This window comes from Bacillus sp. V2I10 (genome assembly GCF_030817055.1).
GTDB lineage: Bacteria > Bacillota > Bacilli > Bacillales > Bacillaceae > Bacillus_P.
Genome location: NZ_JAUSYV010000001.1, coordinates 115343 through 173013, shown reverse-complemented (window position 1 = coordinate 173013; position 57671 = coordinate 115343). Strand labels below are relative to the sequence as shown.

Below are 57671 nucleotides of genomic sequence, written 5' to 3'. Positions count from 1 at the left end.
GCTGACAATGGATCCAGCAATTGTAGATGCTATCAACGCTTCAGACCGCCTCTATATCGTAGCGTGCGGAACAAGCTACCATGCAGGTCTTGTCGGTAAGCAATTCATTGAAAGATGGGCTAAGAAACCGGTTGAGGTTCACGTTGCTAGTGAATTCTCATACAACATGCCGATTTTATCAGAGAAGCCATTATTCATCTTCATCTCACAAAGCGGTGAGACGGCAGACAGCCGTGCCGTTCTTGTTCAAATTAAAGAGCTTGGCTACCAGTCATTAACCATTACAAACGTACCTGGTTCAACCCTTTCACGTGAAGCGAACCACACGTTATTGCTTCATGCTGGTCCGGAAATCGCTGTTGCTTCAACGAAAGCTTATACAGCACAATTAGGCGTTCTTGCCATTCTTGCAGCTGTAACAGCTGAAGCAAGAGGGGTAGAGCTAAGCTTTGATCTTGTAAAGGAGCTTGGCATCGTGGCAAATGCAATGGAAGTCCTTTGCGATCAGAAAGACGAAATGGAGTACATTGCACGCGAATACCTTTCAACAACACGCAACTGCTTCTTCATCGGCCGTTCCGCTGACTACTATGTAGGACTTGAAGGTGCGCTTAAACTGAAAGAAATCTCTTACATCCAGGCAGAAGGATTTGCCGGTGGAGAGCTTAAGCACGGTACAATCGCGCTGATTGAAAACGGCACGCCTGTTATCGCGCTTGCAACACAAGAGCATGTAAACTTAAGCATCCGCGGAAACGTTAAAGAAGTAGCAGCACGCGGAGCTAACCCATGCATCATCTCGCTTAAAGGTCTAGAAGAAGAAGATGACCGTTTCGTTCTTCCTGCAATCCATGAGGAATTGACACCACTTGCTTCTGTTATTCCTTTACAGCTGATTGCTTACTATGCAGCCCTTCACAGAGGCTGTGACGTTGATAAACCGCGTAACCTTGCTAAGAGTGTTACGGTTGAATAAGAGGGATTATAGAGAAACAGCGACTGTTTATCAGTCGCTGTTTTTTTATTAAAAAAAGAGGAGCCAGGCAATTAATACCCAGCTCCTCTTTTATACTCATTAATAAACCTTATCACCATTAAAAATCGAATTCTTAACCACCACATAATCCACCGTACGAATAGCATCAAGTTTGGTTCCGCCTGCATACGAGATAGATGACTGAAGATCCTGTTCCATTTCAGTCAAGGTATCCTTTAAAGCGCCTTTATGCTCCACGTACATTTTCTTGCCTTCTACGTTTTTCTTTTCGCCTTTTTGGAACTCTGAAGCTGAGCCGAAATATTCTTTGAAAAGCTTTCCATCCATTTCGATTGTTTCTCCAGGAGATTCTTCGTGCCCTGCAAACAAAGAACCGATCATGACCATAGAAGCACCGAAACGAATCGATTTTGCGATGTCTCCGTGTGTGCGGATACCGCCGTCAGCAATGATTGGTTTGGTTGCAGCTTTTGCACACCAGCGAAGTGCAGCTAATTGCCAGCCGCCTGTACCAAATCCTGTTTTAATTTTCGTGATGCATACTTTACCAGGGCCAATGCCTACTTTTGTTGCATCTGCACCGGCGTGCTCAAGTTCTCTTACAGCTTCTGGAGTACCAACGTTTCCAGCGATGACAAAGCTTTCAGGAAGATGCTTCTTGATGTGCTTAATCATTTCGATAACCGCATTAGAATGACCATGTGCAATATCGATTGTAATGTAATCCGGTGTCAGCTGCTCTGCAGCCAATTGCTCAATGAATTCGTACTCTTCTTCTTTCACACCAACACTAATAGAAGCGATTAATCCGCGTGATTTCATATCTTGAATAAATGAGTTTCTTTTCTCCGGCTGGAAGCGGTGCATGATATAGAAATAACCATTATCAGCTAAGTTAACCGCAATTCTTTCATCTATAATCGTCTGCATATTGGCAGGCACAACAGGCAGTTTGAATGTATAATTTCCTAAAGCAATTGTTGTGTCACACTCTGAACGGCTGTTTACTACACATTTTGCAGGTATTAATTGAATATCTTCATAATCAAATACATTTTCCATATGAGTTACACCCCTAAATACGAATGTTATTGTTAAATATCAATTTAATTGTTCGTCCATTTGGTACTTTACATTATTTTTATATGAATGTCAAAGATTTTGGGAGAAAAAAACGAAGAATAGTGATTATCTTTTTCATTTTAGAAAGCCTTTTCAAAAAAGGCAGATAGATATATTGTAGAAAAAGTCAAACCCTTTTATTCGGTAAAAACTACCGCTATTCTTCTAATCTAGTATTCGTATAAAATAAAACTATGAAAACATTAAAATCGTTATCACTTATGTTGTTGGTTGTCGCTCTAGCCTTTGGATTCAGCAGTCAAGCAAGTGCTGCAAGTACATACACCGTTAAAAGCGGTGACACGATGTGGAAAATTGCATCGAAATATCAGGTTGGCGTCTCAGAATTAATCAAAGCCAATCCAAGCGTTAAAAATGCCAATGTGATCTATCCGGGTCAATCGCTTAACATTCCTTCTGGAAATGCTTATCAAAGCATGGAAAGCGAAGTGGTTACACTAGTTAACCAGGAACGCGCTAAATACGGATTAAAGCCGCTTACGGCCAATTGGGAAGTTGCGAGAGTCGCAAAATATAAGTCAGAAGATATGCGTGACAAAAATTACTTCAGTCACACATCACCTACATACGGTTCTCCATTCGATATGATGAAGAGCTTCGGTATTCAGTACAGCTATGCAGGAGAAAATATCGCAGCAGGCCAAACGACAGCGAAAAGCGTTGTGACAACCTGGATGAACAGTGAAGGACACCGCAAGAACATTCTGTCTTCTAATTTCAAAGAAATTGGTGTAGGCTACGCTAAAGGCGGATCTTACGGCCATTACTGGACGCAGATGTTTATCAGCAAATAATAAGTAGGAGGATCAGGGACAATCCGTACAGGGTTGTCCTTTTTGCTGTCCTTGAAAAGGGAGTTGAATATACTTTTCAGATGTTTCGTTGTGTCAAAGGAGTTCAATGAGTCCTTAAAATGAATAAAAGAGCAGATTTGAGGACTCAAAGGAGATCAATGAGTCATTAAGATGAGTAAAAAAGCAGATTTGAGGACTCAAAGGAGTTCAATGAGTCCTTAAAATGAGAAAAAAAAGCAGATTTGAGGACTCAAAGCAGTTTAATGAGTCATCAAAATCAGTAAAAGAGCGGATTTGAGGACTCAAAGGAGTTCAATGATTCTTCAAAATAAGTAAAAAAGCAGATTTATAGTACAAAAAAAGGATGACTGATTGTTTTCAGTCATCCTTTTTTTACCTATCATTCATGAAAATCCGATCGTCATTAAAAAGGCTTCCATTTTAATTGCTGTGCTTCTTGAAAGCGTCCTTCTGCTACTTGCCAATTAACAACATTCCACCAATTTTCGATGTATTTTTTTCTGTCATTCTTATATTGCAGGTAATAGGCATGTTCCCACACGTCAAGGACAAGTATTGGTACGACATCCCATTGACTTAAGTTTTGATGCTTTTCTGCCTGAAGAATTTCTAATCGTCGTGCACGAGGTGACCAGACTAAAATTGCCCAGCCAACTGCTTCAACTTTGTCAGCTGCTTCTGAGAAGTGCTGTTTAAACTTTTCAAAGGTGCCAAAGGTTTGATTCATTTCCTTCATTAGCTTTCCAGCAGGTTTTCCGCCGCCATTAGGACTCATAATACTCCAGAATATCGTATGAAGATAATGGCCGGCTCCATGAAATGCAGCTTCTCTTTCCCAATGCTTAATAAGATCATAGTTGTTAGATGAACGTGCTTTCTGCATTTCTTTTTCAGCTTTATTTAACCCATCCACATAACTTTTATGGTGTTTATCATGATGAAGCTTCATAATTTCCTGATCAATGTAGGGCTCTAATGCATCATATTTATAAGGCAGCGGGGGAAGAGTGTGCCCCCCGATTGGAACGACAGTGACGGATTCATTTTGAATACGAGTTTGCTCATTCTCGCTGTCTTGTTCAAAATAAGCCGCAAGCTTTACATATAGTGAATTAGCACGTTCATAGATCTCGATGTCTTCAAATGAACCCGTTGAAAGTTCTTCTTTAAATTGGCTTATTTGCTGCAGCCAAACCTCTAAGTCTTGATGATCCCCATGTTTTCGTATCTCTTCAAGTGACTGATTAAAGCATTCCAACATATTTTCACACCATTTTTTCATTAAGACAATGTAATCTTCAGACATTCATATCCCACCCCTTAGTCAGTTGTAGACAATATATGCGTAAAGAGAAAATGGATGATGATTTTTAAAGGCTGCCTTTTACACTGGCTAATCTGGATAAGTACGTTGATTTCAAAAATGACAGATCTCATCTTCATTTGCAGATATTTTCTTTTCTTTAAAAGGGAATCGTATTATATTTTCAATTTCTAAATAAAGCCACTATAATAATCATTAGAGTGCAAGTACTGAGTGCATAGAGAGAAAAGGAGGACACTCATGAAACCGGTAAATCCCAGAGTAGGGACGTTTAAAAGGTTTATCCTTAATAATAGATTTGTTCTGTTTCTTTTGATTTTGCTTCTGATTGGATTGAACATTCTTGTCTTTATGAAAGTATCCTTTATTTTCACACCGATTGAGGTATTAATTAAAACGATCCTGCTGCCGATTATTCTTGCGGCCATCGTTTATTATCTATTAAATCCGGTTGTTGATTTTTTTGAAAGAAAAGGCATTCGCAGAATATACACGATCCTGGCCCTGTTTATAGTGATTATTGGTTTGCTGACAATCTTGATTGTGTCGGTTATCCCGTTTCTTAAGGAGCAGGTGTTGAGCCTGATTAAGAGCTTTCCGCAATATACAAGCGATGTGGAGCAGCTGGTCAGAGATGTTGTCGGAAGTGATTTTGTGAATCAGGCGCAAAAGACACTGAATATCAACGTCGCAGATCTTTCGAGACAAATTTCGGATCAGGCATCAACCATTATAAATAATATGTTTGCTGGAATTGGAAATATCGTAGGGATAGTAAAGGATTTTATCCTTGCACTTGTCACGCTTCCGTTCATTTTGTTTTATCTTTTAAAAGACGGAAAAAAGCTTGGGCCTTATGTTCTTAAGTTCATGCCCGTTTCTTTCCGCAGTTCAACGTATAATGTAATGCATGAAATGAATAATCAAATCAGCTCCTATATTAGGGGACAGATCATTGTCAGCTTTTGCATTGGTGCGTTAATGTATATAGGCTTTCTGATCATTGGCATGGAGTATGCATCACTTCTTGCCCTTATTGCAGCCTTTACAAGTGTTGTTCCGTATTTAGGACCTGCAATCGCAATTACACCTGCACTCATTATCGCGCTTGTTACATCCCCGTTTATGGTGCTGAAATTGATTATTGTGTGGACGATTGTCCAATTAGTTGAAGGGAAATTCATTTCCCCTCAGATCATGGGACGGAACCTTCATATCCACCCGATCACCATTATTTTCGTGATCCTGACTGCGGGGAATTTATTTGGAGTAGTCGGCATTATCCTGGCTGTGCCGGGCTATGCGGTATTAAAAGTGATTGTGACTCATCTGTTTGAATGGATGAAGATCCGAAGTAATATGTATGAACAAAGAGACCAGATCAACAGTAAAAATAAATAGCAAACATAAAAAGTGCTGAAGAATCGTTCTTCAGCACTTTTTATGTTTATTTTTTAAGGTCTTCAATTGACTCAATAGGCATGTATTCCGGAACGGTTAAACCTAATTTCGTTCCTTCAAGATTTGGCCCAAGATCGACAATTTGATCTTTATATTCATTAATATAGTCCTGATGTGTTGTTGGGAGCCATGCAGCTACTAACGCGTCTGCACTGCCATTAGCAACACCTGTGAACATTGGTCCTGCCTCTACTTGTTTTAAGGCAACATCATAGCCCTGCTTCTTTAATGCAGCACCAATGACATTCGTACTTGCGATTTCTGACTCCCAAGAAACGTAGACAAGGCTTACTTTTTCACCATTGCCTTTTTGAGCGCCATCCGTCCATTTTTTCACTTTGTCAGGATGGTCGTTAACCCATTTTTCAGCAGCTTCCTCAGGTTTCATGCCTTCCTGGATATCTCCCATCACTTCTTCCATATCTTTTGGTTCCCAGAAGAATTGATCGAGGATTTTATAAGCACCGGGATTTTCTTCTTCTAAACCTTTTCTGACTATAGTGTGAATGGATTCACCTTTACCGAACGAGCCTTTAGGATCCTCTAAATATTTCAGCTTATACTTTGTAAACATCCAGTGAGGTGTCCATCCAGTGACAATGATAGGTTCTTTTTGTTCATAAGCTTTTTGTAATTCAGCGGTCATGGCTGCTGAAGAACCTTCTATTAATGTCCAATCTCCCTCTAAGCCGTAATCCTTCATTGCTTTTTCTGTGGATTTCATAAGTCCGGCTCCGGGATCAATTCCTGTAATTTTGTAATCGACCTGTTCGCCTATTTTACTCGGAGAAGCCTTTTCAGCCTGGCCTCCGCCAAACGATACGGCAATTAAAGCACCAATTACCAATAAAGAAAAAATACTATATGCAAATTTTTTAGGTATAACTTGATGATAGGCAGGCTTTCGCAGATTTTGTGAAATCCGGTCTAATATGATTGCAATAATAACAATGGCTAAACCAGCTACAAATCCTTCTCCAACTTGAACCTGTGTTACAGCACGGTAAACTTCTGCCCCTAATCCTGGCGCCCCTACCAATGACGCAATAACTACCATGGATAATGCAAGCATGATACTCTGGTTAACTCCAGCTAAAATGGTAGGCGCTGCAAGCGGCAGCTGCAGGGTAAAGAGTCTTTGAGAAGTCGTTGAACCAAATGCATTCGAAGCCTCGATCAAATCCTTAGGAACTTCACGGATCCCTAAGTTCGTCAGCCTGATTGTAGGAGGTACAGCAAAGATGACAGATGCTATAATTCCTGGTACAACTCCGATTCCGAAAAACAGAATGGCTGGAATAAGATAAACAAATCCGGGCATTGTCTGCATGAAATCTAGAATTGGGGTGACAACCTGTCTTACTTTATCACTTTGCGATGCCCATATTCCAATCGGAATCCCAATAAGAATTGTGATGACAACAGATGAAAGCACTAAGGCCAATGTGTTGACTGTTGCATCCCACAGTCCAAGATTCTCAATTAAAAGCAGACCGATCAGTGTAAAAAGACCAACAGACCAGCGGCTTGTGTAAAGAGCTAACAGCGTAATCAAAATAATAAGGAGTAAAGGAGGGCCAAGCTCTAATACTTTTACCAGTCTATCTATAAAGCCTTCGGTTACGGCAGATATGCCGCTGAAAAAGCCTTGGAAATTAGTTATGATCCATCTTACAGCAGTATCTACCCAATCAGCGAGGGGGATTTGCGGGAGTCCCATTTAATCTGCCTCCTTCATGTTCAGATCATCTTTGTTTCCTGCAAGTGCTCCAATAACAGCACCGCGTATAATAACACCTTTTAAGCGATTTTCCTGATCAACTACTGCAACCGGGAGGGCAGAATTCGAAAGTGCTTCGATAACGTCAGTAAGCAATGTATCTTCTGATACTGTCGCTATATTTCTTGCCATCACTTCTTCAACCGTCTTATTCTCTTTGACTGCAATGGATGCATCATCAGCGGTGAGCGCCCCTAATAGCTTTTGTTTGCGGTCTACAATAAAGATGCTTGAATATCCCTGAGCCTTCATAATTTGCAGAGCCACACGCGGACCGCGATCAGGAGTCATTCTCTCAGCACGTTTTAAAACATGAGATGCCTGCAGCACCTTGGAAAGGTCCACATCTTCTACAAAGCGTTCTACATATTTGTCTGCAGGATTCATCATGATTTCTTCAGGAGATCCAATTTGAATGATTGTACCGTCTTTCATTAATGCAATACGATCCCCTATTCGAAGGGCCTCATCAAGGTCATGAGTAATAAAAATAATCGTTTTCTTCATGGTCTCTTGAAGTTCCAGTAATTCATCCTGCATGTCTTTGCGGATAAGCGGATCCAATGCACTAAAAGCTTCATCCATTAACAGAATGTCGGTATTGCTTGCAAGAGCCCTCGCTAGACCGACCCTTTGCTGCATGCCTCCGCTGAGCTGTGAAGGATACTGATTCTCATAGCCCTTCAAACCGACAACCGCGAGTGACTGCATGGCTTTTTCTCTTCTTTCATTTGCCGGTACGTTTCGGAGTACAAGCCCATGTTCCGTATTTTCAAGTACGGTTTTATGAGGGAATAGAGCGAAGTTTTGAAAAACCATGCTGATTTTATTTCTGCGTACGTCTCGCAGCTGCTGCGCTGACATTTTAACAATATCGGCATCATCGATTAAAATTTCGCCAATTGTAGGATCTATTAAGCGGTTCAGCATACGGATCAATGTTGATTTTCCGCTTCCTGATAAACCCATTACAACAAAAATTTCACCTGGGTAAATTTCAAAACTTGCACCATTTACGCCTATGGTTGAACCCGTTTTTTCCAGTATCTCTTTTTTTGAATATCCTTCTTTAAGTAACTTAATAGCATTCTTGGGGGATTTTCCGAATACCTTCGTTACATTTTTCACTTCAACTTTTGGTCTCATCCATACACCTCAAAACTGCTTATTTTATTTAAATATAATGAGAAATCCTTTTGTTTTCCGCAATCTCCGGAGACTTGCTTTACTTCTTGCAAAAAACAATAACTTTTTAAGTATAAAGAAGTTCAACTTTTGATTGCAAACGATATGGGCAGCAGAAACAAACGGGAAAACCCTTACACTTCAACAAATAAAAGACTGCTGCAACCGCTCCGATGTCAATAGCGGTCCTATTTCACAGCTTATTTATTTTTGATAATTTAGTTTCTGCAAAAATTATTTATTTTATTTCAGGGAAAGGATGAAAGTTTTAAAAAAATCATTGAAAATAAGGATTTTTTTCTGCAGATTGAAATAGTTTAAAAGAATAACATTCATAAAAAAGGGTATATAAATAACAGCTCACGAATTTTCTGGAAAGGAAGATGAAAAATGTCAGAACCATTATTCACTACCTCAGTTACAGCAGTAGGCGGAAGAGAAGGTAAAGTACACTCATCAAATGACGTAATCAACATGGATATTGCCATGCCGGGTTCACCTAGAGCTGAAAGAATGCCAGAAGCTACAAATCCGGAACAGCTATTCGCAGCGGGATATGCCGCATGTTTCGATGGAGCCCTGCAGCATATGGCCAGAAAAGAAAAAGTGAAATTTGAATCTGAGGTTACGGCTAATGTAAGCTTTTTAAAAGATGAGGCTGATGGCGGCTTTAAATTAGCCGTAAAGCTTGATGTAAAAGGGAAAGGCATTGAAAAAGCTCAATTAGAAGACCTTGTTCACAAGGCTCATGAGTTTTGTCCATATTCTAAAGCAACCAGAGGGAATATCGAGGTTACACTTGAGGCGATTGTTTAACAAGAGAGAGGCACCGTGAATACGGTGCCTTTTTTGTGTTTTAGGTTGAAAATAAACAAACGATAATATAAAATGTTTATTATATATTAAACAAAATAGGGAAGTGTTTGTTATATGGATGTATCCGAATTGTTTTGGAGTGCTTCTCTGGATGAATGGAAACGGGGGTTCATCCAAAACCAGGAGCACTATATTTGTCTGCTTTGCGGAGACAAAACAGAAAAAGGCGTTATTTACCCTGAAGATGACATGTTCTATGATGCTGAAAAAGCGATGAAGGTTCATATTGAAAAAGAACATGGATCTGTTTTTGATTATCTGATTGGACTTGATAAAAAGCTTACTGGACTGACGGACCATCAAAATCGTTTATTGCGGCTCTTTTATGCCGGAAAAAATGATGCCGAAATCCAAAAAGAGCTAGAGATCGGAAGTTCAGCTACAATCAGAAACCATCGATTTGTATTGAAGGAAAAAGAGCGTCAGGCAAAAATGATGCTGACGATCATGGAGCTTTTAAGAGAAAAGGATCAGCATGCTCCGGTTTTGATAGCTCCTCACAAGGCAGCAGAATGATTGACAGCCGCTACAATGTCACTCAGGAGGAAGAAGCAGAAATGCTTAAAAAGTTATTTCCTGAGGGGACACATGGAAAGCTTAAGAAATTTCCGCTTAAAGAAAAGCAAAAGCTGATTGTCCTAAAAGCAATTGCTGACCGATTTGAAGGAAAACGGAAATATGACGAAAAAGAAGTGAATCAACTATTAGAATCCATTTATCATGAATACGTTCTGCTCAGACGGTACTTAATTGAATATGGATTCCTTGCCCGCAAGGCAGATGGAAGCGAGTATTGGAGAATACTTTGAATAGGAAAGGAGATTCAGTAATGGATCGGATAAAAGAATTAAAGCAGCTTTATAAAGAATCGAAGCCCGAAGCGGGAATCTATCAAATAAAGAATACCAAAAACGGGAAACTTTTTATCGGAAGCACAATGAATTTAAAAACATTGAATGGAAAGCAGTTTGAACTTGAAACAGGCTCAAGCACAAACAAAACTCTTCAAAACGAATGGAGTACTTTTAGAAAAGAAGCTTTTTCAATAGAAGTGCTGGAAGTATTAAAAAGAAAAGAAGAAGGCTATTTTGATGTGAAACATGCTTTGAAAAAGCTTGAGGAAAAATGGCTTAACGAGCTGAAACCATATGGTGAAAAGGGATACAATAAAGAAAAGCTTCAATAAGATAAGGTGTTTACCAAATGGTAAACACCTTTTGACTGTTAAAGAACATGCTTTCTGCTGTTTCTGAATCCTTTTGCCGCATCCACTATTGAAAAGAGAATGACAATGGCAGCTGACGCAAAAAGCCAGTTAGACCAAACCTCATCATGATTTTCAGGCTGTACTCCAAAGGAATTCATTGTCAAGCTGATAAAATCATTGTTGAAAAGCTCCGGATTCAGCAGCATGATACAGTAAAAGGTGCTGAAAAGGAGATTGCTGAGAGCATGAATCCAGGCGAGCCCTTTGTTCCATCTGCCTGTATAAAGCTTGTAAATGACTATAAACATTTCTAATGCAAAAATGACAGCAATGCCGGGGAGATACATTTTAAGAACATCTGCCTGAAATAGAGGGGCAGCAAGCTTAAGGTCTTCAAGACCAGTTCCCTGCTGTGTATACCAGCCAAGCAGGTTCGATGCATTCAAAAAGATGGAAGCCCAGAGCACCGTGAAAAATAATTCAAAAATGGATTCAGACCTGGGAATGGTTCTTTTAGGAGCGTTGGTCAAAGCGAGTAAATCGTCAGGTGTCCATTTCGTGTTCACATGATCACTTAGTGTTACAGCGCGTTCCATAAAGGCGTAAGTAAGAGTTACCCATGTAAACACTTGAAAGCTGACCAGAAGGGAGCCGATAAGAATATCCAGGAAAATAGTCAGCATGAGAGAAAAAATGGATATATCACCCTGATGCTGGATGATTCCTTCAAAAAACCTGGATAAAAACGTGATGCACAATGCAGCAACAAGGGATATTTTCATGACATACAGATAGGAACTATACAAAGCTGGCCCAATTAAATAATGGGGTTTACCAGAGTATTTTTGTGCAAGTTCAGCGGGGTTTCCGAGTTTAGTCAGTACCTTTTTTACATCTTCTTCGGTATAGTCCTCCGGAAGCATATCTTCAATATTCGATCGCAGCTCAAGGGCAATATCCTCTTGAGCCTTTTCAGGAAGCCTTCGTGTGACCTCATTAATATAAAGATGAATCAGATTCACTGAATCATTCCTCCTCTAAAAGCTTTTTCATTTGATTAGAAGTTCTAAGCCATTCCACTTTAAGCTGTTCGTACACCTCTTTTCCAAAATCGCTCAATTTGTAATACTTTCTTGGCCGAGTCTCTGTCAGTTCCCATTCACTTATTAGGAGTTCTTGTTTTTCCAGTCTGCGGAGTAAGGGGTAGAGGGTGCTTTGATCAATTGTTATGTTGTTTTTTTCAAGAAGCTGGACGAGAGAATATCCGTATTGAGGTGCTTGCAGCTGGCTGAGGACGGCAAGTGTAAGGGTTCCTCTTCTTAGTTCAGTGGTCAGCGAGTTCAGTAATTCATTCATTATGACACCTCCAATTTCATAATAGTGTGTGACGTACAGTATTGTGAATAAAATAATACTAATATTTGTAAAATGAGCAATTTGTTGACATGCGAGAATAAATGAATTAAAATTATCTTGAAATCGAGATAAATATTAGAATAAGTGTTATATAGATAAAATGAGAGAAAATACAATTTATAAAGGAGAGGTTTTCTATGAATAAAAAAACAGCAGGTATCCACCATATCACGGCAATCGTTGGTCATCCCCAGGAAAATGCGGACTTTTATGCAGGGGTTCTTGGCTTGAGACTGGTAAAGCAGACAGTCAATTTTGATGATCCTGGTACGTATCATCTTTACTTTGGAGACGCAGCGGGAAAACCGGGAACGATTATTACGTTTTTCCCATGGCCTAATGCGTATCAGGGGAAAGTTGGAGATGGCCAGGTTGGAGTAACATCATATGTTGTTCCAAAAGGTGCATTGAGCTTTTGGGAAGCCAGACTTGAAAAGATGGATGTCCCATTTTCTAAAATGGAACGGTTCGGTGAGGAGTATGTGGTTTTTGATGATCCGCATGGTCTGCACCTCGAAATCGTTGAACGGGAAGAAGGAGAATCAAACACGTGGGAGTTTGGCGGAGTCACATCTGATGTTGCAATAAAAGGATTTGGAGGGGCAACTCTGTTATCCGCTCAGCCTGAGAGAACAGCAGAACTGCTGGAGACGATCATGGGGTTTGAAAAAGTCAGCCAAGAAGGAGATTTTATCCGTTTTCGCTCAACTGGAGAGATTGGAAATGTGATTGATTTGAAAATGACGCCAATTGGCCGCGGACAAATGGGAGTTGGAACGGTTCATCATATTGCGTTCCGCGCAGAAAATGATGAGGATCAGCTTCAGTGGCAAAAGCATGTTGCAAACGGCGGATATCAAGTCACTCCAGTACAGGACCGACAATATTTCAATGCGATCTATTTCAGAGAACACGGTGAAATCCTGTTTGAAATTGCAACAGATCCTCCAGGATTTGCTCATGATGAGGAGACGCTGGGAGAAAAGCTGATGCTTCCGAAAAGGTATGAGCCACAAAGAGAAAAGATTGAAAAAGTGCTTGCGTCATTTGAGATTAGAGAGCTTTAAGGAGGAATGACAATGCTGAGCATTGATCCAGCTGTTAACACGGAAAGGGAGAATTATAAGCTTTTAACAGGAAGCATTATTCCAAGACCGATTGCATTTGTCACTTCACTTGCAGAAGACGGAACATTAAACGGAGCGCCGTTCAGCTACTTTAACATCGTTTCCGCCAATCCCCCGATGATTTCAGTGTCCGTTCAAAGAAGCGGAGGAAATCAAAAGGATACTGCCAGGAATATCAGCAGTCTGAAAGAATTTGTTGTGCATATCGTTGATCATGACAACGTTGAAAAGATAAACATCACGGCAGCGAACCTTCAGCCTGATCAAAGTGAGATTGAATTGGCGCAATTAACGCCTATTAAGAGCAGCAGGATTGCTGTGCCTGGAATAATGGAAGCCAAAGTGCGCATGGAATGTGTGCTTGAACGAGTGATTGAGCTCGGCGGGAACGATTCGCCTGGATGTGATTTGATCATCGGGAAAATTGTTCAGTTTCACGTAGAAGAGAGCATCTATGAAAAAGGAAGAATCAATCCTGATGGACTTGGCGCAGTCAGCAGACTTGCGGGAAATGATTACGCAAGAGTCGGAGAGCTATTTTCAATCGAACGGCCAAAATAAAAACCGGACCTGCTGGTCCGGTTTTTTTGTCACTTAGGAAATTATAAAAGTCTAAAGGTTGTGGCAAAAAGTTAAACCCGGACTTTTCTGTCGGATTCGTTCTGCCTGTCGGATCTGACCAAGGAACCTGCGCTTTTGTTCAGCTTTCGGATATTTCCTGAAAACCGGTTGGTAAATACCAATATCGGTTGAAAAAAATCCGAAAACAAGTCCGCTCAAAAAAATAAAACCATATGATCCTCATCATAATAGATGCCATCAGCTTTTAGCGCTCTATTTTCATGACCATAAACGGTGAAGCCAAATGAAGTGTACAGCTGCTTTGCTGACTGATTGGTGCTCACTACAGATAACTGAAGCTGCTCTGTATCGTCAAACTCCTGTGCTTTTTTTACCGCTTCAGCCATCAGCTTTTTTCCAATGCCCCTTCCGCGATAATCAGGAGAAACATACATCGCGAAAATCGAAGCTTTATGCTTAAGCTTGATCTTCGTTTCTTTTACTAGAGTGACAACACCGGCAAGTTCCTTATTCTCAAAAGCTCCAAACGTATAGGCTGTATCTGATTCAAGTCTCGATTTGTAAAGATCAATCGGATAAAGCTGTTCTTCCTCGTAGCTTGATCCAAATGCTTCAGGGCAGTTTATTAAACCTGCGAGCCGGATTTTACGGTAAGCGTCTGCATCATTTCCATTCAGGATTCGGATCTTCATGGATACCTCCAGATATGTTTTCTTTTAGTTTACAAGGCTGAGACCGTTAGTTCCAGTCATTTCATTGTTGGCAACAGTGAGAATGACAAAGTTGGGTTTTCTTTAAATTGTAGGAAGAAGGGATTGAGTCGTAAGATAGACATATAAAGTTTAAACGCTTTCAATTTAGTAGGGAGGTAAACTAAATGTCAAATCAAAACAATTCAGATATAAAGGTTCGAATTCAGCGTTTTGGAAGTCACTTAAGCGGAATGATCATGCCGAACATTGCAGCATTTATCGCTTGGGGGCTGATTACAGCCTTATTTATTCCAACAGGCTGGTGGCCAAATAAGGAATTGGCAGAGCTTGTAGGACCGATGATTACCTATCTCCTGCCATTGCTGATTGGATTTACCGGCGGACGCATGGTGTATGATCTGCGCGGAGGAGTCGTTGGTGCAACGGCAACAATGGGGGTTATCGTAGGTTCAGAAATCCCGATGTTCCTGGGCGCCATGATTATGGGTCCTCTTGGCGGGTATTTCATTAAGAAAGTGGACCAAATGTTCAAGGATAAGGTCAAATCTGGATTTGAAATGCTTTACAATAACTTTTCAGCAGGTATTGCAGCGGCTATTTTAACAATTGTAGCTTTTAAAGCAATCGGCCCTCTAGTATCGGGATTAACGAACATTCTTATCGGCGGAGTAGAAGCAATTGTCTCTGCAGGTTTGCTGCCTCTTGCAAGTGTTTTTGTAGAGCCGGCAAAAGTTTTGTTCTTAAACAACGCAATCAACCACGGAATTTTCAGCCCGATTGGCATTGAGCAGGCATCAAAAGCAGGCAAATCCATCTTATTCCTGATTGAATCGAACCCTGGACCAGGACTTGGCATTCTGCTTGCCTATATGGTTTTTGGAAAAGGGAATGCGAAACAGTCTTCACCAGGTGCAGCAATCATTCATTTCTTCGGGGGAATTCACGAAATTTACTTCCCTTACATTTTGATGAAGCCGTTGTTAATCTTAGCGGCTATTGCAGGCGGAGCAAGCGGTGTGATGACGTTCATGCTGTTTGATGCAGGACTTGTTGCAACTCCTTCTCCAGGAAGCATTTTTGCTCTATTAGCGATGACGCCTAGAGGAAACTTTGCAGGTGTGATTTTAGGGGTAGTAGTTGCTACAGCCATTTCATTCTTAGTAGCAAGTGTCATTTTAAAATCATCGAAATCAGCAGATGATGAGAGCATTGAAGCAGCAACAGAGAAAATGCAGCAAATGAAAGGCAAGAAAAGCAGTGTTGCTGACACACTTGTAGCAGAAAAGAAACCATCTGCAGCAAACCATTATCAAAATGTGCAAAAAGTCGTATTCGCATGTGATGCAGGTATGGGTTCAAGTGCAATGGGCGCATCTGTTCTGAAGAATAAAATGAAAAAAGCAGAGATTAATGTTGATGTAACCAACACAGCAATTGCTCAGCTGCCAAGTGATGCAGATGTGGTCATTACCCATAAGGATTTAACAAGCCGTGCAAAAGAAAAATTGCCTAATGCAATCCACCTTTCTGTAGACAATTTCTTAAACAGCCCGGTTTATGAAAAACTGGTTGGAGATCTGAAAGAAGCAAAGCAGCCTAATATTGCCGGATCAAAAGAAGTACAAACACCAAGTGAAAATGTAGAGAAGGTCATCTTCGCATGTGATGCCGGAATGGGATCAAGTGCAATGGGAGCTTCTGTATTGAAAAATAAATTCAAAAAAGCAGGTCTTGAAATTCAAGTGACAAACTCGGCAATTAATAATTTGCCGGGTGATGCGGATATTATTATTACGCATAAAGACTTAACAGATCGAGCAAAGGCTAAAGTTCCTCAGGCTGAACATCTTTCAGTAGATAACTTTTTAAACAGCCCTAAATATGATGAACTGGTTCAGCGATTAAAGAAGTAATCCGTTTGCTTAGATAAGCAGGGATGGTGATGAAAGTGTATATAACAGCCAGAGAACGGGACATTTTAAAGCAGCTATTTGAACAGCCAGGCTTCATTACGGTTCACACGCTTGCTAATGATGTCGGGGTGAGTTCGAGAACCATTCACCGAGAAATGAAAAAGCTTGAAGATACACTGAAGAATTACCGGATTGTGATTGAGAAGAAGGCAGGGCAAGGGGTGAAGCTGATTGGTCTAAAGGAAGATATAGACCGGCTGCGGAATGACTTGTCCTCGCAGTCTTCCTACGATTACCTTCAGGATGAGCGGGTGTATTTGCTGATAAGTGAATTAATTCAATCCAAAGAACAAATGAAGCTCTATGCCCTTGCGTCAAAGCTGCTTGTTTCTGCAGCAACCATCAGTCATGATTTAGACCGCGTGGAGAAGAAAATTGAACCTTATCAGCTTGAATTAGTAAGAAAAAGAGGATTTGGGGTTCTGCTTACAGGGGAAGAAACGGCAAAAAGAAGATTGCTTGAAGCATTGCTGCTGGAGACGATTGATGAGCAGGAGTTCATTCAGATTATTGATAAGGATCCTCTAAGGGAACCAGAAAGCCAAACGTATTTGGGCTTTTTAACCAGCAGTGATCTGAATAAAGCAGATGATGCATTGAAGCCGATCCTCGAAATGATGCCCTATGAAATGGCGGATAACGCTTATTTTTCCCTATTGATTCATTTAAGTGTTGCAGTGAAAAGGCTGATGCAGCAAGAACGAGTGTCCTGCGAGAAAAGGGATATGCAGGATGTGCTTCAATTTGATGAATTTCAAATGGCCGCAAGGATTGGGGAGCAATTAACGAATGTGTTCAGCCTCTCACTTCCAGAAGAAGAAATCATGGAGATTGCTGTTCATCTTCGAAGAGCGAGAAGGCAAAATGAAGATTTCAACTTTGAACAAAGAAATTCCTTAATCTCCCTGCATGTGAAGCAGCTTATTGAATACGTTGCAGATGAACTCGGCGCTCCGCTTAGAAATAATCAGTCTCTTTACAATGGACTTATTTCACATCTAGAACCAGCTTATTACCGAATGAAAGACGGGATTTACACACATAACCCATTTGCCAAAGAGACAAAAGAAAATTACCCGAAGCTCTATGAGGCTGTAAAAAAAGGGCTGGAACTCGTCTTTCCTTCCCTTGTCTTTCCAGATGACGAAACGGCTTTTGTCGTCCTCCATTTTGGTTCAAGCCTTGAGGAAAGGAGACAGGTCTTTTCATATAAAGCATTAATCGTCTGCTCAAGCGGAATTGGATCCTCCAAGATGCTTGCGACAAGGATACACAAAGAGATACCTGAAATTACTAAAACAGCTTTATCATCGCTGATTGGATTGAAGAAACTGAATTTGGAAGACTTTGATTTAATCATTTCAACCGTCAGTCTGCCGCTGGATTCTTCTGATTATATACAGGTCGGACCGCTGCTTGCGGATCATGAGGCTGAAAAAATTCGCGAACGATTAAAAAGCACATCCAAATCTAAAAAAATGAGCAGACATCCAAGCTATGCAGAGGCTTTAGGCGAGGTCAATCTGCTTGAAAAAATCGATGTCTTTGAAGAAGCATCAAAAACCGTTAAAGAGCTTCTCCGGCATTTCAGAGTCTACCATTTCTCGAATCATGGAAGTCACCGGGACGTTTTATTTTCAGCAGCAGAGGTATTGAAGGAACAGGGTCTTATTACAGATTCCGAAACACTGACGAGCGAGCTTTTGAAGAGGGAAGAGCTAGGGGGACTTGGTATACCGGATTCTTCAATCGCTCTTTATCATTGCCGGGATGCCTGCAACGTTAAGCCGGTTTTCGTTCTTTTTAACCTTGAACATCCTTATACAGTACCGGGCATGGATAACAGGGATATTGAGATGAAAACCCTTGCTCTTCTGCTTGCACCTGAAGATTTTTCTTATACAGGGCTTGAGGTTTTAAGCCTGATCAGTGCAACATTGATCGAAACAGAAGATAACCTTCAGCTTTTTCAATCAGGCAATGGTACAAAGATAACGGCCATATTAAATGAAACTTTTCACAAATGGCTTGCGCAAAAATTTATTAAATAGGAGAGTGCGACTATGAAAAAAATACTTGATGAGGCAAATATCCTCCTAAATCAAACAATTGGATCAAAGGACGAAGCGATTCGTTTAACTGGAAAATTACTGGTTGAGAACGGATATGTTAACGAGGACTATGTAGAAAAAATGCTTCAGCGCGAAGAGCTTTCTACGACTTATATGGGAAATGGCGTTGCCATTCCGCATGGCACAGAAGACGCTAAAAAAGAAGTCAATCACTCTGGAATCTCGATTGTTCAAGTTCCGGGAGGCGTCGATTTCGGAACAGGAGAAGATGCTAAGATTCTGTTTGGAATTGCCGGCAAGGACGGGGAGCACCTGGAGCTTCTATCAAAGATTGCGATTCTTTGCTCAGAAGAGGACAACGTGAAAAAACTGGTTGAAGTAACCTCAAAACAAGAGCTGATTGCTTTATTTGAAGAGGAGAATTAAGATGATTGCCGTACATTTTGGAGCAGGGAACATCGGCCGCGGTTTTATTGGAGCTTTGCTTAGCGGAGCTGGGTATGAGGTCTATTTTGCTGATATCAATAAAGATGTCATTGACGCTTTAAATGAAAAAGGAAAGTATGAAGTCAGATTAGCTTCTGATAAGTTTGAGTCCTTTATTGTTTCAGGTGTGAAAGGAATCAACAGCAATGAGAATCCAGAAGAAGTCATCGCAAAGATTGCAGAAGCAGACCTGATCACAACTGCGGTGGGACCAAACATTCTAAAGTTTGTTGCGAAAACAATCGCTCTAGGCCTCAAAGAGAAAAAGACAGAAGCAAATGTGATTGCCTGTGAAAATATGATTGGCGGAACGGACCATTTGAAGAGTGAGATCTTCAAGCACCTAAATGAGGAAGAGCAGCATGCCGTCTCAGAGCTGATCGGTTTTCCTAATTCTGCAGTTGACCGCATCGTACCTATTCAGGAAAACGAGGATCTTCTAAGTGTATCAGTAGAACCTTTCTTTGAATGGGTCATTGAGCAATCAAAGGTAAAGGGAAATATGCCTTCTATACAGGAAGTCACTTACGTTGACGATCTTATTCCGTATATTGAGCGCAAACTTTTCACCGTAAATACAGGTCATGCTGTGACTGCATACGCAGGGTATCAAAAAGGACTCGCTACCGTTAAGGAAGCCATTGAAGATAGAGAGGTTCGCAGCCTTGTGGAAGGTGCTCTGAATGAGACAAGCACGCTGCTTGTAAAAGAGTATGGCTTTGACGAGGGAGAGCATTCGAAATACGTAAAAAAAATCATTGCCAGATTTGAAAATAAACACATTTCAGATGAGGTCACTCGAGTAGGAAGATCTCCAAAACGTAAATTAGGCTTTGATGACCGTCTTGTAGCACCTGCGAGAAGACTGCTTGAAAAAGGGGTTACGCCTGATGATCTTGCAGCCGGTATTGCAGCATGTCTAAAATATGATTTTGAAAAAGATGTAGAAGCGGTTGAAATTCAGCAGCTGATTCAAGAAAAGGGCATTTCGGGTGCAATGCAGGAGGTTTCACAGCTTCCTGAAAATCATCCGCTGATCGGCCTTGTTGTAGAAAAATATCATAAGCTGTAAAGGGAAAAGCCTATCATTGTCTGACAATGATAGGCTTTTTTAACCATACTTTTTCTGATGCTCTTTCTTTAATTCCAAATATTCCTTGTTTTCTCTGACTGCCATCCACATTTCTTTGAAGATTGCTGCAGACTTGGCTTTTTCCTCGTCAATTTCCCGTTTGTGGATGTTTCCATCTTCTTTATACTTACGTCCGCCTTTATAATTGGCATATCTTCTTGCCCGTGTGTAGCCCATTTGCAGAAATTTCCTCGCCATGTCCATACCGACAAAGTCATCGTTATCTTTGTATTCAAGAAAAAGATGATAAATTTTTTCAGAGGATTCCTTTGCAATCTCAGGAGTTTTAAAGCGCCAATAAGGCAAGATTTCACTTTTATAGGGTTCTACAAGCAGGACACCCTGTTCGCCTCTGCCAACGCGGTATTTCTCTGGATGCTTTCGGAAATCCGTGTTTTCAAAGTCCTCATCGTCATTAAATGGCACACGAATCACCTCTCTTTTTTTACCATACCCCGATCAATTAAAAAGTGAAACGTCCAGAATGTGCCGGAAAAGAAAAATAGACCTTTATAAAAAGGTCATGACTTATTCCATGAAGATAGATACTGCGCCCATACCAATCAATATGATGAATAACCCAGTAAGAATGGCGGTTGAAATGTTGACCTCCTGCCTCCTTCGGGTAATCCCGAACTTCCGCCTGACAAGCAGCCCTGTTATGTAATTGCTGACATAGTATGGACACAACGTGAATAAAAGGTACAGCCAAAATAGCGGGTTAAAGGCAAAAAAGATAAAAATCATGATGATCCAAAATAAGACGGCTGATCTTCTTCTCAGAAAGGAATTAACCTGTATAATTCGGAGGAAAAACGTGTGAATGGGATAGGCCGTTTTTAATAATTCCAGATATTGCTCTCTGTATGTTTCTTCCTCAGGCTCTATTTCGGCAGCAAGCCGGCTCAGCTCTCTGGCCTGCTTGAAGTCTCCGCGATTAAAAGCAGTATTGGCCAAAGAATAGAAGACGTGCGGATCATTCTCATTTTTTTCTAAGGCGATCCTTTCGAATTCCCTCGATTCTTTCTTCTTGTTGGAAAGCAGCAGGAAATCACTGTAGGCTGCAAGGTAAACAGGATCTTCGCTCTCATGGGCAAGAGCGCTCTCCATCAGCATAAGTGAGTCCTTGAGCTTGTTCTTTTGAAAGGCTCTCAGAGCTTTTAAATAATAGAAATGAGCAACATCGGGATATATCCGCAGCGCATCTTCAACAGCGTGATCAAAGGATTTCATATCCCCGCTTTGATAATAAGAGCTGACAAGCAGAAAGTTGCCTGTGTAATCCTCAGGGTCTTTTTTTAATGCTTCTTTTGAAAAGTGAATCGCTGATTCAAAGTCTTCTTTAAGAGAATAAACATGTGCCAGAATTGAATAGAAATGGGCGATTTCCGGATCTGATGCGATGAGGTTCTGTGCGTCTTCTATTGCTTCATCATATCTTCTCCAGTCTCTGAGCTTTTTAATGCGCTCGATTGTCTGAATCTGCCAATTAATCATGTCTTACCTGATTCCGTGTGTCTTCATGTAGTGAAGCACATTCTTGTAATCTTTATTTGTATCGCTGAAGGTAGCGTAATTTTTTGCCGTGGCAAACCATTCAAGTGTTGTAGGATTACGATCTTTAGCTGACTTCAGCAAATCAGTATTGGACATTGGCTGAAGGGATCCTTGTTCAAGTGAACGCTCAATCGCTTTTGAGATAGCATCATCGATTACCTGTGTTAAATCAGCGCCTGAGAAATGGCCGGTGACCTTTGCTATTTTAGACAAATCAAGCTTATCCTGAGGCTTATTTTTTGTTTTGATTGAAAGAATCAGCTCACGTTCCTGCTCAGACGGCGGCGGAATAAATAACAGCGAATTAAATCTTCCTGGACGGCGAAGGGCAGGATCCAGGTACCACGGGGTGTTCGTGGCTCCGATAATATATACCTGATCGTTAAAAGATTGGAGGCCGTCAAGCTCAACTAGCAGCTGATTCACAAGCACACGGTCATGATGCTGGCTCATGCGGTGACGATTGCCTCCCAGCGCATCCAATTCATCAATAAATAGAACGCACGGTTTTTGCTCTCGTGCTTTTTCAAAAATATCATGCAAATTGTGTTCGCTTTGGCCTACATACATTGAGAGAATAGCTTGCAGCTCCAGGTGAATGAAGCTGGCATCGATTTCACCGGCTATCGCTTTAGCAAGGAAAGTCTTTCCGCATCCCGGAGGACCGTACAACAGCAAGCTTCCCCCTCCGGTTTTTCCGTATGCCTGAAAAAACTCAGGAGATTGGATGGGCATGATAAAGTCCATGCGGATCCGCTTTTTGACATCCTCAAGCCCCCCGACATCTTCAAATGTTTCCTTAGGCTGCAAGGTTTCAATTAAACTGTTTTTATCCTTATCAAACTGAATGACCTTCAAGTTTTTCCGTCTCTTGTCATCTCCAGAGCTCATGAGATCCCTCCTAAAAAACATTCCTCTTTGATACTAGCAAAATATGAAACTTTTTCCAACATTTAAAAGGGAAGAGATGGGATTGGATACAAAATGCAGGGGTGAAAAGCCTTTTTCCAGCTGCCTTCGGCCATTGCTCATCAGGAATAAGCCGACTATAATTTGACATTACTAAACAGAGTGTGTATATTGTAAGTATAGAAATTATCTCGAATTCAAGATATTGTTTGGAGGGATGAACATGCAGCCATTAAAAGGCATTCACCATGTATCGGCCATTACAGCTAAAGCACCTGAAAACTACGAGTTTTATACAAAGACGTTAGGTTTAAGATTAATAAAGAAAACCGTTAACCAGGATGATGTATCTGTTTATCATCTATTTTATGGAGATGAGAAGGGAAATCCGGGTACGGAGCTTACCTTCTTTGAAATTCCAAATGCAGGACGCGTGCACGAAGGGGTCAACAGTATATCGGCAACCTCGCTGCGTGTGCGAAATGACAAGGCATTAAGCTTTTGGAAACAAAGGTTTGAAGAATATGATGTGGAACACAGCGAAATTGTTCAAGCAGGTTACCGCCAAACTTTGTCATTCAAGGACTTTGAAGGACAGCGCCTGATCTTGGTTTCTGATGAAAATAACGCTGGAGTTGCCGGAGGACAGCCTTGGGATAAAAGTCAGGTTCCAGCCGAGTTCGCCATCATTGGACTTGGACCTGTGAAGTTAACGGTAGCAGTGCCGGAGAGAACAATTGAAATTTTAACAGACATTCTGGGCTTTAGAGCAAAAGGAAGCTATCCATCCGACGTGCCTGGACAGCCTGAAATTTTAGTATTTGAAACAGGTGAAGGCGGATCAGGAGCAGAAGTTCACATTGAAGAACGCCTCGACCTTCCTCAAGAACGTCTCGGCCGCGGAGGCGTACATCACGTTGCGTTCCGTGTGGACAATGAAGAGGAAATGCATAAATGGATTGAAAAACTGAAATCTGAGAGAATTCCAAGCTCAGGATTTGTAGACCGTTTTTATTTCCGTTCTCTGTACTTCAGAGAGCCGAATGGCATTCTGTTCGAGCTTGCAACAGATGGGCCAGGATTTGATACAGATGAAGAATTGAATCACTTAGGAGAGTCACTTGCCCTGCCGCCGTTCCTTGAAAACCGCCGTGCAGAAATTGAGGCAAAATTGAAGCCTTTGAATACAAAATTGAGCTAAAAAAAGCTGATCCGGGTGACGGATCAGCTTTTTGTCTTCTATCAGGGCTGCCATTTTCACTTATCAGCCATTTTTAGAATTTATCAGTTAAAATCGGAATTTTTGCAGTCGAAATCCAAAGTTTTCAGCTGATTTCCTCATTAAGACTGAAACTGAGCTTCATAAAGTCTGCGGTACCCTTTCCCTTCTGCCATCAGTTCATCATGTGAACCCTGCTCAGCAATGCCCTCTTTATTTACCACAATGATTCTGTCTGCGTTCTTAATCGTTGCGAGCCTGTGGGTGATGACAAGTGTTGTCCTGCCTGCAGACAGCTTTGCCAGAGATTCCTGAATGGCTTTTTCCGTCTCGGTATCAAGGGCGGAGGTCGCTTCATCAAGTATAAGAATTGGAGGATTCTTAAGGAACATTCTTGCAATAGACAAGCGCTGCTTTTGTCCGCCGGATAATTTGACGCCGCGCTCTCCAATTACCGTATCAAGCCCGTTTGGAAGAGAATAAATCAGCTCTTCTAATTGTGCATGCTTCGCTGCAAGCCTTATGTCATGCTCCGTTGCATCAAGCTTGCCATAAGCAATGTTTTCTCTCATCGTTCCGGAAAAAAGGAACACATCCTGCTGTACAATTCCGATTTGCCTCCGCAGAGAGTGAAGAGTCAAGTCGCGGATATCCGTGCCATCAATCATAATTCGGCCTTCGCTTACTTCATAAAATCGGGGAAGAAGACTGCATAACGTCGTTTTCCCGGCGCCGGAGGGGCCTACAAATGCAACGGTCTCTCCGGCATGAATCGTTAAATCAATTTCGTTTAATACATTGTCCTCATTCTGATAACCAAAAGATACACCTTCATAGCGAATATCCCCGGTTAATGATAAAGCGTCAGCTGCATCCGGTTTATCTTCAATGTCGGGTTCTGTATCAATCAATTCAATATAACGCTTAAATCCGGCGATTCCTTTCGGATAGCTTTCGATGATGGCGTTGATCTTTTCAATCGGACGGAAAAGAACATTCGTTAACAGGACAAAGCCGATGAACTCACCGTAGGAAAGCTCATTTTGAATCACGAACCAAGTGCCGCACACTAAGACAAACAGTGTGACAAGGCGCATAAGGAAGTAGCTGATTGATAAGTTCATAGCCATAATTTTATAAGCGAGCAGTTTTGATAAGCGGAAGCGCAGGTTGTTTTCCTGAAACTGGGCTTTCTCAAATCTTTCATTTCCGAAAGCCTGCACAACGCGAATTCCGCTGACGTTGTTTTCAACACGTGCGCTGAAATCAGCAACGTCTGTATAGAGCTGATGAATCGCACCTGTCATTTTATTATTAAAATAAATGGCAAGGAAAAGGAGGAATGGGATGACTAAGAATGTCAGCAGCGCGAGCTTTACATTAATAACAAGCATCACAGAAAAAGCTCCGATTAATGTCATTACAGCTATAAATAAATCTTCTGGGCCGTGATGGGCAAGTTCACCGATTTCCATTAAATCATTTGTAAGGCGTGAAATTAAATGCCCGGTTTTCGTATTATCAAAAAAGCGAAAGGAAAGCTTTTGAATATGCTCAAACAGCTTTTTGCGCATATCGGTCTCTATGTTGATTCCAAGCATGTGCCCCCAGTAGGTGACAACGTATTGAAGGACTGTGTTTAATATGTACAGCAAAAGCAATCCGGCGCATGCCCAGATAATCAGGTTCCAGTCTCCGCTTGGAAGGAGGCGGTCAATAAAGGCATTGACGACCAGCGGGAAGCTGAGCTCGAGAAGTCCGGCGATTACCGCACATGTAAAATCAATCAAAAATAACCCTTTATAAGGGCGGTAATAGGCGAAAAAATGCTTCAGCATGAGACCACTCTTTTCTTTACCATTTTCTATGATAAGTATAGCGACTGGCACACTGTAAAAACAATGAAATTTTTACCGAATGGCATCTGGTCTTAATTAAACGTTTGTTTAATAATATAAAAGGGGTTTAAGTGGTTGTTTGAAGGGTATTTAATGGAGTATGAATGTTTCACAATCTCTTAAGGAGTGAAAAGATGATAACCAAATCTAAATACCTTTTAGAAAAAGAAGAAATGACTAACCCTGAACTTGTTCCTGAATGGGTCATTCGGGAGTATAAAAATTTTCATAATGTAGTAACAGATAAAACCTTTCCATGCTATTTCGGGATGGCAGCCGAAAAAAAAGGAGAGCTCAGATATGCCTATGTTTCAAAGGAAGACTGGTCAAATCTGCCTGAAGCTCTGATTGCTTTCAAGCAATTATTTGATGATGCGAAAAGACTGATCCGCCACGGATTATTTGTTTTCGTGGAACCGGAAGAAGATGAAAAATCAATTCCTTATTACCGGGAGTACTTCTGGAACATTCTTCAATATCTTCATGATAGTGACAAGGAACCGTGGCCTGAGGATTATCCACATGATCCGGATCATCATCTTTGGGCATTTTCTTTCGCAAATGAGCCGTACTTTGTTTTCGGAAACGCTCCAGCATATAAACAGCGGAAAACGAGAGATTTGGGGAACAGCTTAGTGCTTGGTTTTCAGCCCCGACGCATCTTTGAAGGGTTAGAAGGCACCTCAGAAGGCGGAAGCATGTCCCGTGAAAAGGTGAGAGAGCGCGTTGAGAAGTGGGATCAGCTTCCAAAGCATCCGAACATCAGCCATTACGGAGATCCTGAACACAGAGAGTGGAAGCAATATTTTATCGGGGATGACATTGAGCCTATCCAAGGTAAATGTCCATTCCATCATGAAGCAATGGAAAAATAAAAGCAGCTGCTTGTTGATCAAGCAGCATTTTTGTATGCACAAATAGAAAGGGGAAGCAGCTAAATCCTTAGAAAAAGGCTGAATCAAAAAAGCATTTCGCTATAAAAATAGTGAAAATGGCTAATAAAACTCTAGAAAAAAAGGAGTAAACGCTAATAAAGTTTGAGTTTCTGTAATAACCTTGCAAAATCTTTTCTATGCATGCGATTATTTATGCTTATTTATAGTTCTTAATATCTTTTAAAAGTACCCAGCAGACAATCCCGATTGCAAAAAGAGACAGGCCGCAAATAAAGAGGACACGTCCTCCTCCAAATGCATCTGTAAAATAGGAAGCGACAGCTAAGCCTGCAGGCGGAAGTACACTTGTGAACGCACCAATCATTCCGAACACTCTGCCTTGAAGCTCGCTTGTTACTTCTAAACGTAGGATGATATTCACAAGCAGTGTACAAAAAGAAAACATGAAGCCTGCCAATAGAATAAGCGGGATGCTCCATGCTGCAGAGTCTATTCCTCCAAGCAGCATGTAAAGCGGTCCAAGTCCTATCATGCTGCATATAATGAGGACACCCCGGTGCACCAGTTTTTCCCCTAAAAACATAATGAGTCCGGCACCTGCCATGTATCCAAGAGGAATACTCGCCTCAATCAGTCCAAATTCAATTGGACTAGCCCTCCATTCTTTGATTGCCATAACCTGAATAATCATAAGAGTAGTTGTGAAAAACAAGATAAGAGTAGGTGAGAGAATGGTAATGGCTCTTGCAAACGGCTCTTTCCATATATAAGTGAAACCTGTCATAAAATCCTGCTTGAAAGTAGTTTTAGCTGTAAATGCTGCCCGATGTTCAGGGAAATCCTTTACGATGACGACAAGAATAACGGATAAAAGAAACATAAACGCATCAATTAAGATAGCAGTGACGCCGCCAAAAGCGGCCACGACGACTCCGCCTGCTGCAAATCCAAGAGTTCTTGCAATATTATCTGCAAGACTCATGGCTCCTGTGGCGGTTTGGATGTTTTCTTTCCCGACTACATCGATGAGGGAAGCGTTAAATGCCGGTGCTTTAAATAATCCTGATAAAGCAGTTAAAGCGGTTAAAAGAATGATGACCCAAAAAGGAGGCTGCACAGAAATCGCAGCTGCAAGCCCGATTACAAGCACGCACCGGATCAAATCCGAAATCCACATCATTTTTTTCCGGTTCATCCGGTCTGCTGCGGTCCCTGCAATGGAGGCAAAACAGGTGCTGACGAGAAGATGAGTAATTAATATCGCTGACATCAATGTCGCACTGTCATACGTCTTCAATATCCAAATATTCAAGGCAATTGTGTGAAAGGTGCCTCCGAATATGGATAGAGTGTATGCAGCAAAAAGAGATAAAAAAGTACGGTTGCGCCACAAGCCGAGCTGCTTAATACCTGATTCTAACTGAACGGACTGAGGACTTTCCAAGGCTGTCAACCCCTTTACTTAATCGTTTAAGCGATTGCGGCAATATGCAAAACATAGTGCAATATGCGAGGCACTTAAACGTTTAAGTTAAGTTTACGTTCAACCCGCATACATGTCAATACAGCAAATTATCTTTCCGATGTAGTTTAACAAGCGGTGTTTGGTGATAAAGATAAGAAAAAGACGGATCCGTAAGAGGTGACAGATATGTTTTCAGCATTTACGAAAAATTTCAGCAAGCCTAAGGGATTTCTTGGTATCATCGCCGGCAAGATTATGGCACTTGAAAATCAAACAATAAATAAATGGACCATTTCAAAACTGCGCATTAAACCAAGTGATCATATTTTAGAAATTGGATTTGGCCCGGGTTACAGTATGGGCCACATGCTTAAGAATTACCGCAGCATTAAGATAGATGGTGTTGATGTATCCGAAACAATGAAAGAGCAGGCTGAAAAGCATTTAGAATCTGACATTGCAGAAGGGAGAGTTAAGCTCATGACAGCGGATGCAGAGAAGGTTGAATTACGGCAGCGTTCCTATGATAAAATCCTTTCCGTTAATAATTATACAATTTGGAACAATCCCCTTGCAGGACTGGAAAACATTACAAAATCCTTAAAGCCGGGCGGATCAATCGCCATTACCATGCAGCCAAGAGGAGAGGATGCAAGCGCAGAAAAGACAAGAATGTTCGGCCGGCAAATACACGATGACTTGCTTGCATGCGGATATGAAAACATAAAGGTATCATATAAAAAAGTCCGTCCTGTGCTTACAGTTTGCGTAACCGCCAGAAAAAAAGACGATGCAGGATTAAGATAAATTTATGATACCGTTTCATTCATTCTTGTTATAATGAAAAAGGAAAAATAAGGATGTTGACCGAATGATAAACCGCAATAATATCGGTATGATTCTGTTTTTGACTGCCTGTGTCATGGCGATTTGCTATGTATTTATCTTTAAAGATACTTCCTGCGGAATCTACATCAGAAGATTAGCCAGTATCCTCGGTTTGGCAGGATATCTGCTTATACCTGGAACGGTAAAAAAAAGGAGTGAAATAACATGAAACTTAAAACATTCATGTTCAAAGACGACGGCAGCATTCCAAATAATCCGAATTTGCCGCTTCTCGTTTACGAAGGAGCCTTTACTTCAACGGAACAATTCGAGTACACGATTCTAGAACACGGCTGGTCAGGAACATGGATAAATGGTGTTTATGACTACCATCATTATCACAGCACCTCTCATGAAGTTTTAGGAGTTATAAGCGGGAAGGCAAAAATCCTTTTTGGCGGGGAAAACGGGACAGCTGTTGCTGTTAAACAAGGGGATGTCGCAGTCATTCCTGCTGGCGTTGGACATAAATGTATGGAAAAAAGCTCAGATTTTCAAGTGATGGGAGCCTATCCGGATCAACAGGAAATGGATATGTGCACGGGAAAGAAAGAAGAGCGCCCAAAGGCATTGAAACATATTCAAAACGTGCCATTACCTGAAAATGATCCTTTATTGGGCAAAGGCGGACCAATGTTTGATTATTGGAAGTAAAGCAGGCGAGCAGCCTGCTTTTATGCGCAAAAATAAGCTCGAAACTGATTCTATATTAATTGACGCCAAATCCTATCATCGTGTATTTTATGTTTATAGGATTAAACATATAAACATTTTAAAAGGTGGATAAAATAAATGAATACTCAAGAACAAATTCAAGCACTTCTCTCAAATCAAAGAGCTTACTTTATAAAAGGCAACACAAGAAGCGTGCAGGGAAGATGTAATCAGCTCGAAAAGCTTCGTCTTACTATAAAGAAAAATGAACGTGCGATCATGGATGCATTGAAAAAGGATTTAAACAAATCCGAGTTTGAAGCCTATGCAACAGAAATCGGTATCCTACTTGAGGAAATATCATTTTCACAAAAGAATCTAAAAAAATGGGCTGCTCCTAAAAAGGTAAAAACAGCAATGACCCACCTCGGTACAACCGGGAAAATTGTTCCGGAGCCTTTTGGAACAGCGCTGATTATCGCACCTTGGAATTACCCGTTTCAGCTGGCATTATCGCCTCTAATCGGAGCGATTGCCGCAGGAAACACAGCGGTTTTGAAACCATCTGAATTTACTCCAAACGTGTCTAAACTTTTGAAAGACCTTGTAGAAGAAACCTTTCCATCAGAGCTTGTTGCAGTTATTGAAGGAGGAATCGAAACGAATCAAGTGCTGCTCGAAAAGAAATTCGATGTAATTTTCTTTACGGGAAGTGTGCCGGTCGGGAAAATCGTTATGGAGGCAGCATCCAAGCATCTTACTCCCGTTATCTTGGAGCTTGGCGGAAAAAGCCCGTGTATAGTGCACAAAGATGCTGATTTAAAGCTCTCTGCAAAAAGAATTGCGTTCGGAAAGTTTACAAATGCAGGTCAAACCTGTATCGCCCCAGACTATCTGCTTGTACACAGCGAAATAAAGAAAGAGTTTTTATCTTTGCTTCAAGCTGAAGTAACAGAAATGTTCAGTGAGGACCCGCTTTTAAATGAAAATTACAGCAGGATGATCAGTGAGAAGCACTTCGACCGCTTAACGGAATTTTTCTCAGATGGCAAGGCTATTTTTGGCGGAAAAGCTGATCGTGATTCTTTAAAAATTGCTCCAACGATTTTAGATGAGGTAAATGCGGATGCTGCAGTTATGCAGGAAGAGATCTTCGGTCCGATTTTCCCGGTTATGGAATATACCGATTTAGACCAGGCCATAACTTTTATTCAAGATCGCCCTAAACCACTAGCTCTCTACTTATTTACTTCAAGTAAACAGACTGAGCAGCAGATTATTGGACAGGTTTCCTTTGGCGGAGGGTGCATAAACGATACACTGATGCATATTGCCACGCCGCATCTTCCGTTTGGCGGAGTGGGGGAAAGCGGAATGGGCAATTATCACGGCAAGTACAGCTTTGAAGCCTTCTCACATTACAAAAGTGTTCTTCACCAAACAACAAAATTTGATTTTAGTTTCAGATATCCTCATGCAAAAAAAGGGCTGAAATTAATAAGAAAATTGCTTAAATAAAAGAAAGCAGCGAACTGTACAAAAGTTCGCTGCTTTTTTAACAAAAAAAGTGATTACTCACTTTACAAAACACTTATTATCGAATACAGTATAAATGAGTGATTACTCACTTCTATTTTAGGAGGCATCTAAATGAATGAAATGAGCATCGTAATCCAATCTGTTTCAAAATCATTCGGTAAAAAAGAAGTAATAAAAGATGTTTCATTTTCAGTAGGCAAGGGGGAAATCTTTGGCCTGCTCGGACCTTCAGGGTCAGGAAAAACAACCTTAATTAAAATGATAGTTGGAATTGAAGAAGCAAGCATCGGGGATGCGAACGTTTTAGGTGTAAAAATGCCGGACTTAAAATCTCTTCAAAAAATCGGATTTATGGCGCAGTCAGATGCTCTTTACGGAGAGCTTACCGGAAAAGAAAATATAACTTTTTTCGCAGCTCTCAGCGGTTTAAAAGGAAAAAAGAAAAAAGAGAGAATTCAGTATGTGATGGATCTTGTTAACCTTTCTGAGCACGCATCGAAACGGACGGGAGATTATTCAGGGGGAATGAAGCGGCGCCTGTCGCTTGCGATCGCCATGCTTCATGAGCCTCAAATCCTTGTGCTTGATGAGCCGACGGTGGGAATCGATCCAATCCTGCGCCAGTCGATTTGGGAGGAGCTTGAAAACATCAGGCGTACAGGAACGACGATTGTTGTCACAACGCATGTGATGGACGAAGCTGAAAAATGTGACAGGATTGGTTTCATCCGCGAAGGAGTCCTGATCGCTACGGGAACTCCAGAGCAATTGAAATCAGAAACGATGTCACACACCATTGAAGAAGCATTTTTAGCATATGGAGGTGCTAAACAATGAGGGTACTTGCGATTGTGACACGTATCATTCAGCAATTTTTCCGGGATAAGCGGACGCTTGCGCTGATGTTGATTGCTCCGTTATTTATTCTGACTCTGATGAACTTTATTTTTGACAGTGAAGCCTATTCACCTAAAATTGGTGTGCACGGAGCTCCGGAACAATTGGTGACAGTTCTCGGGGAGAACGATAGTAAAGTCATAGAATACGATGAAAATGAACCGGAAAAATGGATAAAAGCAGACAGCCTGGATGCCTTTATCTCTTTCGATAAAGGAAATCAAGAGATTACATTAGAAGGCTCAGATCCGGGTGTAAGCCGGGCAGTGCTGGGTCTGCTCCAAAAAAGCGGCCAGCCGGATCAACAAGCACAGCCACCCGTGAACTATTTGCATGGATCAGACGATATGACCTCCTTTGATTACATCGGTCCAGTCCTTATTGGTGTATTTATCTTTTTCTTTGTTTTTCTGATTGCAGGCGTTTCATTTCTGCGTGAGAGAACAAGCGGTACATTGGACCGGATCATGGCGACTCCGCTTAAACGCTGGGAACTGGTTCTTGGGTATGTGATCGGATTTGGTATTTTTACTACCTTTCAGGCCATTTTGATTTCGTCCTTCTCCATAAGTGTGCTGGACATGATGATGGAAGGCACTTATTTCTATGTACTGCTCATTACGTTTCTGCTTGCCATGACTTCTTTGACTCTCGGAACCTTGCTGTCTACGTTTGCTAATAACGAGCTGCAGATGTTTCAATTCATCCCGCTCGTCATTGTGCCGCAGGTGTTCTTCTCAGGTCTTTTTAAACTGGAAACGATGGCGGAGTGGCTGCAGTCCATCAGTTATGCCATGCCGCTTAAATACGGCGCAGAAGCTCTGCAGGGGATCATGATTAAAGGTTACGGGTGGGAGGATATTGCACAGGATGTCTATATTCTGCTTGGATTTTCCCTGGCTTTTCTGATTCTGAATATCTTCGCTTTGAAAAAGGTGAGAAGGCTGTAATGCTTGTGTTCTCTTTTTCAATTATAATAGGGTCTATAGATGAATGAGGAGTTTTAAAAGATGAGCAATCAATTTTCCATTGAAGAGCTATTGAAGCTGACAGATGAAGATGTAAAGATGAGTGAAAAACAAAAAAAGGTAGTAGAAGCTGCCATTGAAATATTTGCAGATAAAGGCTTTGCAGCAGCATCAACCAGCGAAATTGCTAAAAAAGCGGGAGTCGCAGAGGGTACAATTTTCCGTCATTATCAAACGAAAAAAGACCTGCTGTTTGCGATCGTCATGCCGACTATAACAAAATTCATTGCCCCGTTTTTAGTAAGGAATTTTCTTCAGGACGTGACGAAGCAAAATCATCAGGACCTTGAACAAATGCTGAGATACATTCTTGAAAACCGCTATGAGTTTATTAAGAAAAATCACCCTGTCATCAAGATTTTGCTTCAGGAAGTTTTTTTTCATGAAGAGTTCAGAGGGGAGCTCCGAAAGGTCGTTGAGGAACATGCAGTTGAGAAACTGAAGAAGCTGATCACGCATTTCCAAGAAAAAGGAGAGATGATTGACATGCCTCCTGAAACAGTTTTACGGATGATCATTACGACAATTATGGGGTTCCTGATCGGAAGGTTCATCATCTTGCCTGATCTGGATTGGGACGATGAAGCAGAAAAAGAATATACGATCCAGTTTCTTCTGCATGGACTGATGAAAAAGTAAAGCCGCTCATAGGATGAGCGGCTCTTTTTCTTGTTTAGGAAAACTATAAAAGTCAAGGCTGAGGTAAATAAAAAAATTCTACTTAAAGCTCCGGCCCATAGATCTTCGGTCAGAACGAATCCGCCTGTCGGATCTGACCAAGGCGCCCGCTTTAGATCTATGAAAAAACAGAGTCCAATTTCGGACTCTGCCGGGCAGGAACTACTTGGCTTTTTTAAATTTCGGATAGCCAATAATAATAGCCGCAATACCCATAACGGCTATTAAGAATGGGTAATAAGAGAATGGCAGGATATCAGCAGGTGAAATCTCAGCAAATTGTGCGGCAGTAAGCATTTGAGCGCCATAAGGGATTAAACCCTGTATACTGCAAGAGAAAATATCCAAAAGGCTGGCAGATTTACGTTTATCAATCTCATACTTATCTGCCATATCTTTTGCCAGCGGACCCGCTGCAATAATAGAGATGGTATTATTTGCAGTCGCAAGGTTTGTCGTGCTTACAAGACCTGCAATGGCATATTCTGCCCCTCTTTTAGAAGAAATTCTTTTTGTCATCGCTTCTAAAATAAAGTGAATGCCGCCATTTCGTTTAATCAGTTCAACCATACCGCCGATTAAGAGTGAAAGAATGACCAGTTCGGCCATCCCCATAATACCATCTGTTATTTTCTGAAGAAAATCCGTTAACGTATAGGTGCCATCAGACAGCCCGATGACTCCGCTAAGCAGGATCCCGCCAGTTAAAACAATGATGACATTCATTCCAAGAAGAGCTGATACAAGAACGGCTATATAAGGCAGCATTTTAATGAAACTGAATTCTCCAGAAGAAACAGGAGATTGATTGCCGAGAGTCATCACAATTAAGACAGCACAAGTAATAATGGCAGCCGGCAAAACTATGAAAAAGTTTACTTTGAACTTATCTCTCATTTCCGTCTGCTGTGTCCGAACTGCTGCAATTGTTGTATCCGATATAAAAGACAGGTTGTCCCCGAACATCGCACCGCCAATAACAGCAGCCATAGCAAGAGCTATTGAAATATCAGCTTCTGCACTGATGCCAACGCCAATTGGAGCAAGTGCAGCAATTGTTCCCATTGAAGTTCCCATTGCAAGTGAAATAAAAGCTCCAATAATAAATAATCCAACAATCAAAAAGCTTTGCGGCAAAAATGAAAGCGCAAGATTGACTGTAGATTCAACTGCTCCCATCCCTTTTGCCACTTCTGAGAAAGCTCCGGCCAGGATGAATATAAAGACCATGATCATCAAATCAGGATGGCCTGCCCCTTTAGCGAAATTCTCAACCTTCGCTGTGAACGTCTCTTTACGATTCATCATAAGAGCAGCTCCGGATGCAATAATAATTGCAACAAGAATCGGCATCTTATAAAAATCGCCTGTTATAATACCAGACCCTACAAATAGGGCAAGAAATATGATTAACGGCATTAATGCCAGTCCATTTCCTTTTGTCTCCATGTGTACCACCTTTCTTATTATAAAAAAAAGATCTCTTCTAAAGCAGAAGAGATCTTAAATCCGGAATGGAATAAACCTCTTCTTATCTTTCAAGCACGGAGCTTGCTGGAATTGGCACAGCACTCGGAAATCCGAGTCCGCTGCCGAGGCATCACAGGGCCAGTCCCTCTGCCTCTCTTAATAAGAAGATATATGTGTGTTTTAAAAAATGACCTTTCCTACATTAAGGGGTAATTGTGTAAAAGTCAAATGGAAGATTTAACAAACTTTTTTTCAAAATTATTTGAATTTATCGTCATCAGTGGAATAAAATAAACTATATAGTCGGTTTTTAAGGAGGTGTACAGGCGTGGCTCCAATTGTTTCAGATGAATATAAGGAAAAAAAGAAACGCCATATCCTGGAAAGTGCCCTTAAGGCTTTTGGAGAAAAAGGATTTCAGGTTGCCACAATAGACGATATTGTGGCTGAATCTGGGTTAAGTAAAGGGGCAATCTACAACTATTTTAAAAGCAAGGAAGAAATTTACCTTCAGCTGATGCAGATGCGGACAGAGCAGAATATCGCCAAACTGAAAAGAAGTTTTCAAGAGAGAGGGACTGCAAAAGAAAAACTTCACCAGTTTTTCAAAAACTATGCTGAAATTGAGTTATCTCAAAAGTGGCAGAAAATGATCGGTGTTCACCTTGAATTCTGGATTCATTCAGGCCGTGATGAAGAACTTAAGAAAGTCATGACAGACCGGTATGACGACGTTTATCAAGTACTGCTTGTTGAGATCATCGAAGAAGGCATAAGGCAGAATGAATTCAACAAAGAGACGGATCCATCGCTCATATCTTCTATGGTATGGGGAACCATAGACGGCATTTGTCTTCACTATTCAGTGATAGGCGGGAATTACCCTTATCAAAAACAAATCCGTGCTTTAGAAGAAATGATCTTCATGTACTTAGAAAAGGGGGGATCTGCATGAGGTTTTTACATGGAGAAAATGTATACCTGCGTCCTTTTAGAAAAGAAGACTTCGAGATGATTTTTAAAAGAAGCTAATGAGAAATGGGGTGCGGTATGATCACAATTAAAAAATTGTCTCAATGTACGCTTGAAGAAGCTTTAACCGCATGGAATAAAGGTTTTGAGGGATATTATTTTGATATGACGCTGTCCCTTGAGAATTTTTTTAACCGAATGGTGCTTGAAAATCTTTCGCCGGCATTATCTGTTGTAGCTTTTCACGATTCAGAGCCGGTTGGACTGGTTCTGAATGGAATCAGAACCATAGACGGCAAAAAAATAGCATGGAATGGCGGTACAGGTGTTGCTCCTGAGTACCGAAGCAAAGGGGTCGGGGTAAAGCTGATGGAAGAGGCTTTGTCTCTTTATGAAAAAGAAAATGTAGACACAGCTACTCTTGAAGCCGTCTCTCATAATGATCGTGCGATAAAGCTTTATGAAAAAATGGGCTATCAGGTTGTCGACCGGATTGCACACCTTGGTCATTCAGCTCCTCTAAAGTTCGAAGAACCAAAAGGCGGATTCCGTGTCCAGGTTAAAAAGCCGAGGGACGTCCAGGATGTCTCTTTTTATAACAAGCTGATGCCCTGGCAGGTGCAGTGGCAAAACATAAGGGACGGTGAATCCATTCATGCATTAGACGAAAAGGGTGAAACCATTGGCTTTGCCCTGTCAAAACGGAAATATGGTGATGATGGAACGCTATCAAGCATCCTTTTATTTCAATGTGAGGCACACCCTGAACATCAAGAGAAAGAAGCTGTTCTGCGCACGCTGCTTCATGAAGCATTCGCTTTTTCATATACAGAAGTGATTCACAGGACGGCTGTCAATCTATCGAAATCCAATCATCTGGTCCATGAAATCTTAGAAAAAGAGGGTTTCATAGAAAAAGCAGAGCAAGTGTTTATGATCAAAGAGATGTCTGCATAGAATTCATTCATTTACAAACCCTATGAAAAAGAAGGTTCTTTTCTAAAAGATTGTTGCTTTTCATAAATCGCTCATTGCGGAAAAACTTCGAAAGATTTTAAAGAAATGAGCACGATATGAGCCTGATAAACGTGAAATTGAAAACAGCAATCTTTGCGAACACAGCCAAAAAGAAAGAAGGGATCGTAAAAATGAAGAGCTGGTTGAACATCTTATTGATTTTCTGTTTGGCAGGAAGTACGACCGCGTTTTCTGTTCATGCTCATGCAGAAACTAAAGTTCTTTCTTATGAAGAGTACGGAAGAGTTGCTATGCGCAAGACCATGGAAAAATACCCTGGTGCTCAAATCACAGACTACCAGCACGTAGGAAAAAAGAGAAAAACAGAAACTTCAATCGAAACGTTCAAGCTTACGCTGAAGGAAAAGAATAAAACGTTTCAAGTGCTTGTTTTAGTTGAATATAATGAAAAAACCAAAAAAGTGGTCAAGGTTACATTTGAGAAAATATAATAAAACAGGCGATCCCGTTAAGGGATCGTCTTTTTTATTTAGAACTGACCCATTTTTTCTAAAAAAAGGATGTTATCATTGACAATGTTTTACATTATGGTATATAGTTGATTACATAAGTAACTAACCAACTAACAAGTGAACCGAAAGAGGGGTCATATGAATCCATTTTTAGATACCGACAGGCCAATATTTCAGCAAATAGCGGAACAGATAGAAAATGACATCATCAATGGCATGGTTCAGGAAGGAGAAAGAATTCCATCAACAAATGAGTTTGCGGCACATTATCAAATTAATCCGGCAACAGCGGCAAAGGGAATCAATCAATTAGTGGAGAAAGGCATTCTTTTCAAGAAGAGAGGGATTGGAATGTTTGTAGCTGAAGGGGCAAAGGGGAAACTGCTTCAAAAGCGTAAAGAGCAATTTTATGAAGCATTTATTTTGCCGCTGAAATCTGAAGCGGCAAAACTGAATATCAGTGTAAACGACTTAAAAGAAATGCTTGAAAAGGGGAGCGGCCTTAATGAAAGTTAACATTAGCGGATTAACGAAGGTTTATGGCGAAAAAAGAGCGCTTGACGGCATCACCCTGCAGCTTGAAGAAAATAAGATTTACGGACTGCTGGGCAGGAATGGAGCCGGTAAAACAACATTGATGCAAATTCTTGCCGGTCAGATTATGCCTACTGGGGGATCAGTCTTAATTAATAACCAAAAGCCTTTTGAAAATCAAGAAATAACGGAGTCAATCTGTTTGATCAATGAAAGCGAAAATTTTAAAAAAGGGTTAAAGATAAAAGATATCCTTAAGATTGCAAATTACTTTTACCCAAATTGGAGCCGGGAAACAGCTGAAAAACTGCTTGAGGATTTTTTCTGAATGAAAATATGAAAATCAAAACTTTATCAAAGGGAATGGAATCTGCGCTGGGCATAACAGTTGGTCTTGCAAGCAGATCGCCGATTTCGATATTTGATGAGCCGTATATCGGACTTGATGCAGCAGCGAGAAGTAAGTTTTATGATTTGCTTTTGGAAGAGTACGAAGAATATCCGCGGACATTTATTTTATCCACTCATTTAATAGACGAAATAAGCCGGCTGCTGGAAGAAGTGCTGATTGTATCTGAAGGCAGGCTGCTGATGCAGAAAAATACAGATGAACTAAGAGAGGAATCATTTGTGGTCAATGGATCTTCAGCCGCCGTTTCAGAATTTATAAAAAACAAAAATGTGGTTTACCGCAAATCATTTGGAAGTATGGAACAGGCCGTCCTGTACGGAGAAAACCGCATGGAAGCTAATGAGGCTGGATTGCAGGTTGAACATGTGCCGGTTCAGGATTTAATGATTTATTTAACAGCAAAACCGAAAGGCGGGGTTTCTGCATGATGAGACAATGTCGCGGAATCTTACTGTTTGAAGTATTGGATATTCGAAATTCACTCACGATTTTCTGGACCATCCTGATCAGCTGCATGGCTCTTTCCTTTGGCATTCAGCTTTCAACTGGAGGGAATCTGACGGTCTCAAGCGGAATAGCGGTTTATATTTTCAGTGCCATTGCCGGGTTTCTGACTGTAAAAGAAACGTATCCGTTCAGCATCAAAATAGGGTCAACCAGAAAAAATTATTATGCAGCCACGAGTCTCTTTCTCCTTTTGCTTGCTATATTTATGGCGGCTGCGCATACTCTTTTGATCATGGTGCTTGAAGGAATAGAATCAAGTATAGTTCGAGCAGATCTGAAGATGTTTTACTTTGCAAAGATTCTTGGTTATGAAAATCTGTATCTAGTCAATTTCTTTATTGACGGCGCTATCTGTTTTTTCTTATTGTCCGGCTTCTTTTTGCTCGGCAGTTTGTTTTACCGCTTTGGTTTAATAGGGGGATATGCCGCGATTGGATTGGCTGCTGTCCTTCTGTTCATTCCAGTTGTCCGCGACGAGTTTATCAAACTTGTTTTTGAGTTTGGAGGCGATCAGGCCATTCAGTATTTTGCTTATTTGTTTGGAATCGGCGGTCTTCCTTGCAATAGGCTGGTTTGTATTGATAAAAGCCGCCGCAAAGACAGTTTCTTCTCGATAATTAATTTTAAAAGCAGGCTAAAACTATGGCTTGCTTTTTTTTTTAGTATATAACTTGATTTCCTTTTAATAGATTATAATAAAAGGAACACGCATATATATTAAAAGGGGAAACGAAAAGGTGAACAAGAAAAAATGGATTTTGCTCAGTATTTTAATTGTCGTGGTCATGATCCTTTTGCCGCTAAGCCTATCTCTTCTATTCGCATTAATTACTGCGCTCTTACTGGAAGGGGCTGTGCAAAGGCTGCAAAAACACTTGAAATTTGGACGCGGTCTTGCCGTTTTTGCCGCATTTACAGCCTATGTTGCACTGCTGGGGATGATTGGCTACTTTACAGTTAAAGTTGTCTTTGATCAATTTGTTTCATTTGCATCGAGTCTCCCTGAAATCATTAAAGAGGTTTATGCAAGCATCATTCAGCCCACTTTAACGAAATGGGAACAAGTGCAGGAAACCATTCCAAGAGGAGTTGTTCAATCACTTGAGGAATCGTTTACAGCAGGACTTAAATCATTTGAAGAAGGCGTGAATGGTTTTTTAAACAGCTTGCTTGATTTTATCGCCTTCCTTCCTGGTTTTATGTTTGAAATCCTGATCTATCTAATCGCCTTATATTTATTCAGCCTTGAGCTTCCGCGATTAAAAAAGATGATTGCAGACAGTTTAACCGAGAAAACGAAAGAGAAACTGACTCTTGTCCTGGAAGAATTAAATAAAGCAGGTATTGGGTTTGTAAAAGCGCAGATTTTTTTAAGTGCTCTGACTTTCGTGATGGCGTTTGCAGGTCTTTCCATCCTGGGAGTTCCCTACACGGTGGTCTTGTCTCTCCTGATTGTCATTGTGGATATTCTGCCGATTCTCGGAACAGGATCTTTCCTCGTTCCATGGGCAATCTACGCATTTTTTCAAAATGACCAAGCTTTATCAATTGGGCTGGTGATCCTCTTTTTAGTCATCACTGTGGTCAGAAGGGTCATTGAACCTAAAATCTTTTCAAGCAGTATGGGCATTACACCTTTAGCGGCGCTGATCAGCCTGTTCATAGGGTTTAAACTCCTTGGATTTATCGGTTTATTCGCAGGACCGGCGCTTGTCATTGTCTTTGACACACTTCGTAAAGCCCGCATGATTCGAACGGACTTTAAATTCTAACCCGAGAATACAGGAGCGATCATGCTGTTTTCTTTATAGAAAATACAAAGCAGAGGAGCAAATATGAAGGAATTCATTTATTCACTTTTAGAGGTTCTGGCTGATTTAGGCTATTACGGAATTGCTCTGGGTTTAATGGTTGAGGTTATTCCAAGTGAAATTGTTCTGGGGTATGGCGGCTATTTAATCTCTCTTGGGCAAATTAAGTTTACGGGAGCGGTTGTTGCCGGAGTGATAGGCGGAACGCTTGCACAAGTTTTCCTTTATTGGATGGGGTATTATGGCGGAAGACCCTTTCTTGAAAAGTTCGGGAAGTTTTTATTTATTAATAAACATCATTTGGATCTATCAGAGGCCTGGTTTGAAAAATATGGCGCCGGGGTTATTTTTACAGCGAGATTCATTCCGGTTGTGAGACATGCCATTTCCATTCCTGCTGGGATCGGAAAGATGCCTTTATGGAGATTTACAATTTATACTGTTGCTGCCATGATTCCATGGACTATTTTCTTTTTGTATTTGGGGATACAGCTCGGCACGAATTGGACCGAGATTAAATATGCTGCTGAGCCATATATTATTCCGATTGTCATTATTATGGCGCTTGCAGGTATCGGCTACTATCTTGTAAAGCGCAATGATCCGCGCACAAAAAAGATTTAAGAGTTAAACAAACGTTTGATTGGATAAGATAAGACAGTAATTTTTCGCATTGAGGTCCAGCACTATCGCCAAACTCCTCGGCCAGAACAAATCCGGCAAAAACCCGGACTTTTCTGTCTTCCGTAGCTTAACGGGCGATTCCGCATTTCTGATGTATGAGGCACAGGATTAAGGCTATAAATAATAACATAATTCTACCGGGGAGGCTGGTTACATGTTCAGCAGCTACAGCAAGCTTGCAACGGAAGTTTATGATATCGATAAGCCGGTCGGCCATTCATTTGGAGACATCGAATATTACCGTGAGCGTCTTAGTGACGTAAAAGGACGTATTTTAGAGCCGGGTGCCGGGTCAGGAAGAATCTATATTCCTTTGCTTCAGGATGGGCTGAAAATAGAAGGAATCGATCAATCGCCAGACATGCTCGAGTCATGCAGAAAGCGCTGCGAGGAGAGGGGGCTGTCTCCAGTCCTGAAGGAAATGGGAATGAGCGAAATGAAACTCCCCCGCACCTTTGAGGCGATTATCATTCCAGCGGGGACGTTTTTGCTGATTGAAGACAGAAAGCAATCCATTTTGGCGCTTAAGAATTTTTACGATCACCTGGCTGCAGGCGGCCGTCTGATTCTTGATTTGTATCTTCAGCCTGATACAGCCCTAAATGAAGTCAAGACGAAAACTTGGGTTACACCCGAACATAACGTTATTACAATGGAATCAAAGCGAGTGGAAGTGAATTACCTTGAGCAGTATTCGGTAAGCTATTTGAAATATGAAAAGTGGCAGGATGGGAAGCTGATTGACACTGAACTGCAGAGGTTTGCGATGAGATGGTACGGTGTACGTGAATTTAAATTAGTTTTAGAGCGGCTTGGATTTACGGACATTGTGATATCAGCTGATTATACATATGGAAAAGAACCCGTGCATGCGGAGCAAACCATTACGTTTGAAGCAAGAAAACCAGAAAGCACATACTCATGAAGAGTATGTGCTTTCTGGTTTCGCTTTTCTTTTTTCTTCCACAAGCGGCATGACTTCCGTTGAGAATCGTTCCATTTCCTCTAGCTGCGGAGAGAATTGCAGCAGAAGCAAGTCGAGTCCGGCATCTTCATACTGAATAATCTTATCTGCAATCTGCTCAGGCGTTCCGATTAGATTCGGCCGCAATCCGCGATTTGAAACAGAGTAATCATAAAGCTCGAGCTTTTGTTCAAGCTGGGATTTTGTTGTGAAATCTTTATATCCCGCATAAGCTGAAGATTCCTTAATATCCGTGATTCTTGCTAGCTCCTCCTGAACCTCAGCGTCCGTATCTCTGCACACAATGTAAGCAGCCATTCCAAAGGATTGAAACGGTGTGCCTTCAGCAGTTGCTCTTAACCTCTTCATCTCATCAATCTTGCAACTGATTTCATCAACCGTTCCGCCGTGCATAACATAGGCATCACAATGTCTGGCAATGGTTTCTTTTCCGCGTGGGCTTTCGCCGCCTGCATAAAGAATCGGATTCGGCTTTTGCACAGGCTTTGGATGGAGATGTGTATGGCTGAACTGATAGAAATTACCTTGATAGGTGAAGGTTTCTTTTTCCCACAGCCCTTTTAATACTTGGATGAATTCCTCGGTCCGGTCATATCTTGCATCATGCTCAGTAAAAATTCCGCCATATTGCCGCGCTTCTTCTTCCCACCAGGCTGATACGACGTTTAAGGTGAATCTGCCATTGCTGATGTGATCGATGTTGGCTGCCATTTTTGCTGTGACCGCGGGATTATGAAAACCGGGTCTTACTGCGGTCATGATTTCAATCTTGTCTGTCACGGCTGCAAGTGCGGCAGCTGTGGTCCATGCTTCGAGGGAATCATGCTCAGGTCCTTTAATATCATTTAAGTAAAGCTCGGCAATCAAGGTTGTATCATAACCCCATTTTTCCGCCTTCTGAATGACCTCTTGTGCATAAGCATAGGTCGGGGGCATATTCTCATTTTCCACATTCCGGAGCCATCCGCCGAAGATCGGCAGCCAAAATCCATATTTCATCAATAAAACACTCCTCTCTCTCCGCATAAAAAAAGCCTCTCTTGTGTAAGAAGAGAGGCAGAATCTGCTGTTTTCAGTTCCATCTCATCTGTCAAACATAACGTTTGCTGGAATTGGCACGGTTTCTGTTAAGATCCGTTGCCGAGGCTTCAAAGGGCCATGTCCCTCCACCTCTCTTGATAAGAAAGCATATGAAATTAGTTGTATCATAAATAAAATTATTTAATCTGTCAATTCTAAAAACTCAGCCGAGCTTTTCTTGCAGGAATTCAGTTACTTGCTCCGGTGATTTTGCATTAGCGCTGTGAAGATGCCCGAGTTTTTCTCCGTTTTTGAAGATCAGAATGCTTGGGATGCCCATTACCTGATTAGTTTCTGCAAGTTCAGGGAACTCGTCCTTATTGATTTCGTACCAATCATATTTAGAATAAGCCTCAATGATTTCATCAATAAACATATTCATTCTAGTACAGTCAGGGCACCAGTCTGCGAAAAATTTGATTAGCACCTCTTGATCTTGTGTAATTAACTCTTGAAACTGTTCTTTGGATGTAATTTGCTTCATGATCATGCCTCCTTGCTTTTATTTTAATACATAATGAGGATTTTGCATTCACGAATTGCTTATGCAGGTCAAAGTAAACTTTTTAATAAGCTCTGGCGAAACATCTAAAAAACCATATCGGGTAGCCAAAGAGCCTGTATAGCTCCTCCACCACTTCAAAAAGCTGAAAATATGATCATCAAAAGCGGACGGAAAAAGGCGTGTCACTCGAATGTTATAAAGAATTGCATGATGGCTATAACAATTTGATTTGAAAATGATAATATAGAAGAGATGAACTTTCTTTAGGGGGATATCCACATGAAAATTAAAGTCGGATTATTATACGGCGGCAAGTCAGCAGAGCATCAGGTTTCATTGCAGACCGCACTTGCTGTAATAAAAGCTTTAGATACAAACAAATTTGATATACATCCAATCTACATTTCAGATAAAGGTGAATGGATCCGCGGTGCAAAATTACAGGAGCCTGCTGCAAACGTTGCTGCTCTTCAGTTTAAAGAAGGCGGCACAGCTGTATCGCCGGTTGCTTTGAATCAGGATCTCTTTCCTTCAAAGACGGACAATGAGCATGAGCAAATCGATGTAGTGTTCCCGCTTCTGCATGGACCAAACGGTGAAGACGGAACGGTTCAGGGAATGCTTGAATTGCTGAATATTCCTTATGTAGGGAATGGCGTTCTTGCTTCTGCAGCCGGCATGGATAAAGTGATCATGAAAAACCTGTTTGCACAGGCCGGACTCGAGCAGGCTAAATACGTTTCATTCATTAAAAACGACTGGAAGAAATCTCCGGAGAAAGCTTACGAGACAGTTGAGCAGGAGCTAGGCTACCCATGCTTTGTGAAACCAGCAAATCTTGGATCAAGTGTCGGCATCAGCAAATGCAAAGACCGGGAATCACTTGTAAAAGCTTTTGATGAGGCATTCAATTATGACCGCAAGATTATTATTGAAGAAGGCATTATCGGACGTGAAATCGAAATTGGCGTCATTGGAAACGATGAACCAAGCTGTTCTGCAGTTGGAGAAGTAGCACCTAAAAAAGAATTTTATGACTACAATTCGAAATACGTTGATGGCGATACAGATATGATGATTCCGGCACAAGTAACGGAAGAAGAATATGCTCTGATCAAAGATTTAGCCATTAAATCATTTAAGGCCATTGACGGATCAGGCCTTGTACGTGCAGATTTCTTTTTAACAGAAGACGGAAGAGCCTTGATCAATGAAGTGAACACGATGCCTGGGTTTACTCCATACAGCATGTTCCCGCTGCTTTGGAAGCATGCAGGTGTTGAGTACCCTGAGCTTATCGAGAAATTAGTTGAGCTTGCGCTTGAGCGCCACGAAGGAAAACAGCAAATTAAACATACGTTTTAAGAATGCATGGAAACACTATTCTTAGGAATAGTGTTTCTTGGTTTACATATTGATGAATAAACATGTTTGAAAGGAGCTTTCACAAAATGATACGACGTTCGTTATTGGACATTCAAACGATGGCAGGGGGATCAGGGTTATCTGCTGAAAAAGAAAATGAGTTCATTCATGGAATTACAACGGATTCGAGGAAGATTGAAGCCCGAACCCTGTTCATCCCGATTGTCGGCGAAAATTTTGACGGGCACGAGTTTGCCGGAAAAGCGCTCGAAGAAGGTGCTGCTGCAACTTTATGGGACCGCAATAAACCGAATCCTCCGTCAGGTGCCGTTATATTAGTTGATGATACGTTAAAGGCATTACAGCAATTAGCGAGCAGCTATTTAGAGCAGCTTCAGCTTAAGGTAATCGGCGTAACAGGAAGCAATGGGAAAACTACCACAAAAGACATGGTGGCTTCGCTGCTGTCCACAACATACCGTGTGCATAAAACCAAAGGGAATTTTAACAATCATATCGGATTGCCGCTTACGATCCTCAGCATGAACGAGGATACAGAAGTAGCTGTACTCGAAATGGGCATGAGCAGCAGGGGCGAAATCGAACTCCTTTCAAATCTTGCAAAGCCTGATGCTGCGATCATAACGAATATCGGCGAATCCCATTTAATGAATCTGGGATCAAGGGAAGGCATAGCAGAAGCAAAGCTTGAAATTGTCAGCGGGCTAAAGCCTGATGGCGTGCTTATTTATGACGGCGAGGAACCTTTGCTTACAGAACGGGTTCAAGCTTATTCGTTTAAAACGATTTCTTTTGGCGGGTCTGAGCGAAATGCTTATTCTCCTTCTGAGATTCAGCAAACAGAAAACGGCACATTCTTTAAAATCAGCGGGCGGGAAGAGAAGTTATTTTTACCTGTACTCGGAAAACATAATGTTAACAATGCGCTTGCAGCTATCGCTGCAGCAGAATTCTTAGGTGTGCCGCAAGAGAAAATCAGTGAAGGATTAAAAGCAATCCAAATGACGGGCATGCGTCTCGAATTAACAAAAACAAAAGAGAATCTTGCGGTTATTAACGATGCATATAATGCAAGCCCGACTTCAATGAAGGCAGCCATCAGGCTTGCGTGTGACATGCAGGGTTACAATCAGAAAATTCTTGTGCTGGGAGACATTCTTGAGCTTGGCGAAGAGATGCAGGTGAAGTTTCATCAAGAGGTAGGAGAATCGATCGATTCAAAAGAGATTCATCATCTCTTCACGTTCGGGAAACTCGGTGCGGAAATAGCTGCAGGTGCACGTAAAAAAATGGATCCGGCCCTAATTCATGTCTATCAAGATAAACAAGAGCTTGTTAATCAATTAAAACAGACGGCAAAATCCGGGGATCTCGTATTAGTAAAAGCTTCACGCGGCATGAAGCTTGAAGAAGTCGTTAATGCGCTTCTTTAAGGAAGAAATCACATGAAAGAAACGACAGTAGGACGCATTAAAAAAGAATTGACCATTCCTTTAAAAACGGCAGAAAAAATTAGAACAAAATGCGGAAGCAGCTGTCTTTTTTAATGGACTTTCCCTTTATTGGAACATCCGGAAACATATGAAAAAAATCAATCCATTGATCAATTGCTGCAGAATAAAAAGGGGCCCTTATATTCATTAAAAAATAAATGGTGCAATCACTAAAACAACTAAGCCGATTCCCACTGAATAAGGTGTTAATTCGCTCAATACTTCTACTGCGCTATCTTTTAAGACTGTCATGATGAACGCTCCTTTTTGTTTTGAAATATAGTAACCCAGGGTACTTTAAATATACCCAGGGTTTTTTTGTTTAAAACAACAGCTGGCGCAGTTTTACAAAATTGATGTTTGGGAGAGAGCGACATGAAAGGATGCCTATGTATTCATGGATTTACCGGTACCCCGTATGAAGTGGAACCTCTTGTCCGCCATCTGAAGGAAGAGACAGACTGGGTGCTGAAAGTGCCTACTCTGCCGGGCCACGGGGAGACCCCAGGTCTGAAGGGGATACAGTTCAGCGAATGGATTGCCCATGCTGAAAATGAATTAAGAGATCTGTTAGAAGAATGCACAGAAGTCTATATCATCGGTTTTTCAATGGGCGGATTAATTGCCGCGTATCTGGCTTCGAGGTACCGGGTAGATAAACTTGTCCTGCTTAGTGCAGCTGCATATTACCTTAATCCCCGGCAGATGCTTATTGATGTAAAAGAACTCTTTGCAGATGCCATTAGAGGAAATGCGGCAAACAATGAACTTTTTATAAGATACCGAAAAAAAATCCTTGAAACACCTATTGCAGCTACGCTTGAATTCAGGAAACTGGTCAGGTATATCCGACCAATATTGGATAAAATAACTATACCTGTTTTGATTGTCCAAGGAGAGTGTGACGGAATTGTGCCTGTGAAAAGCGCAAAATATATCTATGAAAGAATCACTTCAGAGCAGAAGGAGCTTTGTTTTCTGCCCTGTTCAAAACATCTCATTTGTCATGGGGAGGATTTCCCAATGCTTGTTGAAGTTATAGAATCCTTTCTGATGACACAAAATAAAGTGAGCGCAAAATGAATCACATCTCTACGGCTTGTTGTAAAAGAATAAAAAAAGTGGTATGATTAAAGTTAAGTGTTTACGGGCTTTTATAAAGCTAACGTTTTGCCCGATGGGGCGTTTTTTGTTTCACCATACATGAAAGTCTGTGAAAGCTATAGAGATTAAAAGGAGTAGAACAAATTGACAAATACGTTTCAAGAACTAGGTATCAGCCCATTATTAATGGAAGCTATTAATAAAATGGGGTTTGAAGAAGCTACACCTATCCAAGCACAAACCATTCCACTGGGGCTTCAAAATAAAGATGTGATCGGCCAAGCACAAACTGGAACTGGTAAAACAGCTGCATTCGGTATTCCGCTTATTGAAAAAATCGATGTTAAACAAGATAAGATCCAAGGGATCATCATTGCACCGACTCGCGAACTTGCGATTCAAGTATCTGAAGAGCTTTACAAAATCGGATCTGCTAAACGCGTTCGCGTTCTTCCGATTTATGGCGGACAGGATATTAACCGTCAAATTCGCTCATTGAAGAAGTTTCCTCACATTATCGTTGGTACTCCTGGCCGTCTAATTGACCATATCAACCGTAAAACATTGAAATTATCTGATGTTCAAACAGTTGTAATGGATGAAGCAGATGAAATGCTGAACATGGGCTTCATTGAAGACATTGAAAACATTCTTTCAAATGTTCCTTCAGAGCACCAAACATTGCTGTTCTCGGCTACAATGCCTGATCCGATCAGACGCATTGCTGAGAAATTCATGACAAACCCTGAGCTTGTTAAAGTAAAAGCGAAGGAAATGACTGTTTCAAACATTCAGCAGTTCTTCATTGAAGTACAAGAAAAGAAGAAGTTTGATGTATTAACACGTCTTCTTGACATTCAATCACCTGAGCTTGCTATCGTTTTCGGACGCACAAAGCGCAGAGTTGATGAGCTTTCTGAAGCATTAATGCTTAGAGGATATGCAGCTGAGGGAATTCATGGCGACTTAACTCAAGCTAAACGTATGTCTGCTCTTCGCAAGTTTAAAGAAGGCGCAATCGAAGTGCTTGTTGCTACAGACGTTGCTGCACGCGGACTGGACATTTCTGGTGTAACTCATGTTTACAACTTTGATGTTCCTCAAGACCCTGAAAGCTACGTTCACCGTATCGGGCGTACAGGCCGTGCAGGCAAAACAGGTGCTGCGATGACATTCGTAACACCAAGAGAACAAGATATGCTTAAAATCATTGAGCGTACAACTAAGCGCAAAATGGACCGCATGAAAGCACCGACTCTTGATGAGGCGCTTGAAGGTCAGCAATCTGTTTCAATCGAAAAAATCCGTCAGACAATCACTGATGAGAACTTGTCATTCTACAAGCGCACTGCTGAAGCATTGCTTGAAGAATTCGATCAAGTATCAGTACTTGCTGCTGCAATCAAATTAATGACTAAAGAACCGAACCAAACTCCGGTTAACTTAACGGATGAGGCTCCAATGTATGCGAAAAGAGGCGGAAAACGTACTTCTTCTTCTTCAAGTAACCGCAACAGAAGAGACGGCCAGCGCCCGCATTCTAAGAACAACAAACGTTCTTACGGACAACAAGGCGGCAAGCCTAACAGCAGCAACAAAAGACGTTACTCAAACTCATCTTCATCTAACTAATAGATGATGCCAAACGCACCGTGCAATTTTGCGCGGTGTGTTTTTTTGTGCATTTTTAGATGGAAAAGCTTCCGATTAACATGGCTGTTTATCGAGCCGCGCTGATTTTCATTAATTCTCATTCATACCGGGCATTCTATATGTATCTTATTAAAGAAGGTGACAGCTATGACAATCGTCCGTTTAGGCTATGTTGCAATGAGTGTGAATCTGAAGAATTGTTCTCCTTCTCAAACGATGACATATGCACAATTTCAGCGTTTAAAAGACAGGGAAGCTGCTATTGAAAAGCTTGAGCGAATTTCAGCATCAAATCTTGAAAATTGTCTTCGCATTATCAAACATAACGCCTGCCATGATATTCAATTCTTCCGTTTCAGTTCTAAATTAATTCCTCTTGCTAACCATCCGGAAATAAAGGATTTTAACTATTTAAAGGTACTTAGGGAGCCGCTGCAGGAGCTTGGCAATTGGATTTCCAAGACGAAAATGAGAGTTGATTTTCACCCGGATCATTTCGTGCTGCTGAATTCGCCAAAGCCCGAAATACTGAATACGTCTCTCAGGACCTTAAGTATGCATGAAGCGCTGGTCAGAGGAATGAATGTGCCTCACGAACACAGATGTGTCATTCATGTTGGAGGGGCCTATAACGATAAGGAAAAAGCCCTTGAACAATTCATTCACAATTAGGGGTTTGTACCTGTAAAGATCCAGAATATGCTTATGTTAGAGAATGACGATACAACATTTACTCTTCAGGATACTCTTTACTTATGTGAGAAATTGGCTATACCGCTCGTATTTGATTATCATCATCACTTGGCGAATCATGAAAAGGAATCGGATTGGCACAGACATTGGGACCGTGTTGCCGCAAGCTGGCATCTTTCCTCCCTCCCTGTGAAAATGCATATATCAAGCCCAAGAAGTGAAAAGGACTTTAATGCTCACGCTGAATTTGTAGATCCAGAGCAATTCATGTCTTTTCTGTCAGAAATAAAAGGAAGCGTTCCTCAGATTGACTGTATGATTGAAGCCAAACTAAAAGATAATGCTCTTTTTCAATTAATGGAGCAGATGTGCTTGTTTCCGGAGGTTGAAAAAATAGATGGAGCATCGTTTTTATTGAAATAGTGTTCAAGCAAGGTTCATTTCTTTATAATGAAAATGGCATGATTTTCTAAAAGGTGAAACATATTTAACGTAAATCCGTATATAAAGAGAGAGTTACTAGTTCAGGGGGAACAGAGATGAGAGATGCACCTAAGTATCAAATCAGTCAAAAAGCACTAAAGGTATGGAAGCTGTCGGCACTTATCCAATCATTAATTTTTTTGGCTGTATCAGGAGGAATTGCGTTTGCTGTATATTACTTTGAGTGGCCGATATGGATTGCCATTGCCGTTTTGGGAACATGGGTGATCTTTTCAATTATTTTTATCTTTATTACTCCGAAAATACAGCACCGTACGTGGCGGTATGAGGTACACGAAAATGAAATTGATATTCAGTCGGGCTTATTTGTGGTGAAACGGGTGCTCGTTCCAATGGTGAGAGTGCAGCATGTCAACACAAAGCAGGGGCCGCTGCTCAGGAAAAATGATCTTGCAACTGTAACGATTCATACAGCAGCAACCATTCATGAGATTCCTGCGCTCGATGTGGTCGAAGCTGATCAGCTGCGTGACTTTATATCAAGACTTGCGAGGGTGACAGAAGATGATGTCTGAACCTAAAAGACTGCATCCTGCCTCTGCTATATTAACCTTTTTCAAGCAATTGAAAGACGGGATATTTCCTGTCATCGTACTTTTCTTCGTCAATGACTATAAGATCTATTTCTTTATCGGTCTTGCCGTGATTCTGATCGCTTTGATCATCTACAGTATCATCAGCTGGATGAAATATACATATCGCATTGAAGAAAATGAACTGCGGATTGAATTCGGCATATTTGTGAAAAAGAAAAGATATATTCCGATTGAAAGAATACAATCCATCAACGAAAGTGCAGGCATCATTCAGCAGCTATTCGGACTTGTGAAGCTGCAGCTTGAAACAGCGGGAGGCGGTATAGAGGCCGAAGCCGTTCTTACAGCTGTTGCAAAAGAAGAAGCCCGCAGGATAAATACAGCTTTAGCGGAAAGAAAAAAAGAAATGGTGGATCAGGATGAAGCCGCCATGACATTAAAAGAGGAAAAAACATATTCAACATATAAAATTGGAGTAAAAGAACTGCTGGTTGCTGCGTCAACATCAAGCGGAATCGGAGTGGTTCTGTCTGCGGCTTTTGCTTTTTTCTCACAGTTCGACGAGCTGATTCCGTTTGATGACATCATCGATCGTTTTTCCTTTCTTTCAAATGCAAGCATCACTGTTTATGCCATTCTTGTATTCCTTGCATTTTTCATCGCATGGATCCTGAGTATAATCGGAGTTTGTCTGAAGTTTGCCAACTTTACAGTGATAAAGAAAGAACAGGATCTAGTCATTTCGCGCGGAATATTTGAGAAACACCAGCTGACGATTCCGCTTGAGAGAATCCAGGCTATGAAGATCAGCGAAAATCTAATTCGCCAGCCGTTCGGCTATGCAACTGTGCACATTGTCAGTGCAGGGGGAAGCGCCAAAGATCAGAATGTTTCTGCCATCCTTTTTCCGCTGATTAAAAAAACAACAATCCAGCAGATGCTAACCGAGTTTACACCTGACTTTTCTTTAGCTGATCAATTAAACCCGCTGCCAAAGAAAGCGAAAAGAGGATATGTTCTCGTTTATACAATTCCTTTCTTGGTGATTTCATGCATTTTGAGCTGCTTTTTTCAGCCGTGGGGTTACCTTGCGCTGCTGACTGTTCCGGCAGGACTTCTTATCGGTCTTGCATCATTTAAGGATGCAGGATGGGCCATACATGACGAACAATTAACGCTTTCATCAAGAAATCTGGTCAAATCCACATTCGCTGTAAAGAGAAAAAGAATTCAGGTCATTGAAGCAAGGCAATCCTTTTTTCAGCGCCGAATAGACCTCGCGTCTATTCAATCTTCAACAACGTCAGGAATGGGAGGAACACATTTCATAGTAAAAGGCGTCGATATTGAGGATGCCGGAGAAGTGTTTGAGTGGTTTTCTTATGAAAATCATGCAAAAAAAGACGCGATCCTTTGAGGATGGGCGTCTTTTTTGATGTTTCTACTTATAAAATATGCCTATCTTTCGCAATTAATAAATTTTGAAAATCGGCCAGAACGGATTCTTATCTGTCTGTCGCAGTTAACCAGTCGGCTACGCTTTTCACATTGTCCAGCTCCGCCTCCTAACTCCTCGGCCAGAACGGCTCCGCCAGTAAAGGCAAAAAGCGCCTTTTCTGTCGGATCCTTATCTGTCTGTCGGAGCTAACCAGTCGGCTACGCTTTTCTAGTAAGAAACAGGGGCGCAAGCAAAGCGCCTGCGACGCCACCGAAAATATGGGCAATGATGTTGATATTCGTATTCACGAATGTCATGACGACTCCAATGACTAAAATGGTCATAATAAGCTGAGAGTTTGAAGAATCAATCAGATCTTTTCTAAACACTACAATATAAAGATAGATGCCGAATATGCCGAATATAGCACCTGAGGCTCCGACGTGAGTATAAGTTAAATCTTCTATGATGAAATATGTTGCCAGGTTTGCGGCGATGCCTGTTGCTAAATAAGCAGCAATAAAGCGGGCCTTTCCAAGCATCCGTTCTAATGCAGGCGCGAACAGGATGATGGATACACTGTTAAATAGAATATGAGCGAAGTTTGCATGAAGGAAAATAGGAGTGATCAAGCGCCACCATTCTCCGTTAGCTACACCGGCGTTGTACCCTACTAAAGAGGCAAAGAAATATGTTATTGTAGGAACTGGAATTAAAAACAACAGCCAGAGAATGACTTGAATACAGACAATTACGGTTACAACAGGGTATAGACGCGTAAACGTTCTGAAATCTTCTGATCTTGTAAACATAGAGAGTGTCTCCTTATTCTAAAGAATTAGTTGTTTCTATATTAACACGGTTATGAGAAGTGAGAGCATATTAGTACATACTGAACAAAAAGAGGGTGTCCGCATGATTAAAGGGCTGGGTCTTGATTTGGCTGAGCTGGAACGGATTGAAAGGTTAATGATGAGACAGCCGAAATTCATTGACCGGATTCTCACAGAAAGAGAGAAAGATAAATATCAATCGCTTGCGCAAAGGAGAAAAATCGAATATGCTGCCGGGAGGTTTGCGGCGAAAGAGGCGTTTTCAAAAGCGATGGGAACCGGGATTGGGAAAGAATACAGTTTTAAGGATATCGAAATTCTGAATGATGGAAACGGAAAACCGGCTGTAACAATGCCTGCTTTGCCTGGTTATATCGTCCACATCTCTATCACTCACACAAAGGATTATGCTGCTGCTCAAGTAATTATTGAAAGCTCGTCAAGCTAGTCTGCATATTCATAACCTTTGTCTCATATATTTGTACAGCGGTAGAAGAGACAAGTCGTTAGAGGAGATTGTGCTTGCTTTAGCATGATTCCCTCAGGGGAGAGTTTCTTCCTTTTTACGTCATATGAGACAAAGGGGTTGAAAAGGTGAAAAAGCACTTTTTATTACTGGCAATTGGATTGCTCGCTGTCATGATGCTTGCTGCCTGTGGTGAGAAATCCAAGACTGACGTTGTAGAAAACCTGGATAAGAAGGTTGAAGAATTATCGGGGTACAAAGCGAAAGCGCAAATGACCCTTCAAACAGGAAGTGAGCCTCAAATTTATGAGGTGGAAATTTGGCATAAGCAGCCTTCATTCTACAGAGTAAACTTGAAGAATGCTGAAAAAGATCAGAGCCAAATGATTCTCCGCAATAAAGAAGGCGTGTTTGTCCTGACGCCGGCCCTGAAGAAAAGCTTCCGTTTTCAAAGCGAATGGCCGCAAAACAGCAGTCAGGCTTATCTTTTCGAATCACTGGTAAAAGACATTAAGAGTGATGCGGATTCAATTTTCAAATCAACAAAAGATGCTTACGTTTTTGAGACAAAAACAAATTACCAAAACAGCCAGATGCTTCCTCTTCAAGAGATTACGTTCAATAAAAAGGACCTGAAGCCTTCTGTTGTCAAAGTAATGGATACAGACCGCAATCCATTAGTTGTGGTGGAGTTTTCGGAATTTGATTTTAATGCTAAATTCGATAAAAACTCATTTGATATGCAAAAGAATATGTCATTTGCAAGCGTAGATGTTGAAACATCTGCATCTGTTAACTCAGAACCGCTTGCTGTGAAATATCCTCTTGAGGAGCTTGAGGGTGTGAAGCTGACGGAAGAAAAAGAGATGAAAACAGAGAATGGCAAGCGGGTCGTTCAAACGTATGATGGTAAAAAATCCTATACCTTCATTCAGGAAAAAGCAGTCGCAGCCACTGTTGCAACCTCTTCTTTTGTAAGCGGGGAACCAGTTGACCTTGGAGTTGCAGTCGGAGCTCTGACAGAACAATCCTTAACATGGACCTATGATGGGGTAGAGTACATGATTGCATCGAAAGATTTGACTCAGGAAGAGATGATCCGGGTAGCACAATCTGTACAGGGGCAGGCAATTAAGTAATCAAACTTGGATGGCATCTGGGCCATCCGAGTTTTTTGTTTTTATGGATTTTTGCACTTTAATGATGTGCCTGATAGTAAGCAACCGATTCCGGATAATGAAACCGGGTGTGCGGATAGTGTCATGTGATTTCTGGATAGTAAAGCTGATTCGGACGCTTCGAAATATGGCATCTTAATCAATTTGAAGTCTCAAAATGCCAAGTGCAGCTAGAAAAGGCGATTTGGGGTTGAATAATTTGGCGGTTCATTTTTTGAAATTCCACACTTAATCTTTCCGCATTACAGACCTTCTCGCTGAAATTTCTCCGTGTTATTACTGAACCCCCTCAAAAGAAACCGATTTCATTTGACAAAAGAACGCAATACCATTGATAATCAGCATAGAAAAAGACAATCATGAGGAAGTGTAGGACATGGGAAATTCTTTTTACCGCGATACTTGGGCTGAAATCGATTTAGATGCAATATACAGCAACGTGAAATCAATGAAAAACCATATAGGCGAAAACATGCAGCTGATTGCGGTTGTGAAGGCCAATGCTTATGGCCACGGAGATTTAGAAGTGGCACAAACGGCTCTTGAAGCAGGTGCTGAAATGCTTGCAGTCGCGTTTTTAGATGAAGCGGTCGTGCTGCGCGAAGCGGGGTTTGAAGTGCCTATTCTGGTGATGGGTGCTTCCCGGCCAGCAGATGTGAAGATCGCCATTGATCAGCGCATTATTTTGACAGCTCCTTCTCTTGAATGGCTGACGGAAGCTGAAAAGAATGTTCAAAAAGGATTATTATCTGTTCATCTAAAGATTGATACCGGAATGGGCCGTCTCGGTGTCCGGACAGAGGAAGAACTGCTTCAGGCATTTAAATTTGCAGAAGAAAAACCCAATGTGAAAATAGAAGGTATCTTTACGCACTTTGCAACAGCGGATGAACTGGATACTGCTTATTTCAACAAGCAGTACGACGTATTCACCGCAATGGCGCAAAAAGCAGCTGATTATGATGGAGTTATGATTCACTGCGGCAACAGTGCAACTGGACTCCGTTTTCCTGGAAAATTAGTTCACGCTGTGAGACTGGGAATCTCTATGTACGGTCTAAGTCCTTCAATGGAAATAAAACCTGAACTGCCCTATGAACTGAAAGAAGCTTTTTCCCTTCATTCAAGGCTTGTTCATGTGAAAAAAATCAGCACAGGCGACAAAGTAAGCTACGGGGCCACATACACAGCTGAGAAAGATGAATGGATAGGGACGATTCCGATTGGATATGCAGATGGATGGGTGCGCCGTCTAAAAGAATCAGAAGTTCTAATTGATGGTGAAAGAATGCCGATTGTTGGAAGGATCTGCATGGATCAATGTATGATTAAGCTTTCATCCTTTAAAGAAACAGGGACAAAGGTAACGTTAATCGGCAAGCAAAAAGAAGATTGTATTTCTGTGGATGAAGTGGCAGAAAGACTGGATACAATCAACTATGAAGTACCTTGTACAATAACTTTGCGCGTTCCCCGTATGTTTTTGAAAAATAAGAGTATAATTGAAGTGAGAAACTCTCTTTTTTGCGGCGTAAAAAAGCTTGCGGATCGCCCGTAAAAGAAGAAGGCATGAATAAAAATGCTTATGTAAAGCAGATAATAGTGTTGAATTATTAGAAAATAACTTTGCTTCTTGCATTGATAGTGTTATTATTGTATGTGGAATGGAATAATAGGTGTGTAAGTTTGGTGGAGGTGTATGTTTGTGTCTGAATCCAGCGCAACAACAGAAATCTTAATTCGTTTACCGCAAGCATTAGTCTCGGAATTAGACGGACTTGTCAAACAAGAGAATGGGAACCGAAGCGAGTTAATTTATCAAGCAACAAAGATGTATATCCGCGAGCGTAAGAAACGCCAAATACGCGAGTCAATGAGACGTGGATATATGGAGATGGCTAAGATTAACTTAAACATTGCTTCCGAAGCATTTCAAGCTGAATCAGAGGCTGACCACACCGTTGAACGCTTAGTAAGCGGGGGTTAATCCTTTGATTGTTAAACGCGGCGACGTTTATTT

The 57671-nt window shown here is 41.2% G+C and carries 57 protein-coding genes, 2 pseudogenes and 2 riboswitches (2 of these 61 running past the window's edge); of the genes and pseudogenes, 43 read left to right on the top strand and 16 right to left on the bottom strand.

Translation table 11 applies throughout. The features are described 5' to 3' along the window. Positions 1-976 carry the 3' portion of a glutamine--fructose-6-phosphate transaminase (isomerizing) gene (gene glmS / locus QFZ72_RS00885; RefSeq protein ID WP_307428354.1) on the top strand. The gene continues 827 nt to the left of window position 1, outside the view, so the window shows 976 of its 1803 coding nt (coding positions 828-1803); its start codon lies beyond the left edge, outside the window; the stop codon is at positions 974-976. Between the two features lie 99 nt (positions 977-1075). Here glmS and guaC read toward each other — a convergent pair whose 3' ends face one another. Next, complete coding sequence (gene guaC / locus QFZ72_RS00880; RefSeq protein ID WP_307428351.1) at positions 1076-2059, bottom strand: GMP reductase; 984 nt, start codon at positions 2057-2059, stop codon at positions 1076-1078. Positions 2060-2313: 254 nt separating this feature from the next. Here guaC and safA point away from each other — a divergent pair, with 254 nt between their 5' ends. Beyond that, the gene (gene safA, locus QFZ72_RS00875) at positions 2314-2934 is read left to right on the top strand and encodes a SafA/ExsA family spore coat assembly protein (protein ID WP_307428348.1); all 621 of its coding nucleotides are present in this window, start codon (positions 2314-2316) and stop codon (positions 2932-2934) included. 424 nt (positions 2935-3358) lie between these two features. Here the strand turns inward: safA and QFZ72_RS00870 are convergent, their stop codons facing one another. Further along, positions 3359-4261: a superoxide dismutase gene (locus QFZ72_RS00870; RefSeq protein WP_307428346.1), complete on the bottom strand. Its 903-nt coding sequence runs from the start codon at positions 4259-4261 to the stop codon at positions 3359-3361. A gap of 258 nt (positions 4262-4519) precedes the next feature. On the opposite strand from QFZ72_RS00870, the gene QFZ72_RS00865 reads away from it, so the two are divergent. Next, on the top strand, positions 4520-5680 hold the full coding sequence (locus QFZ72_RS00865; protein ID WP_307428344.1) for an AI-2E family transporter: 1161 nt from the start codon (positions 4520-4522) through the stop codon (positions 5678-5680). 46 nt (positions 5681-5726) lie between these two features. Here QFZ72_RS00865 and QFZ72_RS00860 read toward each other — a convergent pair whose 3' ends face one another. Beyond that, complete coding sequence (locus QFZ72_RS00860; protein ID WP_307428341.1) at positions 5727-7460, bottom strand: glycine betaine ABC transporter substrate-binding protein; 1734 nt, start codon at positions 7458-7460, stop codon at positions 5727-5729. Further along, the gene (locus QFZ72_RS00855) at positions 7461-8666 is read right to left on the bottom strand and encodes a quaternary amine ABC transporter ATP-binding protein (protein WP_307428338.1); all 1206 of its coding nucleotides are present in this window, start codon (positions 8664-8666) and stop codon (positions 7461-7463) included. Positions 8667-9095: 429 nt separating this feature from the next. Here QFZ72_RS00855 and QFZ72_RS00850 point away from each other — a divergent pair, with 429 nt between their 5' ends. From QFZ72_RS00850 to QFZ72_RS00840, 3 genes and pseudogenes are all read left to right on the top strand, one after another. Next, entirely contained in the window at positions 9096-9521 is a 426-nt protein-coding gene (locus QFZ72_RS00850) for an organic hydroperoxide resistance protein (RefSeq protein WP_307428334.1), read from the top strand. 114 nt (positions 9522-9635) lie between these two features. After that, positions 9636-10390, top strand: a pseudogene (locus tag QFZ72_RS00845) (DUF2087 domain-containing protein). A 20-nt stretch (positions 10391-10410) separates the two neighbouring features. Further along, the gene (locus QFZ72_RS00840; RefSeq protein WP_307428330.1) at positions 10411-10767 is read left to right on the top strand and encodes a GIY-YIG nuclease family protein; all 357 of its coding nucleotides are present in this window, start codon (positions 10411-10413) and stop codon (positions 10765-10767) included. Between the two features lie 38 nt (positions 10768-10805). On the opposite strand, the gene QFZ72_RS00835 is transcribed toward QFZ72_RS00840, so the two are convergent. After that, positions 10806-11810, bottom strand: a complete 1005-nt coding sequence (locus tag QFZ72_RS00835; RefSeq protein ID WP_307428327.1) for an HAAS signaling domain-containing protein — start codon at positions 11808-11810, stop codon at positions 10806-10808. Between the two features lie 4 nt (positions 11811-11814). Further along, positions 11815-12144, bottom strand: a complete 330-nt coding sequence (locus tag QFZ72_RS00830) for a PadR family transcriptional regulator (RefSeq protein ID WP_307428323.1) — start codon at positions 12142-12144, stop codon at positions 11815-11817. 197 nt (positions 12145-12341) lie between these two features. Here QFZ72_RS00830 and QFZ72_RS00825 point away from each other — a divergent pair, with 197 nt between their 5' ends. Both QFZ72_RS00825 and QFZ72_RS00820 read left to right on the top strand, forming a co-directional pair. After that, the gene (locus tag QFZ72_RS00825; RefSeq protein WP_307428319.1) at positions 12342-13271 is read left to right on the top strand and encodes a ring-cleaving dioxygenase; all 930 of its coding nucleotides are present in this window, start codon (positions 12342-12344) and stop codon (positions 13269-13271) included. Between the two features lie 12 nt (positions 13272-13283). Then, positions 13284-13892 (top strand): flavin reductase family protein, encoded by a 609-nt coding sequence (locus tag QFZ72_RS00820; RefSeq protein WP_307428316.1) that lies wholly within the window; start codon positions 13284-13286, stop codon positions 13890-13892. 215 nt (positions 13893-14107) lie between these two features. On the opposite strand, the gene QFZ72_RS00815 is transcribed toward QFZ72_RS00820, so the two are convergent. Further along, positions 14108-14605 (bottom strand): GNAT family N-acetyltransferase, encoded by a 498-nt coding sequence (locus QFZ72_RS00815; RefSeq protein WP_307428313.1) that lies wholly within the window; start codon positions 14603-14605, stop codon positions 14108-14110. Positions 14606-14790: 185 nt separating this feature from the next. Here QFZ72_RS00815 and QFZ72_RS00810 point away from each other — a divergent pair, with 185 nt between their 5' ends. Genes QFZ72_RS00810 through QFZ72_RS00790 form a run of 4 tightly spaced genes read left to right on the top strand, consistent with a single transcriptional unit; the run spans position 14791 to position 20229 of the window. Next, positions 14791-16539, top strand: a complete 1749-nt coding sequence (locus tag QFZ72_RS00810; RefSeq protein ID WP_483862249.1) for a PTS mannitol transporter subunit IIBC — start codon at positions 14791-14793, stop codon at positions 16537-16539. A gap of 29 nt (positions 16540-16568) precedes the next feature. Next, a complete protein-coding gene (locus QFZ72_RS00800) occupies positions 16569-18650 on the top strand; it encodes a BglG family transcription antiterminator (RefSeq protein WP_307428312.1) in 2082 nt (693 codons plus the stop codon). Between the two features lie 12 nt (positions 18651-18662). Continuing rightward, a complete protein-coding gene (locus QFZ72_RS00795) occupies positions 18663-19097 on the top strand; it encodes a PTS mannitol transporter subunit IIA (protein ID WP_307428309.1) in 435 nt (144 codons plus the stop codon). Position 19098: 1 nt separating this feature from the next. Further along, on the top strand, positions 19099-20229 hold the full coding sequence (locus QFZ72_RS00790; protein WP_307428306.1) for a mannitol-1-phosphate 5-dehydrogenase: 1131 nt from the start codon (positions 19099-19101) through the stop codon (positions 20227-20229). Between the two features lie 39 nt (positions 20230-20268). Here QFZ72_RS00790 and QFZ72_RS00785 read toward each other — a convergent pair whose 3' ends face one another. The 3 genes from QFZ72_RS00785 to QFZ72_RS00775 form a co-directional block, all read right to left on the bottom strand. Then, positions 20269-20715 carry a DUF4385 domain-containing protein gene (locus tag QFZ72_RS00785; RefSeq protein ID WP_307428303.1) on the bottom strand — a complete coding sequence of 149 codons (447 nt, stop codon included), beginning with the start codon at positions 20713-20715 and terminating at the stop codon, positions 20269-20271. Between the two features lie 102 nt (positions 20716-20817). Then, a complete protein-coding gene (locus tag QFZ72_RS00780) occupies positions 20818-21786 on the bottom strand; it encodes a tetratricopeptide repeat protein (protein ID WP_307428299.1) in 969 nt (322 codons plus the stop codon). Positions 21787-21789: 3 nt separating this feature from the next. Then, positions 21790-22737: an ATP-binding protein gene (locus tag QFZ72_RS00775; RefSeq protein ID WP_252203168.1), complete on the bottom strand. Its 948-nt coding sequence runs from the start codon at positions 22735-22737 to the stop codon at positions 21790-21792. Positions 22738-22978: 241 nt separating this feature from the next. On the opposite strand from QFZ72_RS00775, the gene QFZ72_RS00770 reads away from it, so the two are divergent. Then, positions 22979-23956: a ring-cleaving dioxygenase gene (locus QFZ72_RS00770; RefSeq protein WP_373464387.1), complete on the top strand. Its 978-nt coding sequence runs from the start codon at positions 22979-22981 to the stop codon at positions 23954-23956. A gap of 140 nt (positions 23957-24096) precedes the next feature. On the opposite strand, the gene QFZ72_RS00765 is transcribed toward QFZ72_RS00770, so the two are convergent. Then, entirely contained in the window at positions 24097-25812 is a 1716-nt protein-coding gene (locus QFZ72_RS00765) for an ABC transporter ATP-binding protein (RefSeq protein ID WP_307428290.1), read from the bottom strand. A gap of 194 nt (positions 25813-26006) precedes the next feature. Here QFZ72_RS00765 and QFZ72_RS00760 point away from each other — a divergent pair, with 194 nt between their 5' ends. Next, positions 26007-26747 carry a YqcI/YcgG family protein gene (locus QFZ72_RS00760; protein ID WP_307428288.1) on the top strand — a complete coding sequence of 247 codons (741 nt, stop codon included), beginning with the start codon at positions 26007-26009 and terminating at the stop codon, positions 26745-26747. Positions 26748-26964: 217 nt separating this feature from the next. On the opposite strand, the gene QFZ72_RS00755 is transcribed toward QFZ72_RS00760, so the two are convergent. After that, positions 26965-28212 carry an MFS transporter gene (locus tag QFZ72_RS00755; protein WP_307428285.1) on the bottom strand — a complete coding sequence of 416 codons (1248 nt, stop codon included), beginning with the start codon at positions 28210-28212 and terminating at the stop codon, positions 26965-26967. A gap of 207 nt (positions 28213-28419) precedes the next feature. Between QFZ72_RS00755 and QFZ72_RS00750 the strand changes: the two genes are divergently transcribed. The 7 genes from QFZ72_RS00750 to QFZ72_RS00720 all read left to right on the top strand — a co-directional run bounded on the left by QFZ72_RS00750 (position 28420) and on the right by QFZ72_RS00720 (position 33878). Beyond that, a complete protein-coding gene (locus QFZ72_RS00750; protein ID WP_307428281.1) occupies positions 28420-29040 on the top strand; it encodes a class I SAM-dependent methyltransferase in 621 nt (206 codons plus the stop codon). Between the two features lie 64 nt (positions 29041-29104). Continuing rightward, positions 29105-29290 (top strand): hypothetical protein, encoded by a 186-nt coding sequence (locus QFZ72_RS00745; protein WP_307428280.1) that lies wholly within the window; start codon positions 29105-29107, stop codon positions 29288-29290. Then, positions 29287-29775, top strand: a complete 489-nt coding sequence (locus QFZ72_RS00740; protein WP_307428277.1) for a cupin domain-containing protein — start codon at positions 29287-29289, stop codon at positions 29773-29775. Before QFZ72_RS00745 ends, QFZ72_RS00740 begins: the two co-directional genes overlap by 4 nt. 138 nt (positions 29776-29913) lie before the next feature. Next, complete coding sequence (locus QFZ72_RS00735; protein ID WP_307428274.1) at positions 29914-31293, top strand: aldehyde dehydrogenase; 1380 nt, start codon at positions 29914-29916, stop codon at positions 31291-31293. Between the two features lie 141 nt (positions 31294-31434). After that, positions 31435-32151, top strand: coding sequence for an ABC transporter ATP-binding protein (locus QFZ72_RS00730; RefSeq protein ID WP_307439528.1), 717 nt, complete (start codon positions 31435-31437; stop codon positions 32149-32151). Next, positions 32148-33161, top strand: a complete 1014-nt coding sequence (locus QFZ72_RS00725) for an ABC transporter permease (protein ID WP_307428271.1) — start codon at positions 32148-32150, stop codon at positions 33159-33161. The genes QFZ72_RS00730 and QFZ72_RS00725 overlap by 4 nt, the downstream gene beginning before the upstream one ends. A gap of 60 nt (positions 33162-33221) precedes the next feature. After that, the gene (locus QFZ72_RS00720; RefSeq protein WP_307428269.1) at positions 33222-33878 is read left to right on the top strand and encodes a TetR/AcrR family transcriptional regulator; all 657 of its coding nucleotides are present in this window, start codon (positions 33222-33224) and stop codon (positions 33876-33878) included. Positions 33879-34079: 201 nt separating this feature from the next. On the opposite strand, the gene QFZ72_RS00715 is transcribed toward QFZ72_RS00720, so the two are convergent. Continuing rightward, the gene (locus QFZ72_RS00715) at positions 34080-35366 is read right to left on the bottom strand and encodes a Na+/H+ antiporter NhaC family protein (RefSeq protein WP_307428267.1); all 1287 of its coding nucleotides are present in this window, start codon (positions 35364-35366) and stop codon (positions 34080-34082) included. A gap of 79 nt (positions 35367-35445) precedes the next feature. Next, a riboswitch (SAM riboswitch) is annotated at positions 35446-35553 on the bottom strand. 162 nt (positions 35554-35715) lie between these two features. Here QFZ72_RS00715 and QFZ72_RS00710 point away from each other — a divergent pair. From QFZ72_RS00710 to QFZ72_RS00665, 10 genes are all read left to right on the top strand, one after another. Continuing rightward, a complete protein-coding gene (locus QFZ72_RS00710; RefSeq protein ID WP_307428264.1) occupies positions 35716-36342 on the top strand; it encodes a TetR/AcrR family transcriptional regulator in 627 nt (208 codons plus the stop codon). 95 nt (positions 36343-36437) lie between these two features. Beyond that, positions 36438-37316: a GNAT family N-acetyltransferase gene (locus QFZ72_RS00705; RefSeq protein ID WP_307428260.1), complete on the top strand. Its 879-nt coding sequence runs from the start codon at positions 36438-36440 to the stop codon at positions 37314-37316. Between the two features lie 131 nt (positions 37317-37447). Then, positions 37448-37828, top strand: coding sequence for a DUF3889 domain-containing protein (locus QFZ72_RS00700; RefSeq protein WP_307428257.1), 381 nt, complete (start codon positions 37448-37450; stop codon positions 37826-37828). A 159-nt stretch (positions 37829-37987) separates the two neighbouring features. Continuing rightward, entirely contained in the window at positions 37988-38365 is a 378-nt protein-coding gene (locus tag QFZ72_RS00695) for a GntR family transcriptional regulator (protein WP_307428254.1), read from the top strand. Then, positions 38355-38711, top strand: coding sequence for an ATP-binding cassette domain-containing protein (locus tag QFZ72_RS00690; protein ID WP_307428251.1), 357 nt, complete (start codon positions 38355-38357; stop codon positions 38709-38711). Before QFZ72_RS00695 ends, QFZ72_RS00690 begins: the two co-directional genes overlap by 11 nt. Positions 38712-38719: 8 nt before the next feature. Beyond that, complete coding sequence (locus QFZ72_RS00685; RefSeq protein ID WP_307428248.1) at positions 38720-39223, top strand: AAA family ATPase; 504 nt, start codon at positions 38720-38722, stop codon at positions 39221-39223. Further along, a complete protein-coding gene (locus QFZ72_RS00680; protein ID WP_307428245.1) occupies positions 39220-39972 on the top strand; it encodes a hypothetical protein in 753 nt (250 codons plus the stop codon). Before QFZ72_RS00685 ends, QFZ72_RS00680 begins: the two co-directional genes overlap by 4 nt. A gap of 67 nt (positions 39973-40039) precedes the next feature. Next, the gene (ytvI, locus tag QFZ72_RS00675; protein WP_307428243.1) at positions 40040-41074 is read left to right on the top strand and encodes a sporulation integral membrane protein YtvI; all 1035 of its coding nucleotides are present in this window, start codon (positions 40040-40042) and stop codon (positions 41072-41074) included. Positions 41075-41137: 63 nt separating this feature from the next. Further along, complete coding sequence (uptA, locus tag QFZ72_RS00670) at positions 41138-41737, top strand: undecaprenyl phosphate transporter UptA (RefSeq protein WP_307428240.1); 600 nt, start codon at positions 41138-41140, stop codon at positions 41735-41737. Positions 41738-41951: 214 nt separating this feature from the next. Then, the gene (locus QFZ72_RS00665) at positions 41952-42722 is read left to right on the top strand and encodes a class I SAM-dependent methyltransferase (RefSeq protein WP_307428237.1); all 771 of its coding nucleotides are present in this window, start codon (positions 41952-41954) and stop codon (positions 42720-42722) included. Here QFZ72_RS00665 and QFZ72_RS00660 read toward each other — a convergent pair. Beyond that, complete coding sequence (locus QFZ72_RS00660; RefSeq protein WP_307428234.1) at positions 42717-43781, bottom strand: LLM class flavin-dependent oxidoreductase; 1065 nt, start codon at positions 43779-43781, stop codon at positions 42717-42719. The genes QFZ72_RS00665 and QFZ72_RS00660 overlap by 6 nt on opposite strands. Positions 43782-43862: 81 nt before the next feature. Then, positions 43863-43967: riboswitch (SAM riboswitch) on the bottom strand. A gap of 58 nt (positions 43968-44025) precedes the next feature. Beyond that, positions 44026-44346 carry a thioredoxin family protein gene (locus QFZ72_RS00655; protein WP_307428230.1) on the bottom strand — a complete coding sequence of 107 codons (321 nt, stop codon included), beginning with the start codon at positions 44344-44346 and terminating at the stop codon, positions 44026-44028. A gap of 300 nt (positions 44347-44646) precedes the next feature. On the opposite strand from QFZ72_RS00655, the gene QFZ72_RS00650 reads away from it, so the two are divergent. The 7 genes and pseudogenes from QFZ72_RS00650 to QFZ72_RS00620 all read left to right on the top strand — a co-directional run bounded on the left by QFZ72_RS00650 (position 44647) and on the right by QFZ72_RS00620 (position 53153). Beyond that, a complete protein-coding gene (locus tag QFZ72_RS00650; RefSeq protein WP_307428227.1) occupies positions 44647-45732 on the top strand; it encodes a D-alanine--D-alanine ligase in 1086 nt (361 codons plus the stop codon). Positions 45733-45818: 86 nt separating this feature from the next. Beyond that, positions 45819-47186 (top strand): UDP-N-acetylmuramoyl-tripeptide--D-alanyl-D-alanine ligase, encoded by a 1368-nt coding sequence (locus QFZ72_RS00645; RefSeq protein ID WP_307428223.1) that lies wholly within the window; start codon positions 45819-45821, stop codon positions 47184-47186. Between the two features lie 435 nt (positions 47187-47621). Beyond that, positions 47622-48329, top strand: coding sequence for an alpha/beta hydrolase (locus QFZ72_RS00640; RefSeq protein ID WP_307428220.1), 708 nt, complete (start codon positions 47622-47624; stop codon positions 48327-48329). Positions 48330-48494: 165 nt separating this feature from the next. Then, positions 48495-49982: a degradosome RNA helicase CshA gene (cshA, locus tag QFZ72_RS00635; protein WP_373464385.1), complete on the top strand. Its 1488-nt coding sequence runs from the start codon at positions 48495-48497 to the stop codon at positions 49980-49982. Positions 49983-50150: 168 nt separating this feature from the next. Then, positions 50151-51119, top strand: a pseudogene (uvsE, locus tag QFZ72_RS00630) (UV DNA damage repair endonuclease UvsE). A 116-nt stretch (positions 51120-51235) separates the two neighbouring features. Further along, positions 51236-51715, top strand: coding sequence for a PH domain-containing protein (locus tag QFZ72_RS00625; RefSeq protein ID WP_307428218.1), 480 nt, complete (start codon positions 51236-51238; stop codon positions 51713-51715). Beyond that, positions 51705-53153 carry a PH domain-containing protein gene (locus tag QFZ72_RS00620; RefSeq protein ID WP_307428215.1) on the top strand — a complete coding sequence of 483 codons (1449 nt, stop codon included), beginning with the start codon at positions 51705-51707 and terminating at the stop codon, positions 53151-53153. Before QFZ72_RS00625 ends, QFZ72_RS00620 begins: the two co-directional genes overlap by 11 nt. A 239-nt stretch (positions 53154-53392) precedes the next feature. On the opposite strand, the gene QFZ72_RS00615 is transcribed toward QFZ72_RS00620, so the two are convergent. Continuing rightward, on the bottom strand, positions 53393-53986 hold the full coding sequence (locus QFZ72_RS00615) for a rhomboid family intramembrane serine protease (RefSeq protein ID WP_307428212.1): 594 nt from the start codon (positions 53984-53986) through the stop codon (positions 53393-53395). Positions 53987-54089: 103 nt separating this feature from the next. On the opposite strand from QFZ72_RS00615, the gene acpS reads away from it, so the two are divergent. The 5 genes from acpS to ndoA form a co-directional block, all read left to right on the top strand. Then, positions 54090-54455, top strand: a complete 366-nt coding sequence (acpS, locus tag QFZ72_RS00610; RefSeq protein ID WP_307428209.1) for a holo-ACP synthase — start codon at positions 54090-54092, stop codon at positions 54453-54455. Positions 54456-54601: 146 nt separating this feature from the next. Next, positions 54602-55612, top strand: a complete 1011-nt coding sequence (locus QFZ72_RS00605; RefSeq protein ID WP_307428206.1) for a LolA family protein — start codon at positions 54602-54604, stop codon at positions 55610-55612. Between the two features lie 415 nt (positions 55613-56027). Beyond that, positions 56028-57209: an alanine racemase gene (gene alr, locus QFZ72_RS00600; RefSeq protein ID WP_307428203.1), complete on the top strand. Its 1182-nt coding sequence runs from the start codon at positions 56028-56030 to the stop codon at positions 57207-57209. Positions 57210-57356: 147 nt separating this feature from the next. Continuing rightward, a complete protein-coding gene (locus QFZ72_RS00595; protein WP_029286378.1) occupies positions 57357-57638 on the top strand; it encodes a CopG family ribbon-helix-helix protein in 282 nt (93 codons plus the stop codon). 4 nt (positions 57639-57642) lie between these two features. Continuing rightward, positions 57643-57671, top strand: the 5' portion of a protein-coding gene (gene ndoA / locus QFZ72_RS00590; protein ID WP_029286376.1) for a type II toxin-antitoxin system endoribonuclease NdoA. It continues 322 nt past the right edge of the window; the window shows 29 of its 351 coding nt (coding positions 1-29); the start codon lies at positions 57643-57645; its stop codon lies off the right edge, out of view.

Coding starts and splice junctions, on each gene's coding strand:
- QFZ72_RS00625 (WP_307428218.1), top strand. CDS start 51,236: ATGAGAGATGCACCTAAGTATCAAATCAGTCAAAAAGCACTAAAGGTA.
- safA (WP_307428348.1), top strand. CDS start 2,314: ATGAAAACATTAAAATCGTTATCACTTATGTTGTTGGTTGTCGCTCTA.
- QFZ72_RS00615 (WP_307428212.1), bottom strand. CDS start 53,986: ATGTTTACAAGATCAGAAGATTTCAGAACGTTTACGCGTCTATACCCT.
- QFZ72_RS00840 (WP_307428330.1), top strand. CDS start 10,411: ATGGATCGGATAAAAGAATTAAAGCAGCTTTATAAAGAATCGAAGCCC.
- QFZ72_RS00645 (WP_307428223.1), top strand. CDS start 45,819: ATGATACGACGTTCGTTATTGGACATTCAAACGATGGCAGGGGGATCA.
- QFZ72_RS00665 (WP_307428237.1), top strand. CDS start 41,952: ATGTTCAGCAGCTACAGCAAGCTTGCAACGGAAGTTTATGATATCGAT.
- QFZ72_RS00720 (WP_307428269.1), top strand. CDS start 33,222: ATGAGCAATCAATTTTCCATTGAAGAGCTATTGAAGCTGACAGATGAA.
- QFZ72_RS00865 (WP_307428344.1), top strand. CDS start 4,520: ATGAAACCGGTAAATCCCAGAGTAGGGACGTTTAAAAGGTTTATCCTT.
- QFZ72_RS00730 (WP_307439528.1), top strand. CDS start 31,435: ATGAGCATCGTAATCCAATCTGTTTCAAAATCATTCGGTAAAAAAGAA.
- QFZ72_RS00850 (WP_307428334.1), top strand. CDS start 9,096: ATGTCAGAACCATTATTCACTACCTCAGTTACAGCAGTAGGCGGAAGA.
- QFZ72_RS00735 (WP_307428274.1), top strand. CDS start 29,914: ATGAATACTCAAGAACAAATTCAAGCACTTCTCTCAAATCAAAGAGCT.
- uptA (WP_307428240.1), top strand. CDS start 41,138: ATGAAGGAATTCATTTATTCACTTTTAGAGGTTCTGGCTGATTTAGGC.
- QFZ72_RS00765 (WP_307428290.1), bottom strand. CDS start 25,812: ATGCTGAAGCATTTTTTCGCCTATTACCGCCCTTATAAAGGGTTATTT.
- QFZ72_RS00705 (WP_307428260.1), top strand. CDS start 36,438: ATGATCACAATTAAAAAATTGTCTCAATGTACGCTTGAAGAAGCTTTA.
- QFZ72_RS00860 (WP_307428341.1), bottom strand. CDS start 7,460: ATGGGACTCCCGCAAATCCCCCTCGCTGATTGGGTAGATACTGCTGTA.
- QFZ72_RS00780 (WP_307428299.1), bottom strand. CDS start 21,786: ATGATTAATTGGCAGATTCAGACAATCGAGCGCATTAAAAAGCTCAGA.
- QFZ72_RS00745 (WP_307428280.1), top strand. CDS start 29,105: ATGATAAACCGCAATAATATCGGTATGATTCTGTTTTTGACTGCCTGT.
- QFZ72_RS00725 (WP_307428271.1), top strand. CDS start 32,148: ATGAGGGTACTTGCGATTGTGACACGTATCATTCAGCAATTTTTCCGG.
- QFZ72_RS00655 (WP_307428230.1), bottom strand. CDS start 44,346: ATGAAGCAAATTACATCCAAAGAACAGTTTCAAGAGTTAATTACACAA.
- QFZ72_RS00690 (WP_307428251.1), top strand. CDS start 38,355: ATGAAAGTTAACATTAGCGGATTAACGAAGGTTTATGGCGAAAAAAGA.
- QFZ72_RS00810 (WP_483862249.1), top strand. CDS start 14,791: ATGTCAAATCAAAACAATTCAGATATAAAGGTTCGAATTCAGCGTTTT.
- QFZ72_RS00775 (WP_252203168.1), bottom strand. CDS start 22,737: ATGAGCTCTGGAGATGACAAGAGACGGAAAAACTTGAAGGTCATTCAG.
- QFZ72_RS00750 (WP_307428281.1), top strand. CDS start 28,420: ATGTTTTCAGCATTTACGAAAAATTTCAGCAAGCCTAAGGGATTTCTT.
- guaC (WP_307428351.1), bottom strand. CDS start 2,059: ATGGAAAATGTATTTGATTATGAAGATATTCAATTAATACCTGCAAAA.
- QFZ72_RS00770 (WP_373464387.1), top strand. CDS start 22,979: ATGCAGCCATTAAAAGGCATTCACCATGTATCGGCCATTACAGCTAAA.
- QFZ72_RS00820 (WP_307428316.1), top strand. CDS start 13,284: ATGCTGAGCATTGATCCAGCTGTTAACACGGAAAGGGAGAATTATAAG.
- QFZ72_RS00825 (WP_307428319.1), top strand. CDS start 12,342: ATGAATAAAAAAACAGCAGGTATCCACCATATCACGGCAATCGTTGGT.
- QFZ72_RS00795 (WP_307428309.1), top strand. CDS start 18,663: ATGAAAAAAATACTTGATGAGGCAAATATCCTCCTAAATCAAACAATT.
- QFZ72_RS00855 (WP_307428338.1), bottom strand. CDS start 8,666: ATGAGACCAAAAGTTGAAGTGAAAAATGTAACGAAGGTATTCGGAAAA.
- QFZ72_RS00620 (WP_307428215.1), top strand. CDS start 51,705: ATGATGTCTGAACCTAAAAGACTGCATCCTGCCTCTGCTATATTAACC.
- QFZ72_RS00660 (WP_307428234.1), bottom strand. CDS start 43,781: ATGAAATATGGATTTTGGCTGCCGATCTTCGGCGGATGGCTCCGGAAT.
- alr (WP_307428203.1), top strand. CDS start 56,028: ATGGGAAATTCTTTTTACCGCGATACTTGGGCTGAAATCGATTTAGAT.
- QFZ72_RS00640 (WP_307428220.1), top strand. CDS start 47,622: ATGAAAGGATGCCTATGTATTCATGGATTTACCGGTACCCCGTATGAA.
- QFZ72_RS00815 (WP_307428313.1), bottom strand. CDS start 14,605: ATGAAGATCCGAATCCTGAATGGAAATGATGCAGACGCTTACCGTAAA.
- QFZ72_RS00695 (WP_307428254.1), top strand. CDS start 37,988: ATGAATCCATTTTTAGATACCGACAGGCCAATATTTCAGCAAATAGCG.
- QFZ72_RS00790 (WP_307428306.1), top strand. CDS start 19,099: ATGATTGCCGTACATTTTGGAGCAGGGAACATCGGCCGCGGTTTTATT.
- QFZ72_RS00680 (WP_307428245.1), top strand. CDS start 39,220: ATGATGAGACAATGTCGCGGAATCTTACTGTTTGAAGTATTGGATATT.
- QFZ72_RS00870 (WP_307428346.1), bottom strand. CDS start 4,261: ATGTCTGAAGATTACATTGTCTTAATGAAAAAATGGTGTGAAAATATG.
- QFZ72_RS00830 (WP_307428323.1), bottom strand. CDS start 12,144: ATGAATGAATTACTGAACTCGCTGACCACTGAACTAAGAAGAGGAACC.
- QFZ72_RS00760 (WP_307428288.1), top strand. CDS start 26,007: ATGATAACCAAATCTAAATACCTTTTAGAAAAAGAAGAAATGACTAAC.
- QFZ72_RS00740 (WP_307428277.1), top strand. CDS start 29,287: ATGAAACTTAAAACATTCATGTTCAAAGACGACGGCAGCATTCCAAAT.
- QFZ72_RS00800 (WP_307428312.1), top strand. CDS start 16,569: ATGAAAGTGTATATAACAGCCAGAGAACGGGACATTTTAAAGCAGCTA.
- QFZ72_RS00650 (WP_307428227.1), top strand. CDS start 44,647: ATGAAAATTAAAGTCGGATTATTATACGGCGGCAAGTCAGCAGAGCAT.
- acpS (WP_307428209.1), top strand. CDS start 54,090: ATGATTAAAGGGCTGGGTCTTGATTTGGCTGAGCTGGAACGGATTGAA.
- QFZ72_RS00685 (WP_307428248.1), top strand. CDS start 38,720: ATGAAAATCAAAACTTTATCAAAGGGAATGGAATCTGCGCTGGGCATA.
- QFZ72_RS00715 (WP_307428267.1), bottom strand. CDS start 35,366: ATGGAGACAAAAGGAAATGGACTGGCATTAATGCCGTTAATCATATTT.